This is a genomic window from Shewanella submarina (assembly GCF_042646185.1).
Taxonomy (GTDB): domain Bacteria; phylum Pseudomonadota; class Gammaproteobacteria; order Enterobacterales; family Shewanellaceae; genus Shewanella; species Shewanella corallii.
This window is the reverse complement of sequence record NZ_JBHRTD010000018.1, coordinates 171986-229656: the sequence shown is the minus strand read 5'-3', so window position 1 is coordinate 229656 and position 57671 is coordinate 171986. Positions and strand designations below refer to the sequence as shown.

Here is a 57671-nt window from a genome sequence, read left to right as displayed (position 1 = left end):
ATCTGACAATGGTCAAATTTCAACCAGAAAAATTCTGTCAGTATGTGGAATCACGATTGCATCAAACTCTTGAAACAACTTGGCGTTTGACTAGATGTAAGCAGTGGTGATTCAATGCATTTAACAATTTCGCAACGTCATCTTTTGGGGGAGCTGATGCGCTACAGGTTCGATCAGTTTGAGCTTGATACCCTGACTCAAAGTTTGAGTCATGAGGGGAAACTGCTTAACTGTGATGAGCGCATTGTCAGGTTGCTGCTGTTACTGATAGAGCATGCACCTGAGCATGTGGATAAGCAGACACTGCTGAATAGTCTCTGGCCGGATACTGTGGTCAGCGACTGGTCCATTTCACGCCTGATTTCCGATGCCAGAAAGTTATTTAAGTCCGTCGGGGCTGACTTCGCCATTATCCAAACCCTCCATGGCCGGGGCTACAGACTCTCCGCAGAAGTGCTGACCATGCTGCAGCAAGAGCAGCCTGCACCGCCTGAGTCCTCAGCGCAGACAGAGCCCTCAGCGCAGAGAGAGTCCTCAGCGCAGACAGAGCCCGCTGCCGCCGACAGGCAAACCCGAACCACTCGCCCGGTCAGGCTAATCGCCAGCCTGGCAGTCACCTTATTGTTGCTGTCAGCCACACTCTATTTCTGGCTCGATAACAGCAAGCCGCTGCAAATCAGCGAACCTGCCGACACCAGAGCCAGGGTACTTTGGGTTGATGATCACCCCGAAAACAATAAGGTGGAACGGAAATTCCTCGAGAATCAGGGGGTCGCTGTCTACAACACCAGGTCGACACAGGATGCCCTTATCCTGCTGAGCATGTATCAATACGATGTGGTGATTTCAGATATGGGGCGGCAAAGTGATCCTCTGGCCGGATTAAAACTGGTGGAAACCATGCGCCGCCACGGACATGAAACGCCCTTCTTTATGTACACCATTCTGCCTTCCGAGGCGCAGCAACAGTTGCTGAAAGATTATGGAGCTCAGGGAGTTGCCGTTGATGATGAGGAGTTATACCAGCTTCTGGCAGCATACCTGCCTATAGAAACCGATGATAACTAACTGTTTTTAATGGCTTTCAATAATTTTCAAACTCTTTCAAAAGACTGAAAGGCTAACTCAGGCTATAAATAAGTCGCTGACTGAAAAGCGATTTGGCAGCCCCCAATGACAAATTGCTACAGTTGGTGCATGTGATTTCCAAATACACGCTTATCTTGCCAGCCATCACCACCTCCGATGGTTGGCATTTTTTTGTGTGGCCAAAACAAAAACGCCGGCCAAACGGCCAGCGTCACTCTCAACCTCTACAGACTTACTGAATCAGCGCGTCAAACCCAGGGTTGTTAACTACTTCTTTAATCAACATCTGCACCGCAGGGCCATAGGCATCTGCTACATTCTTGCACGCACTGTATGCCGTCCAACTGGTATCGAATGGGTAGTTAACCGTAACACTATAACCTGAGCTGTTGTTGGAAGAGACCTGCATACTGATACTCCAGGATGCAGGACTGACAGAACTGAAGCTTAATTCTGTCACCTGACCACTCACTATGTTGTTGGAGTCCAAGCTGTAAACACCGGCCATAAACAACTCTTCCTGAAACGCAGACTGAATATATTGAGTCGGTGTTTTACCTGGGTTAACCCTGATAGGGCCATTCAGGCGACACACAGGGCTTTCATTAACGCCTGCAGCTAAAGAGATCTCCCCAAGCCTTAACTGCTTGCCCTGTTCTTTCAGCTTGCTTTGAATGGTCAGTACGTTTTCAGTGGATGCTTTGTAGGGAATAGAATTCGTGGTCTCACAACCGGACAGCAAAGCCATCGCCACGGCCAGAGATGTCAACTTGGCAGCCACAGCCAAAGTATTTGAGCGCATATATAGTATCCTTTCTTTGTTATTTTAAGGCTACACATACAACTCAACTGTTCAGCCAGACTGGTTTAATATACCAACAGAGACAAAGTTAATAAAATGTTACTCCAAAAAAACAAAAAAGCCCGCATGTGCGGGCTTTTGAGTAACTAACCGGATGATCAGAACGGGATATCGTCGTCCCAACCGTCATCCAGATCAGGTGTGTAGTTGTTGTTCTGCTGCGCAGCTTGTTGCTGTGGCTGAGGAGCCGGGCGCTGAGCCGGTGCCTGCTGTGCAGGAGCTGACTGCTGTTGAGGCGCAGACTGCTGGTAACCGGAAGACTGCTGCTGTTGTGGAGCAGATTGCTGCTGACGTGGTGCATAACCAGTCTGCTGCTGACCGTAACCACCCTGCTGAGATGCCTGGTACTGCTGTTGCTGCTGACCACCGCCATACTGGTTTTGGTTCTGCTGACCATAGCCGCCCTGGCTTTGACCACCACCCTGACCCTGGTTGCGACCGCCCAGCATCTGCATACTGCCGCCCTGATCAACCACGATTTCAGTGGAGTAACGATCCTGGCCACTCTGATCTTTCCACTTACGGGTCTGCAGTTTACCTTCAAAGTAAACCTGAGAACCCTTGCGCAGGTATTCGCCCACGATTTCAGCCAGTTTGCCAAATACCACCACACGGTGCCATTCGGTGCGCTCCTGTTGTTGACCTTGTTGATCTTTCCAGGTTTCGCTGGTTGCAACAGTGACATTGGCAACAGCATTGCCGTTTGGCATGTAGCGAACCTCAGGGTCTTGCCCCAGGTTACCTACCAGAATCACTTTATTCACACCACGACTGGCCATTAAAATCTCCTGCGATTAATCTCGAAAAAATCTGTTTAATTGACAGAGCCTAACACAGCTCGAGCTTGTCTCAAATCGAAATGCTCATCGACTTTTAAATATGCAACTTTTTCCTCAAGCACCACAATAGCTTCCGCCACACCGGCCAATTTCGACAGTTCCATGGCCATTGTTTTTGCCTGATCAGTTCCCTCAACATTTGCCGCTAAAGTGTAACTTTTCAGCAGCACAGGATTCTGCATTCCCAGACTCAAAATCAGCCAGATTGCCATCAGAATCATACCAGCGATAAACACCCCGGTGGCTCCCAGCCACTGGTATGCACCGCCACCGATAAGGCCGCCACAGAAGGCGCCCAGGAACTGACTGGTGGAATATACGCCCATGGCTGTCCCTTTCTCACCCACAGGGCAGAATTTGGCAATCAGACTCGGCAGTGACGCCTCCAGGTAGTTAAAACCGGTAAAGAAGAGCACCACAGCCACACTCAACCCCACCAGAGAGTGGGAGAAGGCTGCCATCATGCCCAGTGCCACCAGCAGAATCACCAAAGCCACCTGGAACATACCTTTGGCGTTTTTGCGCTTCACGCCGATGATAATCAGGGGCACCATCAGGAAGAAAGCACCGATAAAGGCCGGGAAGTAAAGCATCCAGTGCTCTTCTTTGGCAAAGCCGGCATCCACCAGATCCAAAGGCAGCGCTACAAATACCGCCGTCAGCACCAGGTGCAGAATAAAGATACCGGCATCAAGACGGATAAGCTGAGGGTTCTTCAGCATCTGCACAATACGGGCAGGTGCAGCCAGGGTATCCCCCTTAGGCGCATGGGTTACCGGGTTGGGCACCAGCAGCTGCACTATCACTATGCCCAGCAATGCCAAACCGGCAGTCATGGCAAACAAGCCAGATAATCCAAGATGCTGGGCAACAACCGGGCCTACCAGCAGCGACAGTGCAAAGGAGAAACCGATACACATGCCGATAATAGCCATCACCTTGGTGCGCTGCTCATCACGGCTGAGATCGGCAGCCAGAGCCAGCACAGCGGCGGCAATCGCTCCCATCCCCTGCAGTGCCCTGCCCGCGACCACGCCATAGATGCTGTCTGCCATGGCAGCAACCACAGAGCCAAGCGCAAACACCAACAGGCCCCCCATAATCACAGGCTTGCGGCCAATGCGATCCGACAGAATACCCATGGGGATTTGCAGTACAGCCTGAGTCAGACCATAGGCACCAATGGCGATACCTACCCACAGTGGAGAGAAACCTTCCAGGTGCTGACCATAAAGCGCAAACACGGGCATGATCATAAACAAGCCCATCATTCGCAATCCGAACACACTGGCGAGGGAAAACGCGACTTTTTTCTCTGTGCCCGACAGACCGCTTGCCGACATGAAAATTTGTCCTGCTGGTTAAAATTCAGGGGCGGGATATTAACATAAGCCCCTCATATGCCCAAAACAAAACCCTTAAACCGAATTCACCTTTTGGCAAGAAAACCAAACCGCTGAACGGCAACTGTCCATGCCAAACAAGTCACATCACAGACTGCTGACACAGGTCTGACTTTACTTCGCCCGGCAAGCAAAGCATCGCTTAAGCTAATCGCTAATACTGCCTGCAATCACAAAGTGTTCTGTGCGATACTTATGCTCTTTTGTGCAGCCAAACCTTGAGCGAGAGATGGACAATATTGAAGTCAGGGGTGCCCGCACCCACAACCTCAAAAATATCAACCTGACAATTCCACGGGACAAACTCATCGTCATCACCGGCCTCTCCGGTTCGGGCAAGTCGTCCCTGGCATTTGATACCCTGTATGCCGAAGGCCAGCGTCGCTACGTTGAGTCGCTCTCCGCCTATGCGCGTCAGTTCCTCAGCCTGATGGAAAAGCCCGATGTCGACCATATCGAAGGTCTGAGCCCGGCTATCTCCATCGAGCAGAAGTCCACCTCCCACAACCCTCGCTCAACCGTGGGCACGATTACCGAAATTTATGACTACCTGCGTCTGCTGTTTGCCCGCGTAGGTGAGCCCCGCTGCCCGACTCATGGCCAGCCATTGAAAGCACAAACGGTCAGCCAGATGGTGGACAAAGTGCTGGAGATGCCTGAGGGCGACCGTCTGATGCTGCTGGCGCCTGTGGTCAAAGGCCGTAAGGGTGAGCACGTCAAATTGCTGGACAGCCTGGCCGCTCAGGGTTATATCCGTGCCCGTATCGATGGCGAAGTATGTGACCTGTCCGACCCACCTGAGCTGGACCTGCACGTTAAGCACACCATTGAAGTGGTGGTGGACAGATTCAAGGTCAAACCGGATCTGCAGCAGCGGCTGGCGGAATCTTTTGAAACCACACTGGAGCTGTCCGGTGGTATTGCCGTGGTTGCCCCTATGGATGGTGAAGGTGAAGAGCTTATCTTCTCTGCCAACTTCGCCTGCCCTATCTGTGGCTACTCTATGGCGGAGCTGGAGCCGAGAATCTTCTCCTTTAACAACCCGGCTGGTGCCTGTCCAACCTGTGATGGCCTGGGCATGCAGACCTTCTTCGATCCTGAGCGGGTGGTGATCAGCGATGACCTGTCGCTGGCCGGTGGTGCGATTCGCGGCTGGGACCGTCGTAACTTCTACTATTTCCAGATGCTCAAGTCGCTGGGCGAACACTATAAATTCGATGTGGAAGTACCGTTCAAGGATCTGCCCGCCAAAGTGCGGAAGATCATCTTCTACGGCTCAGGCAAGGAAGAGATCTCCTTTAAGTACATCAACGACCGTGGCGATGTGGTGGTTCGTAAGCACCCGTTTGAGGGGATCCTCAACAATATGGATCGTCGCTACCGGGAAACCGAGTCCAACTCGGTGCGTGAAGAGCTGGCCAAGTATATTTCTCACCAGAGCTGTAACAGCTGTGGTGGCTCGCGTCTGCGGGAAGAAGCCCGCAACGTGTTTATTAAAGAGCTGAATCTGCCGACCCTGACCGAATGGTCCATTGGCGAAGCCATGGCTTACTTCGATGCCCTGGAGTTTGATGGCCAGAAGGCACAGATTGCCGAAAAGATCCTCAAAGAAGTACGCGACCGTCTGGGCTTCCTGGTGAATGTGGGCCTTAACTATCTGAGCCTGTCCCGCAGTGCAGAGACCCTGTCCGGTGGCGAAGCTCAGCGTATTCGTCTGGCCAGCCAGATTGGCGCCGGTCTGGTGGGGGTAATGTACGTACTGGATGAACCTTCCATTGGTTTGCACCAGCGCGATAACGAGCGCCTGCTTAGCACCCTGACTCACCTGAGAGATCTGGGCAACACGGTTATCGTAGTTGAGCACGACGAAGATGCCATTCGCATGGCAGACCATATTATCGATATCGGTCCGGGCGCAGGGGTTCACGGAGGTGAAGTGATCTGTGATGGCCCTATTGAAGCCATCGTCGGTTGCGACAAGTCGGTTACCGGCCAGTACATCAGCGGCAAGAAGCAGATCTCTGTTGAGGGCGGACGTATCCCTTATGATGCCAGTAAGGTGATTGAGTTGTTCGGTGCCAGTGGCAACAACCTTAAAGATGTCGACCTGACTATTCCTGTGGGCCTGATGACCTGTATTACCGGGGTATCCGGCTCAGGTAAGTCGACCCTGATTAATGACACCTTCTTCAAGATTGCCCACCGTATGCTGAACAAGGCCACAGTGGATGAGCCTGCACCTTACAAAAAGGTCAAAGGCATGGACCACTGCGACAAGGTAGTGGATATCGACCAAAGCCCGATTGGCCGTACGCCTCGTTCCAACCCGGCGACCTACACAGGTATCTTCACGCCAATCCGTGAGCTGTTCTCGGCGACTCAGGAGTCTCGCTCCCGTGGCTATCAGCCCGGCCGCTTCTCCTTTAACGTAAAAGGCGGACGCTGCGAAGCCTGTCAGGGTGATGGTTTGATCAAGGTAGAAATGCACTTCCTGCCGGATGTGTATGTGCCCTGTGACTCCTGTAAGGGTAAGCGCTACAACCGTGAAACCCTGGAAGTGAAGTACAAAGGCAAGAACATTCATGAAGTGCTGGAGATGACGGTAGAGGAAGCCCGTGGCTTCTTCGATGCTGTACCTGCCATTGCCCGTAAGCTACAAACCCTGATGGATGTGGGCCTGTCCTATATCCGCCTGGGTCAGAGTGCCACGACCCTATCCGGCGGTGAAGCCCAGCGGGTTAAGCTGGCCAAAGAGCTGTCCAAACGGGATACCGGCAAGACACTTTATATTCTGGATGAACCAACGACCGGTTTGCACTTTGCCGATATTCAGCTGCTGTTGGATGTACTGCATCGCCTCAAGTCTCATGGCAACACCGTGGTGGTGATTGAGCACAACCTGGATGTGATTAAAACCGCAGACTGGATTGTGGATCTGGGTCCTGAAGGCGGCTCAGGTGGTGGTACGATTCTGGTTACCGGCTCACCGGAAGAGGTGGCTGAGCATCCCACCTCTCACACCGCGCGCTTCCTTAAGCCGCTGCTGGAAAAGATGTCCTGAGCAGAGAATCAAAAAGGCGCCCTCGAGGCGCCTTTTGTTTTTCATCAATCAGGCCCGTCTGACCTGATTCCGCCCAAGCGATTTCGCCTGGTAGAGGGCTTTATCTGCCCGGGTCAACACCTGGCTGACATCGTCATCACTGGCTAACACGGTAATGCCCGCACTGATAGTCACCGGCATAATCAACTCTCCAACAGTGACAGGGCTGGCATCTATGATACAGCGGATCCTTTCCGCAACCCGTGTCGCCTCCTCCATACAGGCTTCAGGCAGGAACACGGCGAACTCCTCTCCGCCAATCCGCGCTGCTATATCCTGAGTCCTGAGCTGGGTTTCCAGACGCTGGCAAATTTGTTTCAACACCTCATCACCCACAAGGTGGCCATTCTGGTCATTAATCTCTTTAAAGAAGTCCACATCAAGGAAAATCAGCGAAGCAGCCTGGCTTTGGTAGCGACTGGTACTCAGATATTTTTCAAGGGTGTCCAGCAGGAACCTTCTGTTAAACAAGCCAGTCAGCCCATCGGTCTCGCTGAGAATACGAAGCTGTTTTTCGAGCTTGTATCTCCGGGTGATATTGCGGGTGAGCAGAAGGACTGCACGTTTACCTTCGAACTTACTGGTCAGGGGAACGATTTTGCCTTCATATCTGAGCACACCCTCAGGGCCTTCACGCCCCACCTCATTTAACTCAGCAATATCGAGATCATACTCAACAATCTGTATCTCATTATCAGATATAGCTTTTTCTATCTGACTGAGAAACCAGAGCGCTTTATCAATGGGGAGAACATCTTTTAAGTAGTGGCCCACAAGGGGACTGCCATCATGGTAGGCCTGTCGGTCGACACCGCCCAGATAGGCGATATATTTGCCATCAATGGAGAGAATAAACGCAGGATCAGGCAGAAGTGAAACTACCTCACTCAACTGCTCAGGGTTAAGGTTTTCCATATGCCTTTGCTCATCCTTGGCGTTCGGCTTTCAGTAATTAGTCTGACTACAAAATATCAACCAGGCACTAAAAAGCAACAAAACCGACACGTTAAAGCCGATAACCCGACCGAAACAAGGTGACACAGATCACAAAAGCGCGATCGAAAATGGAGGTTTTTTGAGCACATGATTAATATGCACGCCGCCGCATGAGGTGGCAAAATTCACAGACAGGGTATTCAGGAGACCTTCTTCTGTCTGACATTGGGCCGTGCAACAAACTTGCATGGCTGGATATCACAGGCAGAATTTATGGCGCTTCAATTGGTTAAGCTCGCCGGCACCCTGGCTTTGGCCACCGGCTGTGTTCACTTCGCAAATATGCTCAGCATCCGTTATCTGGATGCTTCCAATGTGTTTCTCTCAGCAGCTAAACTCTGCCTGTTTGCCATACCACTTATGTATATCTCAGCGGTAGGCTTCTCCGTCTATTACGGTTCAGGCGCCAAGCAACTTCCCTACGTCTCTTTGGTCCTGGTTGCAGCCGGAATGTCAGCTATCACAGGCATAGCCTTAACCTTTCTGATCCAGAAAATAGCTCCCAGCCCAATGCAAATGCTGGGCGCCCTGATGTTACTTGGGGGTATTGTCCTGACAGTGCTCGGAAAGCGGTAAGACCAGCAGTTCCTTCAGAATATAGTCGGCGACATCCCAGCTATCTGCTCTGACGGTGCGTTTACCCGGATGCCAGTTAGCCGGGCACAGCTCCCCTTTCTGCTCGACAACAGCGATAGCCTGAGCCATGCGGATCACCGCATCAAAATTCACAGGCATAAAGTCTGAGTAATAACTGGCGTACTGCACAACTCCCTGACTGTTCGTCAGGGTTACTGAAGCATAGGGTATCCCATCGGCGACATCATACTCGGCAAAATCCTGAATCAGGAGTCGCTTGTTTCGGGTATAAAGCACAGTAGATACCGCCAGGTATTCCAGTTGTTTGGCCCTTTCCTTAAGCTGATCCAGCATCGAATCCAGCAGTTCACTGGAATAGCAATCCAGCCTCAGCTCCAGTCGATACAACTGCTTACTCAAGGTGTTATCAGACGACATATTTTTCTTCTCTTTTTCGCCGCTTCATGCGCTCTGATGCAAGGGCAATATCATGGTAAATATCCTGGCTTCTATTCGAGACGCCCCAGGAGAAAGATAACCCCCTGGCACTCTGCTGCTGTGCCAGATTAGCCAACTTCAGGTTAAGTTCATCAGCCAGCGTGTCTCTGCAAAGGATCAGAAACTCATCTCCACCGTGGCGAATAAGCAGATCAGTTTGTCTGAATGACTGTTTCAGCAACTCTCCCATCTCGATAATCAGCCTGTCTCCTGCTTCATAACCCTGGGAGTCATTGACCTCTTTGAGTCCGTTAATATCCATAAATGCCAGGCAACTGATATCTCGATAAGCTGAGTAGTCATGACGCAGCAACAAGCCTGTCATCTCGTCGAATCTGTCCACCAGAGCTTTATCTTTCTCAACAATAAAACTGAGGATATTGGGCGCATGGTCGTCCCGCTCAATCAGATACCTGTTAACAATGAAAGTCTTGTCATAGATCTGCTCTTCGCATACGGAAAGCTCCTGATGACTCTGCAAAAACTGGGCATCATTTTCCAGGCACAAACCAAACTCAGGAAACCTCTGGGTCAATTCCTGCCGACTAAGGGATGTATCTTCCACCGCCATCAGGTCACGACTTTTCTTGTTATGATAGATCATGTCTCCATCGGAGTTTTTCAACACGATAATCTGTTTCGACAGCTCCAGACTTTTGCTCAGACCTATCATGCCGATGGATTCCAGGCTTGCGTAGAAAGCCATATCTGACTTAAAAGCCTCTTCATTACCGGCGCCAAGAAAGGATTCATAAGCATCTTTAATTAAGGTCAGCTTCTGATTGATATGACGGCTTTGCTCTTTTTGCCCGAAGAATTCAGGGAGCAGGTTTTCAGGAGGTAATACAAAGCCCTGCTGAGGTCTGGCATAGAAATACCCCTGACGAATCACACTATGGTTAATGTAATTTTCGATAGCATTAACCAGGGCATGCTGGGTCCAGGTCTCAATCCCTTCAACAACAATTCGGGTGTCCGGCCGATTAAAGAGGATCAGCTGGCAGATCTTTATCAGTACAGAAAAGGAAAAAAAATCATGGGATACCTTGGTGAGCAGTGTTCTGTCCAGCTTCACATACTCTGTTTCCAGCTCGCTCAGACGAGATAGATTGGAAAAACTGGCACCAAAGTCATCAATGGCAAACGCCAGCCCTGACTCCCGTAATCGCTTCACATTACTGCAAAGTAACTCAGGTGAATCGCAGGAAGTTTCCATTACTTCGATCACCATACGGTGAAAAAATGGTTTGAGCTTAGCTATACGCTCAACAAACTCCTGACATATAAGGGATTCCGCATGCACGTTGATAAACAACAGCATCTCATTGTTTTTGTTTTCAGTCAGAATCCGGAGAATATTTTCATAATCAAAGAGAGGCTTATTAATCAGCGTCGACAGAAAATTAACCAGATTTGCTTTGCTATCCCTTAGCCTTACCAGAGCCTCATAAGCATAGACTCCCCCCTCCCCCACCATGGGTTGGTAAACAGTGTAAAACATTATCCGCCCCACCTTGCACGACTATCGGCCGCTAACCTAACAGAGAGCAACCTGAGTTAATGTGATACAAGTGATTTTTTAAGGTTAAATTAGAAAGCAGAATCGAAATTCGGGAAGCTAATTAGCTTTACTGGAATCCCAAAGGTATCGACCGCGACTTTCCATCACATTGTTATAGTTATATTAAGACGACTTAAAGCCAGCGTTTGACTGCGGCCACTCCATCCATAGGCCCTGTGTTAAAACAGATGCTGGCCTGAGGCGCCTGTTTGTGAACCAGATTAATTGCCTGCTCAAACAACAGAAACTCATCCGGGTCGTTGCGTACCCCTGCACCTATCATGATGCAGTCGTACTGTGTTTCTTGTAATGCTGCAGTTATCACTTCAGCAGCCGTTTCACCATGGTCGATAGCACAAAAGTCCACTTCAAAACCTTCAAACTCCAACGCTGCCTTACCCATATTCAGCGCAGCCATCAGTTTTTCTTCCGTTAACTCCGGCCACTTATCATAATTGACCACAGCCGGGTCCAACCCAATCATCAACACTCTCTTTCCCACAGCCCCTCCATTAGCACACTATGCCACAAGCATATTGCCCCGCAGCATATTTCACTGTTAGTTTACATTTGCATTAACGAGGGATACAGTCCAGCCAAAAGAGGGAACGAATGGCCAATTTGTTGAAATTTATGCTCCTGAGCTCAACCATTAGCCTGGTTTTGTCGGCAACAGCCAGAGAGGAGCCTGCAATGAAAGATGAAAAGCCGGTATGGAAAACGGTTACTGTCCCCTTCCACGATGAACTTACCCTGGACATTCCAATCGATTCCGAACTGATGGCTTGGGAGTCAGAATTTTACTTCTGGTACATAGGTAATTTGCGGCTCACCGCCGAGAACAACCCCGTTTATGTGATTCATCCCCACAACCTGGATATCGTGCTCAGTGACGCCCCCAAGGCGGACTTTGACTACCCGGCATGGCGCAACGCTTTGACCGAGCATGGCGCTGAAATCATTCACGAAGCCAGTAACGGCGTACTCTATTATTCGGCAGACGCGTTGCATGTATTCACCTATTTATATACAGGCAAGCAGCATGTACTGGGTAAAGCGACACTATTTGATACTGGCGATCTGCCAGCAGCCTACGCCGCATTTGAAATACTCCACTCCTTCGTTCCCGGACCACAGAAAAAGCAATATACCGCGCCTTTTAATGCCGCCAGAGAGATGGAAACTATTCCTCAGTGGGACGAAAACCCACTCGCCCTGCAACTGGACGACATATTACCCAGGCAGCTAACCCCCTCCTGGCTGTTGAAAGAGGACTCCCTTGATGGCTTCTATTTCTACCCTGATTCATTCACTGATACGGTTGATGCCTATATCGAGTCAGATCCAGCTTACCTGAACGAACTTATTGCTTCCGCTAAAGAAAAAGATTGGGAGCTGTCTTACCAAAAGGAGTTTGTTGCGGGCAAACAATCCGGCAGCCTGCTATTCCAAAGCAGACGCAATCCTCAGGCATTTATCAGCTACTGCATGATCAGTGAATCTGGGTTGAACCTGTTACTATCTCTACCCTCTTCCATCACGGTAAAAAAACAGATGGAGTTCATTCATCAATGCAACCAACTGCCCGCTGGCAATCGACTGCCCTGGCTGACGGCACAGTGGCGCACCCAGCTGTTTAAGTACGGCCATGTTGACCCAATAGATGAGCTTCCCGGCTGGTTTGAGGTCTTTGATAAACATAACAACCCGGATGACTACTTTTTTGGTGCAGCGGGGTTACTGAATGATCAGGGAGAAACCGTCATTCCGCCTCGCTTTGATGAAATACACTTCAGTGGAAATGCCTTTATTGGGCACACAAACAATGGCCGGGAATTGCTGGATATGTCGGGTAAGTCAGTACTCAAAGCAGAGCTTATCTGGCGGGAACGTGACTCTTTGTACATGGTAAAAGAGAGCAGCAATAAACAAGGAATATATGACCTTGCCGCAAGAGACTGGCTTATCCCTTTAGATATGAACTACTTATCCTCGCTGGATGACAGCGGTCTGTTTACTTTCAGTCATGTGACCGAAGTCAAAGAGAGCAGTATCCGCTATGGTGATACAGGATTAATTGATGCTCAGGGCAAAACAATTATCCCCAATGAGTATCAAACCTTTTGGTATAACCCAGGGCTCAAAGTGATCGTTGGTCAGCGCAGGTGGCAACAGGGAGACAAAACCGGTTATCGCTATGGCATATTTGATATGCAGGGAAATTTACGGGTTCCCTTTGAATATGACTATGTAACTGGGGAAGAGACTGGTGCTGTCATCAAATTAAGAAAAGAAGGCCTCTGGTATCAATACCCTGCCGAATGATAAGAAGTATGCCGGGAGACAATGCTCCCGGCACTAATTTGTCGTTGTTCAGATGTATTAGTTCAGACCTGATCTGACAACTACTGCTTTTCAGCTTTTTTCTCTGCCTTTAAACGCTTTTTTTCAGCTTTACGCGCTTCTTTTTCTGCCTTTCTGGCTTCTTTGTCGGCTTCACGCTCCAGCTTGCGTTTTTCTTTTTTAGCATCTGCTTTTTTAGCTTCTCTTCGATACTCAGCGTCAGCTTTTCTGGCCTCACGCTCCGCTTCCATCCGATCTTTTCTTGCTTCGCGTTCAGCTTCAGTTCGCGCTTTACGAGTCTCACGTTCCGTTTCTGCAGTTAACTGTCGAGCTTCTCGCTGATACTCAGCCTTATCTTTTGCGGCCTCACGTTTAAGTTCGGCTTGCTCCCGACGCAACTCTGCTTCTTGCTTCATCGCTTCTTTTTTATAGTCATCTGGGTCGGCATAAGCCGCGGTGGTTAATACTCCCAGTGCGATAGCCAATAAACTTTTATTCAGTGTTTTCATTTGAGCTCCTTGTTGCCCCTCCGGATGTAACAAACTGTATCAATAAAGCCTTTTAGCTATGAACACAAGCTGAACGATAAAGTACTAAGGTTGCGGACACGCTGAAGGTAGAGTTAACTGAAGGCTCATCTTCGACTGATTTATCGCCATGAAAAATAACGCCCTAATCCTGATACTTCCGCTGTTGGCGGCTTGCACCAGCAGTGACAGGCTAATTGGCGAGAGCTGCCAGGAGCCAATGACACTCAATGAACCAGCCCAACAGATACGCAGTTTGTCGAATGATCTTGAACAACTCACCAGTCCAGCCCTGAATGGCAGAAAAACCGGTAGTGAGGGTGCTGTACTCACTCGTCAGTATCTGCAGCAAAGGTTCAAACAGCTGGGACTGGCGGGATGGCAAGATAAGTTTCAACACAGCTTTGAATACACTCAGGGCTTTTCCGACAAGCAGGGGATCAACCTGGCGGTGATACTTCCGGCAGCAGCCGACACTGACAATGCTCCCTGGCGGTTGGTGTTGGCTCACTATGACCACCTTGGCGGCAGAGCTGGTCTTAGTCGTCCGGATGGCAAATACTTTCCGGGCGCAGATGACAACGCTTCCGGAGTGGCTGCCATGCTGTCAGTGGCCGAAAGCCTGAAGAAACAGGCATTATCTGCCAATGTGCTGATGGTATTTACCGATGCTGAGGAACCCGGACTTTACGGCAGTAAAGCGCTGGTCAGGGAGTTGCAGAAAGCCGGAGTATTAAGTCAGATTGAGCTGGTGATTAATCTGGATATGGTAGGCCGCCCGGATAAACACAGACGTCTGTATGTTGAAGGGGTTCAAAGCATGGTTCCGGCCAGCCGAAATCAGGTACTGCAACAGCTGCAACTGGGTTACCAAACTATCGGGCTGTGCGCCCGGGTCGGTCACCCGAAAGGGATGGGCAGGGGCTCTTTTGTCAGCGACCGCATCGATTGGCTTAGAGCATCAGACCACTACCCTTTCCACAAGCAAGATATCCCCTGGCTGTTTTTTGCCAGTGGCAACCACAACCAATACCACACAGAGCAAGACAGCGTTGAACGGCTGGATTTAAGCTTTATCCTTCAGGTCAGCCAATTGACCAACCAGCTTATCACCCAAAAAGCGCCCCTCGCTGACTGATGATTTTAGGGGTTTCCTCTTAATATTCTTTACCAACAAGCATTTAACAATGATTCAGGTAAAACCATGCCGTCGATTTGGCTTATCAGCGCAAGCACCTTTGCTGCCGGCGTATTGGCAGGAGCGGCATTGGTAACTTTGGCAGCGTGATACAAAAAAGTGGATACCAGTCTCCCGGTATCCACTCCCTGAAGCTATTCAGCTAAGAAGCAACTCAATACACAGAGAAAGCACGGAACTGCCGGCCCTTGAGCTTGCCCTTGTTCAGGATAGTCAGTGCCTTCTTACCGAATTGACGCTTTACCGCCACAAAAGAGCGGATATCGGTGATCTTAATCTTGCCGATATCGTCACCTGTCAGTGACTTATCTGCCGTCAGGGCCCCGAGGATGTCTCCCGGACGCAACTTCTGCTTCTTACCGCCATCGATCAAAATCGTGGTCATCTTCGGCTTGTAAGGCGCAATATTCAGGTACTGCTCACCTGGCAATTCAGCGTCCTGGATCTCATGGCCCAGAACCTCTTCCAGAGCGGCAACCTTGTAGCTGTCTTTACCTGTGTAGAAGCTGAAAGCTTCGCCCTGACTGCCGGCACGACCGGTACGACCGATACGGTGAATATGCACCTCTTTGTCGTAGGCCATTTCAAAGTTCACCACAGCATCCAGATTATCGATATCCAGCCCCCGGGCTGCGACATCCGTGGCTACCAGAATATTGATACTCTTGTTGGCAAATTGCACCAGAGTACGGTCGCGCTCACGCTGCTCCTGATCGCCATGCAGTGCCAGAGCACTAAAGCCCAGGGCAGCCAACTCATCGGCCACTGACTGGGTTTCACGCTTGGTATTGCAGAACACCACTGCAGACTCGGGCTGATACTTACATAACAGGAGTTGCAGCGCCTGCATACGCTCACTGCGCGCTTCCAGGTGATAGAAGTGCTGGGAAATCGTCTGGCTGTCGTGAGTCGACTCCACCTTCACCATCTCAGGCTTGTGCATAATACGCTCAGCCATCCCCTGGATCTGGGCTGGGAAGGTCGCACTGAACAGCAAGGTCTGGCGGTTAGCCGGTGTCTGGGCAATGATGCTGTCCATCGCCTGGGTAAAGCCCATCTCCAGCATGCGGTCTGCTTCATCCAGTACCAGGGTGGTCAGCTCAGAAAAATCCAGACGGCCTTGCTCCAGATGGTCAAGTACCCGGCCTGGCGTACCCACAATAATATGTGCGCCATGCTCAAGGGAGCCAATCTGAGGCCCAACTGGCACACCACCGCACAGGGTCAGCACCTTGATGTTGTGAATGCCCCGGGCAAGTGTACGTATCTCTTTGGCCACCTGATCCGCCAGCTCACGGGTCGGACACAGCACCAGAGATTGAATACGGAAACGTTTAACGTTCAGTTTGTGCAGCAATCCCAGACCAAAAGCAGCCGTCTTGCCACTCCCGGTTTTACCCTGAGCAATCAGATCCTTGCCAGCCAAAATCTGTGGCAGGCTCTGAGCCTGAATTGCTGTCATCTGAGCAAAGCCGATAGACTCCAGCGTCGACAGCAGCTCAGTTTTCAGCGCCAGAGAAGAAAATGCCATCGAAGGGCTGTTGGTTTGAGTTTGATTCAAGGGATTGTCCTGCAGAAAATGAAAAGCCGCACAGTGAATATGTGCGGCGAATTACGGTAATAGTATCAAATATCATCAACTGTCACCAGCTAATGATTAAAACTCCTGCAGCTGTAAATGCTCAACTTTAGGCCTGGGACTGGCCACAATTTGCTCCAGCAAATGAGTGAATGAATTGGCCAATAAGGTGAGTTCCTGAGGTTCTTCAGTCCAAACCTGTTTCATCAGGTCTTTATGCCTGAATCGCACTTTGCCATAGTCGCGCGTTGAGAGATCAAGCAGTAAGAGATCACCGGCAATGGAGTCTGCAATCACCAGGCTTCTGTCGGGAATGGCCGCTCGTCCAAGGGGGTTGGGTCTTGCATATTGGTGAGTCAGAGTCACTGCCGTATCTATGGCGGCAAACATGCCAAGAAAAGAGAGGGAAATGCCATTCAAGCCGACATTGACTCTGGGGTCTTCCAGGCCACGCATACCATAGTGTTTCATAAACCAGCGGTAATCTTGTGGCAGGTCAACTCCCAGGCGGGATTCTGCGATATCCAGATCCGTATCGGTGGCACAATAAACATCGGCGCGCTCCCCGCTTTCATGGTCGACCGGAGCCCACAACAGGGATTTGCAGAGTTCAGAAATACTTAGATAGCTCATTTAGTTCCTTTCCAAAGTACCTTTTCATTTCTGCGGGCGCCCACCCCGATATATTCAACCACACTTTTGCAGAGGGTTTGAATTATTAGGCTGCCACAACCAACAAGCCTAACGCAACAACCTATTTATCTTATATATTCCAACTCATTTACCCATTTAGCTAAGCTCAGGAAATATAATTTAAACCCCTTTCAAATAATGGTTATTTTGCCAGGTCGATATTCGCTGCTGCAGTAATGCCTGGTCGGTATCATCCCCGGCAATCGTCTGAACAAACAGCGCCAACTTCTCAGTCAGAGTTCCCTGAAGCTGGGTGTTGGTAGGGATATCTCTCAGATCCACTATCAGATGAGTGAATCTGCCCTGCTGTTCCTGTAACAACTCAGGGGTAAAACTGTGTTTAGCGCTGTATAGGCGGTTGTAGCTGCCTCTGGCCTTATGGATCACATAGGGCTCATCCTTAAGATTTTGCAATCCGGCACTCTTGCTGCAGCGTTTGAGACAACCAGCGTTCATACGCTGCTTTTTACAACCAACGCTCTGCATCAGCAGGCACTGACGACTGGTCATCAGGTGGTTGGGTTCAAACAGGGTTGCCATCAACCACATCTCAGTTGGCCGCACAATCCGCTCCATCTGTTTGCCACTTAACTCTTTTGACAACACAGCACCGCAGGCGTTCAATTCATTGTGCAAACAATCCAGCGCCGCAGAGTTGGCGATATTCAGCTGGGAACCGGCCACCCAGGGTAGTTGCAGCTCTCTGGCCAATTGCGCCACGCCAAGATTGTGGGTCATAACCCAATCCGGTCTGACACTGTCGAGCAAGGTTCGCGCGGCCTCGAAGTGTTTGCCAGTCACCACAGCAGGAAAGCAGGGGATTAACCCAGGCGTTTGCCTGAATACCGCCAACACTTCATCCATACTGTCCGCCAGGGTGTCGGGTAGCATCACGCAATAGTGAATATCTGCAGACTCGGGTCTGGAGTCCTGCAGCTGAGCCATATCCAGTATCACCACCAACTTTGGCCGAATATCTGTACAACCCACCCCGGCAGGCAAGGGGATATTCAACTCAGTGCCTTTCAGGCTTCGCGCTTTATTGGCGGGAACCTCCATAGCATCAATACGCCTGTGCATACGCTGCATAATGCTGGTTTTAGTGCTGTACAATTGCTGTTTAACCCGCTTGATATCATCACTGGTTTCGCACCTGTGCAATTTACTGAAATACACTGGTGCATGATCTCTGGGGTTGTCGATAAACATGCCGTGATGAACATCTGCCATCAAATAACCGTTGGAAAAATCCCGGTTAAATACAGTGTACAGAGAGGACATATCACTGGATTGCTGCTCTCCCTCACACAGGGCATCTATTTGTTTTCGCCAGCTTTCTGTGGTGGTAAAGACATAGTGAGGCTTCTTGATTCGCCCCTCGATTTTCAGTGAATGCACTCCGGCTGAAGCTAATGCGGGCAAGTCCATAAAGGCCGAGTTGTCTTTCATATTGAGAGGATATTGCTTGCCTGCCGCTGTTGGCTCATAAGCCTCCCGGCAGGGCTGGCTGCAACGGCCGCGATTACCGGATGCCCCGTTGCGAGCTGAGCTCAGATAGCAAACTCCGGAAAAGCCTACACAGTAGGAACCGTGTACAAAGACCTCAGTCAGCATGTTGATTTCCCGGCCAACCGCCACCAGATCGGTAATCTCCGGCAGGCTCAGCTCCCGGGACAGATTGACCCGGCTCATCCCCATGCCGGAAAGCAGCTTCATCTGCCCCGGATTGTGAGTATTCATCTGGGTCGAGGCGTGCACATCCAGAGACGGAAAGTGACGTTTCAACAGGCTGGCCAGCCCCAGATCCTGCACTATCACACCATCCACCTGAGTCTGTTGCAGCTGCTGCAACAGACGCAACATGGCGGGCAACTCACTCTCGAGCAGCATAATATTCAGGGTCAGGAAGATTTTGCAGTTATGGCTGTGGGCCAGTTCAATCACGCCATCCAGCAGATCCAGGGTGATATTGGTGGCACGATTTCTGGCGTTAAATCTGTCCAGGCCACAATAAACGGCATCGGCACCGGCGGCGATCGCAGCCTTAATGGCATCAAGGTCACCACCCGGGGCAAGGAGTTCAAATTGATCTTTCTGGTACATACATGGGCTCGGAAGATGGATTAACCGGGAAATCGGGCAAATTTCAGGCGGCGCATTGTAGAGACTTCCCCACTCAATTTCGAGCTCTCTTTGGGGATAATTGGATGCAACACAGAAATGAAAAAGCTCACACAAGGTGAGCTTTTCAGGGATTAATATAAAGACGGCTGCCCTTCTGGTCGCGTCTTGAAGCGGCGGTGCAACCACATATATTGATCCGGTGCTGCCATGATGGACTCTTCCACTACCTTATTGATGACACGGGCACCGGCCTCCGGGTCATGTTTGGGGAAGGTCTCCACCAGAGGTTCCCTTATCGTCAGGGTGTAATGGCCATTATCGTCGTTACGAACCACGGTAAAGGGCACGATGGCGCAATCGGTTTCATCCACCAACAGACTTGTACCTGTTGTCGTACAGGCCTGCTCGACAGCAAACAAAGGCGCAAAGGCATGACGTCTGGGTCCATAATCATGATCCGGCGCATACCATAGCACCCGACCTTTGCGCAGACTCTCCAGCATGGTTTTTACGTCTTTGCGGTGGATCATCTCATGACCCCCCTTGGTACGTCCCTTGAACTGGAAGTAATCAAAGCAGGGATTATTATTGGGTCGATATACTCCCATGCCAGATAGCTTAAGGCCGCAGGCTCGCCCACCGAACTCCAGATTTAAAGAGTGAACCGACACCAGCAACACACCGCGACCTTCCGCTCTAAGCTTGTCCAGATGTTCCAGCCCTTCAAAGGAAACATGTTTGGCCACACGGGCCTCAGACCAGTACCAGGCCATGCCGGTTTCAAACAGTGCCAGACCGGTATTGTCTATGTTGGCTTTGATCAGCGCTTCACGCTCTGCAGCTGGCATATTGGGAAAGCACAGCTCAAGGTTTCTGGCCATGGTTTTGCGACGCTTAGGCATCAGGCGAATGGCGGCTCTTCCGAGGGCTTTTCCCATGGCAAACTGTAACTTCCAGGGCAGCAAACTCAGCAGATACGCAAAAGCCACCAAAAGCAGAGTTCCCCAGTATTTAGGCAGCAGAAACCTAGCTGAGAATTCAGGAGCAGGATATTTATTCATGACTACAACGGCCTCCTGGCCAGTCCAGCAAAAGATCCGACTCCCTTCAGATCCCGATAAAAAAGGAGCGCATTTTATGCTCCGCGCGCCAAAGAGGAAAGTGATCTGCAGATGAAAAATTGATTAAAACAATCAGTCCGGATATCGCCGCGCCATTTCCTGCAGCGAATCCAGCAGTAGCTGCTTCAGCACATCCAGGTCGATATCCGACAGGCGTTTTACCGTCAAACAGGATTTTCCCATCTTGTGTTTACCCAGTTGAGGCAGAAGCTGATGCTGGTCCATGCCACAGGCCATAAGATAGATACTCATCCCCGCTTTTCTGGATGCGAAACCGGTACGGAAGAAGTCTCCCTCCCGGCCAGATTCATATCGGTAGTGATATTGACCAAACCCCACCAGACTGTCGCCCCATATCACCCCATGGGTACCTGTCAGCTCAGCCATTATGGCGTAGAGCTGCTCACAATCACGGCGACGAACAGGATCTGTAATCCCCTCCAACCAGGTTTTTACACTCAGTTCCGTCGGCTGGGTTTTATTTGCTGTCATGGGCAGAACTCATGCAGGTTGCCAAAGCTGAATGGGATTACCTTCAGGATCCTGCAGGCGGGCAAACAGGCCGTTGGGGTAAGTTTCGGGATCCACTTCTACTGCAATACCCGCTTGCCTTAACTGCGCCACCATGGCGGAAAGGTCATTGACTCTGAAGTTAATCATCCAGCTCTGCTCTGCTTTACCGAAGTAGTCTGTATCCGCCGGGAATGCTGCGAACACAGTGAAACCCGCCTGCTGACTCCAGGGCTGAGTCTCGTAATCTGACGGGACAGGGTCGATACCCAGATGTTTCTCATACCATGCAGACATTGCTGCAGGGTCTTTGGCTTTGAAAAACACGCCACCTATACCTGTTACTTTTTCCATCGTCTTTCTCCTCTGTCAGGGGAATACCCCAACATAGCCACCTCAGACGGATAGAGCCAGTTATCCCTCCCTCAATTTTTGACCACTCCGCTCTCAAAGAGATGAGTCTCCTGCACCAACAGCAGGCATATTTGCAGCATCAATGGGCAAGCAAGCTGTCATCAATTCGTATCACCACGTTCAATTTATTGAAATGATTAGTGATTAATATCTGGCACGTTTCTTACATAGCTATCGACGGTAGCAACAGGAGGTGAAGATGAACACATTCAAATACTGTATCCATTGGTTGGCATCGGAATGGCGCTATGTTCGCCACGCGGGGATCAGTCAATGGGAAACATCTGAACCCGAACATGGGAGACTTGAACCATGAATGAGTCAAATTTGAAATCCACTGCACTGGACAAGGTACAACAGGATGGCCAGTTACCCTCTGAAGTGGCCAAAGAATTGGGGATATCCAGCCGACTTCTTTACCGCTGGCTACGGGAGCCCAAAAGTACCAAAAGCCAGAGTCGCCAACGCATTGAGAATGAAATAGAGAAGCTGACCCATAAACTGCATCAGCTCAGGCAACAGATGCGTCAGCTGGAGCAGCATTAACAATACGAGGCGCCGCTGCGCCTCGTATTTATTGGTGTATGAGTTCAATCAGTGGGGAATAAAGGCCAGTCCAAAGGGGTTCAGGCCGACAGTCACATCGGTTAACAGTTCTGGCTCCCCTTTTCGCCCTGACAGGGTAAATACGGAGACCTTGTTACTGCCCCCGCCTGAATGGGTAATGTAGAGCTTACTGCCGTCATTGGTCACAACAATATTGTGAGGAATAGCGAATGGCGTGTCATCTACATCCCGACTGCTGAGGCTCCGACTGTGCAACAGATGGAGTCCACTGACGCCACCGTCAGCAATATTGGTTAAGTAGACCTGCTTATCCCTGGCAAAAATGCCGTGGGCATTGGCGACATCGGCAGTATGTCTTAGCCTTAATGAGCGGGATTCGAAACGGGCTACTGTACTGGCATCCTGAGAAGCAACCAGCAAAGCTCTGTCTTTGTTATTCAAGAACAGATGCGGATCACCGCCAACGGATACTCTGGCCGTTTCCACAGCACCTTGTGCCCCAACTTCATACTTCACCACCCAATCATTGCCTGGCGCCCCATCAAGCAGACTGACAAACCAGCTCAACCCATCCGCAGAAACATAAATATCGTGGGGCTTAAAACCTGCAGCAACCAGATCGGCGGGCATAGCGACTGTGGCTTTACTGGTCAGGCTATTGGTGTCAATCACTGTAACAGTGTTGTCGATATCATTGTTGACCAACAGCTTTTGTGCATCTGCCGCAGCCCACATATGAAACACACCGCGCCCGGCAGGGATCTCCGCAAGCAGGTTAAAGCCAAAGCTGTCGTAGGCCAGCACTCTGTTATTGGCCCTGTCTCCTACATACATGCGGTTTTCTTTGTACACCACATACATGGGCTCAGGACTGTTTTCCCCCGCAGGTAACGCCAGAGTATGACGAACGGTGTCATCGCCGACTGAAATAATTGAGACAGTGCCATCGGCTCGATTGGCAATAGCGACGCTGCCATCTGCATTTTCGGCATAAGACGTCGCAGACAGCAGGCTGCCTGCGAGAACCAAAGATAGGATAGATTTTATCAACATAGTGAAATTGCTCCCTGAAATGCCCCCTAGCGGGCCACATCCCCAAGTTCGCAGGAAAATCTCACGGAAGTATCACAGTGGGCTCACAAATCAGGTCAAATTGGCGGGAGTTCATATCGCTCCAGGCAGGACCTGATAAGCCCGTATCACTCCCAATACGGTGATAGCGATTGCCCACGGTAAGGGATTACTGATATAATCCTTCGTTTTCGGTGCGGGAAATCGACACGGGGGTTGATTTTCTGTCTATGAAGCAACTCTAACGTGTTGCAATAACACGTCCATAAGGCAACAACCCATGTCATCCAATGAAAAAACTTTCCGCGAACTCGGTCTGTCCGAGCCGCTGTTGCGCGCTCTTGACGAGCTCGGCTACGAGAAACCAACTCCTATTCAGGCGGCCAGTATTGACCCTCTGATGGAAGGACGTGACATTCTCGGCCAGGCGCAAACAGGTACCGGAAAAACCGGTGCTTTTGCATTGCCACTCTTGAGTGCAATCGATCACACCCAAAATACTCCTCAAATCCTGGTACTGGCTCCTACCCGTGAGCTGGCTGTTCAGGTGGCAGAAGCTTTCAGCAGCTATGCCAAATTTATGAAAGGTTTCCATGTTCTGCCTATCTATGGTGGTCAGAGCATGTATCAGCAGCTTCAGGCGTTGCGCCGCGGTCCTCAGGTTATTGTTGGTACCCCGGGTCGTGTAATGGACCACATGCGTCGCGGCACCCTGAAACTGGACACTCTGCGTGCTCTGGTTCTGGACGAAGCTGATGAAATGCTGAAAATGGGCTTCATCGATGATATCGAATGGATCCTGGAACACACTCCTGAAGAGCGTCAGCTGGCTCTGTTCTCTGCCACTATGCCAGAGCAGATCAAGCGCGTTGCCAACAAGCACCTGCGTGAACCAGCTCAGATCAGCATTGCTGCCAGCCACACCACTGTAGAATCTATCGAACAGCGTTTCGTTCAGGTTTCTCAGCACAACAAGCTGGAAGCTCTGGTACGTGTTCTGGAAGTGGAAAACACCGAAGGTATCATCATCTTCGTACGTACCCGTAACTCCTGTGTGGAACTGGCTGAGAAGCTGGAAGCCCGTGGTTACGCTGCATCTCCACTGCACGGTGATATGAACCAGCAGGCTCGTGAGCGTGCCGTTGACCAACTGAAGTGCGGCAAGCTGGATATCCTGATCGCCACCGACGTTGCGGCCCGTGGTCTGGACGTAGAGCGTATCGGTCACGTAGTTAACTACGATATTCCATACGACACTGAAGCTTACGTACACCGTATCGGTCGTACAGGTCGTGCCGGTCGTACCGGTATGGCTATCCTGTTCGTGACCCATCGTGAAATGCGCATGCTGCGCACCATCGAGCGCGCCACCAACAGCCGTATCTCTCCAATGAAGGTACCTAGCCCAGAGACAGTAGCAGAGCGTCGTCTGTCCCGTCTGGGTGAGCAGGTTGCTGAAGTGGTTGCCAACGAGTCTCTGGACTTTATGGAAGCTGCAGTGGCTCAGCTGTGCCAGCAACTGGAAGTAGATACCGATAAACTGGCTGCTGCTCTGCTGCAACTGGTTCAGAAAGAGCGTCCACTGCAACTGCCTCCAATGCAGGAGCGTCAGCGTGACAGCCGTGATGAGCGCGGTGGCCGTGAAGGTCGCGAGCGTCGTCCTCGCCCAACCGCTGAGATGCTGGGCAGCGCAGAAGCACTGAAGGACAACCCTGATGTGAAGATGTGCCGTTACGTGATCGATGTGGGTCGTGAGAATGGCGTAGGTGTAGGTAACATCGTGGGCGCTATCGCCAACGAAGCCAACATCGACAGCCGCTACATTGGCCAGATCCAACTGTTCGATTCTGTGACCACAGTTGACCTGCCAGACGGCATGCCTAAAGACGTACTGCAGCACCTGAAGAAGGTTCGCGTATGTGGTCGTCCACTGAACATCCGTGAAGTGACCGAGAACATGACTTTCGAAGATTCAGGTTCAGGTGCACCACGCCGTCGTCGTCCTCAGGGCGGTGATCGTCGTCCACACGGTGGTGACCGTCGCGGTCATGGCGGTGAGCGTCGTGAACGTCGCAACCACGAAGGTGGTGACCGTAAGCCACACCGCAAAGGTGGCTACCAGGGCAATCGCGACCGCGACTAATCCCTGATCAAACAAAAAAAAGGCGCCCATGGCGCCTTTTTTGTTATCTGTGACCCGTCCTGAATACAGATATACCAATCCGCATAGAAGATTGATCTCATCAGAGCCATGTCAGCCATTCGAGTACAATCCAAATTGGTGACGACATAGTGGTTCTATGGCTAGACAATTTGGGGCAGTAATCGTGTGGCTGACAGGCTCCCGAAGGGCGAGTTTTAAAGGCGCGCATACTGCCCAGAGCTCTCTTGATTTATCCCGATAGATCTTCGCTCGCTCCGATTGTCTCCACGCCTTTAAATTCTCGCTGAGTGACTAAACTCCTATGCGGATTGGTATTATCAGTGTCCTGCCAGCTTTAACGCTTCCACCAACGCCAGATAATCATCTGTCACCATATCCGCCATCGCGGCATACTCGGGCACAGGTTGCTGAACATTGTAGAGCAGGCTCATAGCTCCGGCATTGGCAGCGGTTTGCAGGTCAAACAGATAATCCCCCACATAAAGACACTCATGCGGTGCTATCCCCCACTCCCGGCACATCATCAGAATACCCTCAGGTGATGGCTTGGCTGGCGCATCTTCCCGGGTGAGCACGGCAGGAATTGAACAGCCAAGACGCCCCAGAGTAACGCCTGCAGCCTGGCGGATATTTCGGGTAAGAATAGCGGTGGGCAGGCCAGCGCTGTGGAGATAATCCACCAGAACCTGCGCCCCGGGGATCCACTCGGCTCTGGCAGAACTTTCCAGTTCGTAGCGATGAATAACGGCGTTGGCACTGGCTTTACGATCGGGGCACTCGATATCATCAAGCCACTTGAGAATATCCACTCCCCGGCAGATCTCCAGTTCGGCGCAGAGAGAGTCAAAGTCAGGATTTGAGCTGGCAAGGGTGCCATCCAGATCGAATATCACTCCTTTAATCCGGCCCAAATCCACTTCTGTCTGTTTGATTAGCGGCATAGCGTCCCTGTCTTGTTGGCTTTAAAGCTAACTATACGCGCAGTAACTGCCCTGAGCTCAGAACAGGATCACAACTGCTGCAGTCATTGCCAACGCCATTAAGCCTAAGATTATCCAGCGATTGTTACCGGAAAACCAGGGTTCACCATACTCTCGTTTGGCCATGATGTAGAAAGCCAACCCGGGGAAATAGAGCAGGCTGGTCAAGAGCAAGTGGTGCAACCCGGCGGCATAGAGCAGCCAGAACCCATAGACACTGGCCATGCCACCGAACAGCATCATCTTGATATTGCCGTCCTGACGCCCGGTTTTAAGGGCATAGAGCGCCACAAACAGATAAGGCACCAGAATCATCTCAGAAGCCACATTCAACAGTGACTCATAGGTGCCGCCCTCAATGGTCACCCAGATGAGTACAAATTGCACCACGGCATTGGAGATCAACAGGATATTCTTGGGCGTACCTTTGGAGTTGGTTTTGCCAAACAGGCTGGGAAACATCTTCTCCCGGGCGCCGATATAGGGCGACTCATTGGCGAGCAAAGTCCAGCTGAGGTAAGCCCCACTCACAGACACAATCAAGCCAAGCCCCACAATCCACAGGCCTACCGGCCCGAGAATATGCTTCAGCACCTGAGCGGCAGAGGGGTTTTGCATCTGAGCCAGCTCAGTGGTGGTTATCACCCCCATGGACAGCAAGCTGACCATCACATAGATAAACAGAGTGATAAGCAAACCAAATATGGTCGCCCTGCCCACATCCTTGCGATTGCGGGCGCGGCTGGAAACCACTACAGCCCCCTCAATACCAATAAAGACCCACACGGTAATCAGCATGGTCTCCTTGACCTGGGTCATCAGATCCGCCTCGGGCATGGCCGTCACAACGGAGAAGTCCAGGGTAAAGGTACTGAGTTTAAAGGCGACAGCAGCCACCACGATAAAAACAAACAGGGGGATAAGTTTGGCAATCGTGGTCACAGCGTTGATGATGGCTGCGGTCTGTACGCCGCGCAGCAGCAGGAAGTGGATCATCCACACAAAGCCGGAAGCCAGCAGCGCCGACACCAGGGTATTGCCCTGGCCAAATACCTCATGTTGGGGCGTGTCAAAAAACAGCCCCAGGGTACTGAAGATAATCACCAGATAGGAAACATTGGCCAGCACTGCACTAAGCCAGTATCCCCAGCAGGAGAAGAAACCAACGAGATCACCAAAACCGGCCTTGGCATAGCCAAATACCCCTGTGTTTATCTCGGGTTTATCCAGGCAAAGACGCTGAAAGGTCAGTGCCAGAAAGATCATGCCTGTACCGGTAATGGTCCAGCCAATCATCACAGCCAAGGGGCTGGCAACCGCCGCCATATTCTGTGGCAGGCTGAATACACCGGCACCGATAATAGAGCCTACAACGAGGGCACACAGTGCCCCCAGTCCAAGTTTGTTGTCAGTTGTGGTCATGGTTAAACGAGTCGAATATCTGTAGAAGCCCAGCCAGCCAGGAGCCATATCTCCGGTACTGACCCATATTATTCGCCCAACCACCGACAACAATCAGGTGGTACTTCCATAGGCCGGAACCCCGCAGGGTGTATCCGCGCCTCCCGGCGCAGCAAAATCAGTCTTGTGGGTTAACCTCTTTCTCCTGAGGCTCAGGCTGGAGCTGCGACAACTGCTTTTCAGCGGTTTTCGCCAGCGCCACCATGGTGATCCCCAATATCAGCAGCTTAATACCGATTAAAATGCCAATCACAAACTCTGACGATACAGGCCACCGCACCAGAATAATCAGTGCCAATATCAATGAAGACAGGCCTCCCATGGCCACATATCCCCAACCATGTCTTGGCTTGAGCTGGAAAGCAGCCAGTATGTTGGCAATGCCATCCACCAGAAAATAACTGCCGAGGAACAAGGTCAATGTTGCCAGGCTCACGCCGGGATTAATCAACATATACAGACCGGCAACCAGAGTCAGTACCGCCCACACCAATCTGAAGCTCAAGCCCCTGCCCTCACCGGGCCAGGCAGCCAGCAGCTGGACGACCCCAACGGCCACCAACGCGATGGCAAACAGCGCCGCGACAGCCAGCCCCATGGCCAAAGGCAGAGCCAGGGCCAATATGCCCAAAACAATGGTAACGTATCCCCAAGTCTTGCTGGTTGTATAAGCTTTATGCAGTAAACGGTCGGCGGTCATCATAGGAGGGAACCTGACGGTGTGATCTATGTCTCTGAGTCTACCGAACAAAAACTGTCAGTGACCAGAACTTTTCCCCAGCTATAGCCTTAAGTTAAGAGAGATTAATTTGTTATAGCTTTATGCGATAAATGACTCTGCTTTAAAAACCAAAAAAACCGGCATTTGCCGGTTTTTCATTGGGTTGAGCGAGACAAGGTTTTGCCGTTACCGGCGACTATGACGCCGATGCCACCTGTGGGCGAACGCCCAGAGTATGACAAATGGCATAGGTCAGCTCAGCCCGGTTAAGGGTATAGAAGTGGAAATCCTTCACCCCTTCACGGGACAGTACTTTCACCATATCAATGGCCACATTGGCGCCCACCAACTGACGGGTAGAAGGATCATCCTCCAGGCCATCAAACTGCTTGTGCAACCAGGACGGCAGAGACACATTGGTCATGCCCGCGAAGCGCTTAAGCTGGGTAAAGTTGGTCACGGGCAGAATGCCAGGCACTATCTCCACATCAATGCCTGCCGCGACACAGCGGTCACGGAATCTCAGGTAGGACTCCACATCGAAAAAGAACTGAGTGATGGCACGGTTGGCGCCGGCATCTATCTTGCGCTTGAGGTTAATCAGATCCGCCTGAGCATTGGCAGCCTCAGGGTGCACCTCAGGATAAGCCGCCACCGAGATATCGAAATCGGCTACAGATTTCAGCAAACCGACCAGATCAGCCGCAAACCGGGTTGGCTTGAGTGAACCGTCAGGCAAGTCACCACGCAGCGCGACAATACTGCGCACGCCATTTTCCCAGTACTGCTTGGCCAGATCCCGCAGTTCAGCCTCTTCGGCATCCACCAGCGTCAGATGCGGTGCAGCCACCAGGTTGGTTTCATTCTGAATGCGGTCAATCACGCTATGGGTTCTGTCACGGACACCGGAATTGGCACCATAGGTTACCGACACAAACTTGGGATTCAGAGGCTCCAGACGACGAATAGAGCTCCACAGCAGCTTTTCCATTTCCGGAGTCGAAGGAGGAAAGAACTCAAAAGACACGTTGATGCCACCATTGAGCTCCGCCAAGCTCTGGTTCAACGACTGCGAGAATTGTGCGTGATGAAATGCCATGTAACTGTCCTCTGTCCCTCTGATTACGACCAGACGTTTAGGTGTTTAGACGTCTAAATGTCCACATACTAGAACAAGTGAATTTGAAGTCAAGTTAAAACTGCTCACATACCTCTTCAATTTTGCTCACACTGTGCCAGTGAACAGGCAACAAAAAAGAGTGCCGAAGCACTCTTTAATGAAATTCCCTGAGCAGATTACTGCTCCTGCAGCAGATCCCGGCAGATATGAGCCAGATCTGACTGCACGGCAGCGGCTGTCACTTCGCGTCCTGCACCGGGACCACGGATGATCAAAGGGTTGTTCTGGTAGAAAGCTGAACGGATCACAAATACATTGTCCCCCGGCGTCAGGTTGGCATAAGGATGGTCGGTAGCCACCAGCTCCAGTGCGACCCTGGCCTTGAGTTTGCCATCCTGCTGATCCAGCTGAGCCACGTAACGGATGACCTTACCTTCAGCTTTGGCCTCGTCCAGTGCTTCCGCCAGAGGCTGATCCAGCTCATCAATACGACCCAGGAACTCATCCAGAGACACCTGCGCCAGATTGTCCGGCACCAGAGAGTCCAGCTCGATATCCTCCAGTTCCAGTTCAAGGCCAATCTCCCGGGCCAGAATAAGCAGTTTACGCTGCATATCCCGACCTGAAAGATCATCCCTTGGATCCGGCTCGGTAATACCCAGGCCTTTGGCTTCCAGCACCAGCTCACCAAACGGTTTACTGCCATCGTATTGCTCAAACAGCCAGCACAGGGTTCCGGAGAAGATACCGCCAATAGCCTCTACTCTGTCGCCACTGTTATGCAGATCATTCAGTGCATGCTGTACCGGTAGCCCCGCACCACAGCTGGCGTTGTAGCGCCAGAACAGACGACGGAATCCCAACTGACGCTTAAGGTCACGATAGAAAGCCAATGGTCCTGAACCAGCCAGCTTATTAGCGCTGACCATATGGATACCACGGGCAAAAAACTCTGGATAATGCAGAGTCAGCCCCGCACTGGCACTGATGTCCAACGCCACCAGCTCATCGCACTTAAGCGCTCCAAGCTGCTCAAATAACGCCGGATATCCCCAGGGCTGCGCGTTTTGCTCAAACGCCTGCTGCCAGTTATCGACATCTATGCCTTCATCAGAGATCAGCGCCTTACGTGAACTCAACAGCCCCAGCAGTTCAACACTGGCTTCCAACTCACTGTTCAACTGTTTTACCGAACGGCGGAACAGATCAACCCAGGCCTGACCAATATTGCCGGTTCCCAGTAACACCACTCCGATACGTTTGCGTGGCCCGGCGCAGCGACGATGGACTTTCTGGGTCAACAGATTTACCGCTTTTCTGGGCACCAGGGTAACCAGACTCAGTCTGTCCTGATAAACAGGCAAAGTGCCTCTGGAAAGCAGACGGGCAAAGCTGCGACGATAAAGGTTGGCACCACTGCTCACCAGGGCCACCAGCCCGTAATCTTCAGACACTTTGACCTGCTGAACCGCAAAGCTGTCAGACAAACCGGTCAACAGGCTCATGGCCTGCTCAGCCAACTCATGGGTGTAGGCCAGAGACAAGGCATCCTGTCCCTGTTTCCAGTTGGCCAGCGGCGTTACGCCCTGGTTGCTCAACTCATTCAGCAATTCATCTGCACTGCCCGATAGTTTTAAGGAGATAAGCACGACCTGGGGCAGATTGGTAACCACTGGCGCACTGGCCGATGAGGACTGAGGCGCTATCAGGGTAAAGTCGGTGTGAGAGGCATAACTGGAGCGCACCGCCAGACTGACATCGGCATCAAACAAAGGCTGCAGAGTGCGGCTGTGCAGTACAGGCGAGCCCAGACGTGCCAGCCTGTCAGCCTCTTCCAGTGACAGGCTGGAAAGCAAAGTGGCATCATTAATCTTATTGGGGTCGGCGTTAAACACCCCTTCAACATCGGTCCAGATGGTACAGCGTTCAATGCCCGCCAGCGCAGCAATTAAAGTCGCACTGAAGTCAGAACCATTGCGTCCCAGCAGCAAGGTATCACCCACTTCATTGGCACAGATAAAACCTGTGATCACCAGGCGCTCATTGGCGTGATTGACAAGACAAGCCTGAATACGGCTGCGGGATTCCTCTTTGCGGATCTGCGGTACAGCGCCTTCATCGGCGACCAACAAACTGGTGGCATCCACATGACTGGCAGCGACACCCTGCTCTCTCAGCAAAGCCGCCAGCAAACGGGCTGACCAGCGCTCGCCAAAGCTGACCAGTTGATTAACTTCATAGGTATTACGCACCTCAAGCCCAAGCAGGCTGATAAGCTGTGCCTTATCTGTGGAGAGTCGCTCTCTCAGATCTCTGGCAGTATCACTGGACAAGAGTTGTTCAATCAGGTTTTGCTGATAGCTGATCAGCACCTGCAATTCCTCTTGCCATAACTGATTACTGTCTGTCAGCTCCAGTAGCTTGTAGAGGAAGTTAGTGGTTTTACCGGCCGCTGATACCACTACGAGATCATCGCTGTGGCCATGGGTCAGCAGAATATGGGCAACGCGACGATAGCAATCCGCATCTGCCAGACTTGAACCACCAAATTTATGTAAGTGACTGGGTGCCATCGATTATCTCCCTGCTGCGACTGCTGCCAAACCTGCCTGAATATCCGCCAGCAGGTCTTCACCATCTTCTATGCCCACCGACAGGCGGATCAAGGTATCTTTCACGCCCGCTTCCAGTCTCGCCTCCGGCTCCATGGCTCTGTGGGTCATGGTAGCAGGCACAGCTACCAGGCTCTCTACACCGCCAAGGCTTTCAGCCAAAGAGAACAGCTTAAGCTGATTCAGAAAGGCTTCCACTTCTCCGGCGCCGCCCTTGAGTTCAAAACTCACCATGGCACCAAACCCTTGCTGCTGAGCTTTGGCAATCTCATGACCCGGGTGATCAGTCAGTCCGGGGTAATACACCCTGGCCACCACATCACTGGCACACAGGGCATCAACTATCAGCTGGGCATTGCGCTGATGTTCTTTAATCCGCACCGCCAGGGTTCTCACCCCGCGCAGCGTTAAATAGGCATCCATCGCGCCACCGGTTAACCCCAGTGTATTGGCCCACCATACCAAGTCTTCGCCCAGTTGTGGGTCTTTGGCCACAACTGCGCCACCCACGACATCGCTGTGGCCATTGATATATTTGGTGGTGGAGTGAATCACTATATCAGCGCCCAGAGTCAGGGGCTGCTGCAATACCGGAGAAAGGAAGGTGTTATCAACGGCGACTTTGGCGCCAACCGCTCTGGCCTGCTCGCATATGGCTTTAACATCCACAACGCGCAGCAATGGGTTGGATGGGGTTTCCAGCCAGATAAGGGCTGGCTTCTGAGCTATGGCAGACGCCAGTGCATCGGCATCTGTCTGGTCGACAACCAGCAGTTTAAACTGACCTTTTTTGGCCAGGTTGGTAAACAGACGATAACTGCCACCGTAACAGTCATGGGGAACCACCAGTAGATCGTCCTGACCAAGCAGGTTGACCACCAGAGTAATAGCCGCCATACCTGTACTGGTAATCACACCTGTACTGCCCTGCTCCAATGCCGCCAGCGTTTCCCCCAGCACATTTCGGGTAGGGTTGCCGGAGCGGCTGTAATCGAACTCTCTGGGATTGGTATAGCCATCAAAACTGTAATTGGTAGACAGATAGATGGGAGGTACTACGGCCCCGTATTGGGTATCGCTCTCAATTCCTTGCCTGACTGCTTCTGTGGCTACACGACGCTGGGTCATCACTCGCTCCTGCTGGTTTACCTGGCATACTGGATGTCTGGACGTCTAAATTACCCTATTTATTACTTTATGGTCAACAGCCATAAAGCCATTTAGACGTCCAAACATAAAGAATTCTATTTGCATTCATCCCGTTTTCACCGCAATAATTTGACTGTAAAAAGTAAGTGTTTAAAATCAGCAGCGAATTACAGAATCAACAGGTGAGTCAATGACTGAGTGGAACGGCGACTATATCAGCCCCTATGCTGAGCACGGCAAGAAGAATGAACAGGTGAAAAAGATCACTGTATCCATTCCCCTGTCAGTGCTGAAAATATTGACTGATGAGCGCACCCGCCGCCAGGTGAACAACCTGCGTCATGCGACCAACAGTGAACTTTTGTGTGAAGCTTTCCTGCACGCATACACTGGCCAGCCGCTGCCGCATGATGAAGATCTGTCCAAAGACAGACCCGACAGCATCCCTTCTGACGCCAAAAAGCTCATGACTGAAATGGGCATTGAGTGGGAAGAGCTGGAATAAGCCAACTCCTCAAGTGAGTGCCAAAAGCATTACTTGCAACACACCCGGTATGTCCGGGTGTTGTCGTATCTGAGCATAAAGAGTTTAAAAACTGACTGAAGTCCGGAAGATAGCTTCCAGTGCCTGCTCCTGGGTCATGGTCCCGGTAAAATCAAGCAGCACTCTGTCACTCAGCTCAAATCCGGTTCCCAACAAAAACTGGTTCTCTTTATTGGCCGTGTCCTGACGGTACCCCAGGCTCAAGGACCAGCCATTCACAGGCACCAATTCACCACTTAACTGCCAGTAGCGACTGCCGCGCCAGCGCCACTCCTGAGTAATACCATTGCTCCAGTGAGAATCAGGCAAAATCCCCACCAGGTTGTGGCCGCTGATCTCCAGTGCGAAAGCATCAAGCGGCCTGACTGTCATACCCAGGCCCATACCAGCACCCGACTCTGTCTGACCGTCCCAGCCCATCCCTGCGGGAGTGAGTGGCAAATTACGCTGCCAATAGTTGGAGGTCACATCCAGACTCAGTGGGTTTTCCCCCTGCAGTGACCAAAGCCCCATAGACATGCTCAGCTCACTCATATCAAAGGAGCTGGCAACCGGGAATACGCCAATACCTCCGAACTTATCGCCCAGAGAGGAGATTGAGGGTTGATTACCTATCAGATGACGGTAACTGCTGGAGAATAGCTGAAAGTCCAGCTCTGCGGGCAGAGGCTGGGCAATCTGAGTCACCTCTGTCTCCAGAGTTTCAACACTGGACTCGGCCGGAGCACGGCTGATATCGATACTCTCGCCGTCGGCGATGAAGTCTGGCGAGGTGCTGATATCAGGCTCTGCGGACAGTGGGACTGACAGCAGAGCAGCGGGTAAATACAGTAACTTGTTGCGCAAGCTCCACCTCCTTTTGTCCTGTGCACCGAGTCTTGAATTTAAAGCTTAGCCTGATTCCTTTGGCGGGACTGTATTTTTAAGCATCAATCAGTCACAGGCTTTTTCATCAGTTTCCGCTGCAGTGTTCGCCTGTGCATACCCAATTGTCTGGCGGTCGCCGACACATTGCCCTGATTGGCCTGCAGCACCTGTTGCAGGTGCTCCCATTCCAGTCGTTTTGGATTCAGCGGAGCGTCCTCCTCCACCGTTTCCTGAGTTAGCTCAAACTCATCCGGCAGCAGCGCCGACAACAAAGTCTGAGTATCCACCGGCTTGGCAAGGTAGTTATCGGCCCCCGCCCGTATTGCTTCTACCGCGGTAGCAATACTGGCATAACCTGTCAGCAGAACCATGGTCACTTTAGGCAGCAAGTGTCGCAGAGGCGAAATCAGGCTCAGACCATTACTGAACTCAAGCTTCATATCCAGCAAAATATGGCTCGGCAGCAACTTGCGGGCCTGCAACAAAGCGTCGCTGGGATTGTCCACATGATGGCAGTCAAAGCCATGCTTACTCAGGCGGCGGCACAATACTCCGGCCAGCGCATGATCATCTTCAACAATCAAAATCCGCTTCATGCCGCCTCCGCTATCAGAGGCAGCCGAACCTCTGCGACGCTTCCACCCTCTGGATGGTTGCTCAGGGTCAAACATGCCCCAAGACGCTCAAAGCTGGCATGACTGAGCAACAGCGCCATACCCATCCCTTTGGGGCTGGAGATTAAACTTGAACCCAGTTGTGACATCAGCTCACTGTCGATGCCACCACCATAATCCCTGACCCGGACCAACAGTTCCTGCTCATGCCTTTCAAAGGTCACACTGACTTTGGCATCGCCTCTGGACTCCAAAGTCGATGCTGAGGCGTTCTCCACCAGCGCCATCAAAGCCGGAACCAGATTCATATCCATCAGCACTTTAGCGCTGGCGTCATCTGCTGACAAAGCCACCTGCCAATCAAGCTGGGTCGTAGGCATCAACAGCAGAATTTTCTGTCTCAGTTGGTGGGCCAGAGTTCCCGCTGAAGCCTGAGTCACATGCCCCTCACGAATTGAGCGGGTCGCTTCCCGCAGCTCATTGAGTGTGGCCTCACAACGACTTAATGCAGTATCCATCTCTGATAGGGCGACCGGGCAATTGGCTTCCTGAACCTCTTCCAGTAACAATCTCATGCTGGAAAGCGGCGTAGCCAACTGGTGGGCCATCTGAGCTGATGCAGTGCCCAGCGCCAGCAATTGCTCCTGCCGGAGTTGCGACTCACGTAAATAAGCCATCTGTGCATCCTGCTTGCGAATACGGCGGATCAGCAGCGCCACTGTGGTAGTAATCACCAGCGCAGTGAGCACAAAATTGAGCCACATGCCCAGATAGTGAGAGCTCATATCCATGCCGTGACCATGGTGCATCATGTCGCTGACAGGCAGCATCTTCATCATCAGGCTGTATACCAGGGTCGCAGCGACAGCCAGCACCCAGGGCGCCCACAACGGCAAGGTAACTGCGGCCAGCACGATGGGAATTAACAGCAGAGTGACAAAGGCGTTGGTGGCACCACCGGAGAAGGCAAGCCACAAACCCCAGAACAGAATATCCAGCAGTAGAGTAACAAACAGGCTGAGTTCGTGATGGGTCAGTCTGTGGCGCTGCCAAATCAGTAGCGTCAGGGTGACGCCTTCAGCCAGCATGACCCAGGTTAATGCCTCAACCTGCAGGCTCAAACCAAAGGTCTCTGCTCCGAACAATACCAACAGCAATTGCAGAGCGAAGCCCAGCAGGCGCAACAAGGCCAGTTGGTCCGCTTGATTGGTAAGAGGTTTTGTTGTTGTCATTATTTTGCTTCAGGGTTATCAGGGGCACAAATCAGCTCTATTCACGCTCAGCTTATGTGCACTTGTCCGTGACTCCAGTGTAAAAACTTTTCAATACCAAATCACTTGTTTACCCTTAGCTTATCTGTCATCTCCAACATGGATCACCAATTGAACATCGCTTCGCTTCCTTTGGTACTGGCTGGCCCGGTACTGCGTCATTGCGATAATAATCACTTCACACTCTGGTTTGTGACCAGCAGTCCGATGCAACAGCTAACCCTGACTCTGGGCGATAAAGCGTACCAGCTGGGCGAAGCGGATTTGCATTGTGTGCAGCTGGGTAGCAAAGCCTGGCAGTACCTGATCCAGCTGGAGCAGCAGCAATTGCTGCCCGTTAATCTTGAAGTGAGCTATCAACTGAATGACAGCGAACATGGCGATCTGTTTGGCCGCTTAAGCGGACTGACCTATGCCGGCAAGGCACACCCCAATCTGGTTGTGCAGCCCGATGTGCAGAACCTGATGCATGGATCCTGCCGCAACCCACACCACTTCAGCGCCGATGCCCTGGTCGCAGCAGATACCCGAATCGCAGGTGTGCAACCGCAAGAGCGCCCTTCATTGCTGATGATGACGGGTGATCAGGTGTATGTGGACGATATCTGCGGCCCTATGCTGTACGCCATCGGCAAAGTGATTCAGGCGCTTGGCCTGCCGACCGAGAGCTTTGAAGGGGCTGGGCTGAATAATTCCAACCAGATCAGTTACCAACCTGCGGCCATGTATCAGCGCCACAAACGCCTGCTGCCAAAAACTGAATATCCGGCCAAAACGCCGCTGTGGCACTGGTATATCAATCATCCGATTTTCACTACCGCCATGGGTGAAAATCACCTGGTGTGTCTGAGCGAAATCATCGCCCTGTATCTGTTGACCTGGTCGCCGGAGCTATGGGATCGAATTGATATCCCTAAAAATGTCAGCGGCCTCAGCCGCCCCAATCAGGCCAGATGGCAAAAAGAGTGGCAACATCTGCTGGAGTTCAAAAGCGGCCTGAGTCAGGTGCGTCGCCTGCTGGCTCATATTCCCACCTATATGATCTTTGACGATCATGATATTACCGATGACTGGAACCTCACCGCCAAGTGGGAAGAAGCCGCCTATGGTCACAGGTTTTCAAAACGCATCATAGGCAATGCACTGATTGGCTACACCCTGTTTCAGGGTCTTGGCAATCAACCCAAACGATTTGAGCAAGATATCCGCCCCTTACTGGATGATCTGCTCAATCAGCAGGGACACGCGCTCGACAAGCAAAAGCAGAACTCACTTATCGATGCCCTGCTCAAGTTTGAAAAGTGGCACTACAGCCTGGATACCTCGCCAAGAATTGTCGTGCTGGATACCCGCACCCGTCGCTGGCGCAGTGAGTCCAACCTGGCTAAGCCTTCAGGTTTGATGGACTGGGAAGCCCTGATGGATATGCAGCAGGAGCTGATCGATCTGGATAAGGTCATTATCGTCTCCCCCGCCCCTATGTTTGGGGTTAAATTGATTGAGGCAGTTCAGCGTACCGCCACCTTCATAGGGGCCTCTTTGATGGTGGACGCGGAAAACTGGATGGCTCACCCGGGTGCGGCCAGTGCGCTGCTGAGTATCTTTACCCATCGCAAGACGCCACAGGAGTTTGTGCTCCTGTCCGGCGACGTGCATTACTCCTTTGCCTATGATGTGAGTGTACGCTTTCGCAGTGAGAGCCCGGGGATCTATCAGATCACCGCATCAGGGTTTAAAAACCAGTTTCCGGAAAAGCTATTGCCCTGGTTTGATAAGTTTAATGGCTGGTTGTATGGCTATTTCTCACCGCTGAATCTGCTGACCAAGCGCAAGCGCATGCTCATTCGTGGCCGTCGCCCCAATGGCGATATCCGCAAGCGTTTGGTTAATCAAAGCGGCGTGGGCATGGTGGAATTTGCCGCCAGTGGAGCCCCCGTCAGCATCAGTGTACTACACGGAGATATGACTGAAACCCGTTTTGACCCGCCTGGGCATACCTTCAGCCGTCAGGAGCGTCCGGCCTTGCCCAAGCCCGAGTAATGGCGCTCGGCTAACGGTCAATCGACAAAAAATTGAAAAGCAGCGACCACGAAGCGTTCGCTTCGCGAACTACGCAGAGAACACGGCGAATGTGACGAAGTCATATGGTTATGAGGGAGAACCAAGGACGGTGAACTGGCTCAAGTCCAGGGACGGGGTTGAACGAGCACAAAAGAATACTGCTTTTCTTCGTGCCCTTCGTGCCCTTCGTGGTTTAAGTTTTTCAGTGCTTGTTCTTGGGGGCTTTTCTTAAACGAACAGCATTGCTCAATACAGAGCGCTTTTCGTTATCTCTATCCTGGAAGTTATTGCTTAACCCCGTGGAAACTCCAGCCCATCCACCTGCCAGTCATGCTGCTTGCCGGTAACGGGATCTTCAAATCTGAGACGATAGGCAAGCAACTGCAAAGGTTGCTCAAAGTTGTCCTCTTTCTTGGGCTGCAGCTCGGGATAAAACCTGTCATTGAGCAATGGCATTCCCAGTGACAGCATATGTACTCGAAGCTGATGGGTTTTGCCGGTTATCGGACTGAGTTCAAACAGGCCAAACTCTCCTTGCACGGCAATCAGAGCTATCTCCGAGTGAGTATTGGCCTCCCCCTCCACCACCTGCATCAGAAAGCTGGGGTTGGCTGGTTTCATTCGGTTTTTTACCGTCCAGCGAATAGGCAAATCCAGTTCCCCCGCATCTGCCTTTTGCTTCAGCTCAGGAGTTAATCGGGCCAGCGCCTGATACTCCTTGGTAATGGTCTTGGATTTAAACAAGTCGTGGTACTGATGGCGGGTTTGCGGATTCAGGCTCATCAACATCACGCCTGCCGTTTCCCTGTCCAGTCGGTGCGCCGGAGATACGGTTTCTATACCTGTGTCGATACGCAGGCGGTGCACCAGGCACTCATTCACATAATTACCACTGGGGGTCACAGGCAAAAAATGAGGCTTGTGGACAATCAGGATCTCTTCATCCCGATACAGTATCTGCTCTTTAAAAGGGATATGAGTTTCAGCTACCACTTCCCGGTAGTAATAAACCCTGGCAGTCGGGCGATATTCTGTGTTTTCGTCAATCAGAGTGCCATCCTGCCAGTGCACCTTGCCATCCCGCACTCTTTGCAGCCAAACCTCTTCGCCAATACGAGCAAAATGACTCATCAGAAAGCTGAGTACGGTAGGCTTATCTGTCACTTCACGGGGAAGCACAATATAGGATGGCTGAGCGGCACGAACTGTTGTCATTAATATAAGTGAAAGGCAGAGCTGAGAGGGGCATTGTACCCCTCAGAACACATGAGTGTCAGCCATAGCTCTGTCAATAGAAGCTATTACCGACAAGCCTGTGGATGCGCTTTGATTAATCTGAGCGCGAACGCCATGGTTTTATGGCGGCCACGGGAGTGGATTGGTTCAGCAGTCTTTCTAACCCTGGCTCATGCATGCGCTTTGATTAGTCTGAGCACGAACGCCATGGTCTTATGGCTGCCCCGGGAGTGGATTGGTTCAGCAGTCTTTCTGATGCTGGCCTATGCATGCGCCTTGATCAGACGAAGCACGAACGCCATGGTCTTATGGCAATCCGGCTGGTTAAGCAGCTTAATCTTATCCCTGTTGTACATGGGCAAAACTTCAAGCCAACGCTGACTTACCCAGCAGGCATCATCCAGTTTGACATTGGAGTAAAGCTCAGCCAGATCTGGGTTAACCTCATAAAACTGCTCAAGCGCCTGACTGATAAGCTCAAATTCACCTTCGATGGGCTCAGGCACCCAGTTGGGGCAACACAGGGTTCGGACCATCCAACGACCATCGGCCTGTTGCGCTCCAGACAGCACTTTGACCTTCTGTTTTCCCTCCAGCACGATCGACAGAGAGTCGTCTTCCAACTGATTAAAATCGATAATCTCGCACTGGGTAGCGATGGGATAACAGGGAGGAGTACCATCAGCACGGAACATGCCGACGGCGAGTTGACATCTATCTTTAAACACATCGGCTACTACGCGCAGATTGGAAGGGTCAATCACGCGGACTTCAAGCCTTCCCTGTGGCAACAAGAGAGCGTCGTGGGTGAGCAACGCCATTTCCTGAGAACGCATAGTAACCTCCTTAGCGAGCAAGAGGTACCGCTTAAAATTTAACCAGTAAGTTTTAGTTTAGCACTCGCCGTTATCTTTGTAAGCCCTAAAGATAAGACAGCTTGCCAGACAAAATTATTACACCCCAACAAGCAGCTCAGGACTCCAGTGCAGACTCGTATCTGCCGGTTTCCAGGAGTTCGTGCAACTCATCAGCCAATCTGTCACTCATTGCCGCAGCCTGCCGCCAGTACTTGCGCCGGGTGTCAGTATCCAGGGTTTTAAAATCATCCCTGTCCGGTATTTTGCTGCCGGGGAGGCTGGCAATAAACCCGGCCGATGGCGCAAGCACCAGAGCATTGTCATAGTTGGCGCTGGCGATGTTTGCCCGTCGACTTTTAAGTCCTTTATCAAACCAGCCTGCAGCCATATGAGGATAGAAGTGAGGATACAGCGTCAGACCTTCAGCCTGAGCCAAATCCAGGTCAAAGTGATAGTCGGTGATACCACCATCATAGTAATGACCGGATGCAACCCCGGCGATCTCAGTTACCGGTGGTAACAGCAGCGGAATACTGCCGGTGGCCTGCAGTACAGACTTAAGGTTGTTTGCTGTAAGGTCGCAAAATCGACCGGGCAGATCTGCTAGCTCCCGATAGGGTGATGCCCCGTTATCAACACCAAACACCAGACGCTCAAAATGCCAGCCCAGAGTATTACGACTTACCAGATTGGTCATGGCTGACAGCGCCAGTCCCGCAGCCAATACAGGCCTTTGCGTCACTTGATTTAAATGCTTACCCCGGCAGACGATAAAATGGCTGTGAACATTAGGGTTGCCCAGCAGCTGCTCTGCCCCATTGCCGTCGAGAATATGCTCTATGATTCCCTGCACTTGCCGCTCAACTTCCGCCCGTGATGGTTTGGTGTCATATCTTTGGCCAATGTAGGCATCTTCAAGTCTTGCGTAAGCAGCCAGAGGATCTTGTTGAGCAAGACAGGCCAGACGCCAGGCTCCGGACGAAGCGCCCAGAGTATTTACAGGGTGAGACAGATCTTTCAGAAAGGTGCCAAACAGGTATTTGTCCAGCCCGGCGATTCCCAACCATTTAGGTCCTCCCGATGCCGCCAGCACCCGGGTAAACAGCTCAGGTTTGAGCCCCTGCTCCAGTATGGTTTGTTTCGCTTTTCGACCTGCCAACAACCTGATTGAATTCACTTTCATACCTCTTCGTTTGGGACGCTCACTATAACAAAATCCCCCTCGGGGTGAACTCTGTCCTGTTTCCCCCTTCAGCAAGGCACAGTACTTCTACGCAGTTGGCTATCAGCGTATACTCCCCTGCAGACAAAAGACTGAGGTTAAACACATGATTCTGGACACCCTTGCCAACCATGAGCAGTACGCAACACTGCATCCCGGTATTGCCCTGGCCCTGCAGCACCTTGCAGTGACTGACTACAGTCAGGCTGAAATCGGCCGCCACAATATTGATGGTGACAATGTGTTTGCCATAGTTAATGACTACGCCCCAAGAGACAGAACCACAGCGCCGTTTGAAATCCACCGTGACTATATTGATGTACAGTTTGTCGTAAGCGGAGAGGAGGCTTGTGGCTGCTTACCTCTGGCTGGCCGCACACCGGACACCGAGTACAATGCCCAGCGCGATTTTGCAGAGTTCCACAGCGCGCCGCTGCTGGATCAAGCTAACTTCGTCACCCTGAAAGCCGGTATGTTCGCCATCTTCTTCCCGGAAGATATTCATATGCCGGGCGCAGCTCCTGGCAGCGAACAGGTGCGTAAAGTCGTGGTTAAAGTTCGCCGCTGATACTGAAGTGGGATGAGCCCTGAAGCTCATCCCATTCAAAACCTCAAAATTAACAAAACATCATCCCGGATAAACAAATTTCAAGGTAAACTGCCGCGTTTTTAGGCTGTCCAGCCCTCCCAGCCATCCTCTTTTGGCTTTATCAATATCTGAATCATGCGCAACAGAATACTTAACCATGGTGTGATGTTTATCATCACGTCACTGCTGGCAAGTGCGATCGCTGGCCTGTACTTTTCATACCTGCCTGACGGACAAAACGCCCTGAGTCTTGGCTACCTGACTGTCGCCACACTTGGGCAAATGGGATTGCTGATCGGACTCTGGTCCCTGCTGTGCCTGCCTCTGGTCTTTATCCGTTGTTTCAAAGTCAGAGCTGTACTGACCGGACTTGCCTTTGCCCTACCCCTGTTGGCGCTGTATACCGACACCCAGGTATTCGCTCAGTACAGATTCCATATTCAGTGGGTTCTGGTGGAGATGATACTGTCCGGCGGCATGGTGGAGCCCACGCTCAGCAATCTGCTGACCATAGCCGCAGGCAGCCTGATGACATTGGCACTAATGACGGGCAGCTACCTGCTGATTTCCCGCTTTGCGAACTGGCAAAGGTATCCGTTGAACAAGGGTTTTCTGGCCTTGCTGTTTATCTGCTTGCTGGCGACCCACTTCACCCATATCTGGGCTGCAGCCAATGCGGTACAGAGCATCACAGCTCAAAACCGTTACCTGCCACTCTTCTATCCGGCGACGGCCAACAGCCTGATGCGTAAATGGGGTTGGCTGGACGAAGAAAAGCTGGCCCGGCAGAAACAGATGCAACTGAAAAACGGCGGCACACTGGATTACCCCAAAACCCCGCTGCAACTTGAGCAACAGACCAGGCCTGTCAATATTGTGATGATAGTGGTGGACTCCTGGCGCTGGGACGCCATGACCAAAGCATACTCGCCCAATATCTGGCAGTTCGCTCAGCAGGCCCGTCAGTTCGACAATCATCTGTCTACCGGCAACGCCACTCGTGCCGGCATTTTTGGCCTCTTCTACGGCATGCCGGCAACCTATTGGCAAAGTTTCTACGCCAACCGTCGCAGTCCGGTTCTGATGGACGTACTGCAACAGCGAGACTACCAGTTGGGGATTTTCGCGTCAGCGCACCTGCAAAAACCTGAGTTTGACCAGACAGTTTTTGCCAATGTGCCGGACCTGAGACTGCGCTCCAAAGCGGACTCGGTAACAGGCCGTGATGAAGAGATTACCGATCTCTGGCTCGACTGGAATTCCCACAGAGACCAGAACAAACCAGCCTTCTCATTCCTGTTCTACGACGCGCCCCATATGTATACCTTCCCGGCCGATTACCCGGTGAAGTTCGAACCTATGGCTGAAACCGTGGACTATATGGCGTTCGATAACGACTATGATGCCAGCCTGATGCGCAATCGCTATATGACCAGTGCCCACTATGTGGATTCTCTGGTTGGCAAGGTGTTGGACAGCCTTAAGCAGAGTCCGGACTGGGACAATACTCTGGTGATAGTCACAGGGGATCATGGCCAGGAGCTGAACGATAACCATCTTAATTTCTGGGGCCACAACTCCAACTTTACCGACGCCCAGATTAAGGTTCCGCTGATCATAGCCGGACCAGGTATCAAGGCGGGTATGGAAACCCAAACCACCAGCCACGCCGATATCGCACCGACTCTGTTGAGCCGTTATCTGGGCCTTGATAACCCACTATCCGATTACAGCACTGGAGACGATCTGCTGAACCCACAACCACGGCCTTACCAGTTGCTGGCCAGCTACACGGATTATGCGCTGGTTTCCAACCGCAACATCCTGGCGGTAAGCGGAACCAATGGCGGTTATCAGCTGTTGGACAAGCAGTATCACGCCATTGCCGGTGACCCAGACTTTACCCAGCTGCAGCGGGCGATGGGCCAGATGCGGCAGTTCCTCAAATAGCCCGGCAGGAGCCAAGCCAGCGAGCGAAGTCTGTTGCGCTTGCTGGCTAATGCCACCGAGTCGCCAGCGCTCAATGAACAAAAGATAATCCCCGGGAAAAACAGGCTGGATTACACTTTCTCCCTGCCTTATCGTATTTTCAGACACAACACTTCCCGGGGCCTTACCATGCTCGATACCCTGCACCATATCATCAATGAGCTCAGTCCCTACCTGCATCAATATGGCCTGTTTATTCTGGCGCTGGCCGTGGCCGTCGAAGGCTTTGGCGTCCCAGCACCCGGACAGTCCTTTCTTATTGTGTCCGGTATGCTGGCCGCCAATGGCGAAATGTCCCTGCCCGGGGTATTGAGTGTGGGCGCACTGGCGGCATTCAGCGGCAACTGTATCGGTTACTTTATCGGTCTGAAGTTTGGCAATGTCCTGCTGGAAAAGGGCTGGGTAAAACCAGAAACAGAAAAGAAGCTGCACGGGTTTATCGGCAAATATGGTATCGCCGCGCTATTGATGAGTCGCTTTGTTGAGGGGCTCAAGCAATCCCTGTGTATCGGCTGCGGCATAGCCAAGCTGCCACTGCGCACCTTTCTGCTGGGCAATGCTTTAGCCACTCTGGTGTGGGTAATTATTTTCGGCGTAGGGCCTGCCCTGCTAACCCATGAAATGGGACCTTTGGTGGCCTTCTATCACAGCCACCGAATGCTGATGTGGGGAATCGGCAGTGCGATTACATTGCTCTTATCAATAGGTTTTCTTCTGTCGATAAAAAGCACCAAGTCTTCCGATTGAGCAGCCCTTTAAAATGTCAGCTCTTCTTCATCGAACCATTCAGACGGATTGGCCACTAACAAAACAGGACCACTGATTGTGGCCCTGTTATCGAAGTCAGTTCTTCGGACTGATATTCAACACGCCCGCTATTGCTGCTAAAGCAGCCTTTTCCGGCTTACCGGGTTTGCCACCAAAACCCCAAAAGCCTCTTGAGGTAGATGCAACCTTTTCCCCAATGTAATAAAGCCCATACTTAAATGATTCAGACATTTCCTGTTCAAAATTCGCATCAGCTAATTCGGCTATCTCAGTCAATTGCTCCAGATAATTATCTCCAGTTTGAATTAGCTCCTGAACATGCTGCTGAAGATCCGGTGCTATACCATTCACAATAGCATTCAGGATTGGATGGGAAAGAACGGCTTTATCTGTCAGCACCTTCAGGAAGCTTTGAACTTCTTTTGGCTCCACTTTGCCGTCAGCACCAGCAACCAACAAAAAAACCAGAAGAGGTGAATACATTAGTCCCACCAAAGGGTTATCTGAAGCTGCTTCATTAGAATTAGACTCATGCGTCGCAGCATCACTATGGCTACGATTCCAAATCTCACTTCCCTGCGGATGACTGGTAATCCCGTCAAAGAAAGCTTGCATAACACTATCTAGCTCTTCACGCTCGATGCCCTCAAGACCTATAACTTTCAACCTGCCAATCTTAAAGCCTTCCGCTTCCTTCGCATTGCGGTAAGGAACTGCAACAGTCAACTTTCTCTGCTCAGCATCTGATGGAATAAAGCCGATTTCAACAACAAGCGCCTCGGACTTGTCTTCACCCATTTGTAGATTTGTGTCAGTTATAAAAACAATGCCAGCATCTTCAGGAGACGGGTTATCAAGTTTTCCCTGAGCTTTAGCCGAAGCGGCATCAGTCTCGTAAATAAGGCGCTCCATCATTGCCTTGCCATCTCTGTCCACAGTGATCAACATTGGGATAAGAGTTTCACCATCTTCGATACTCCAGATAGCATGTCCCAGATTTCTGCCCGCGTGTTCAGCAACTTCCTTCATAATTAGCTTCCTTCCATGAAAATTGTTCTCAACCGATGACAAAAACCTGCTCACCAGTAGTGGTTATCAACTTTTAAACATAGCAAGCCCCAAAAAGAATAACCCTCAGACAAAAGGGCAGTTTTCTGACACCAAAACCAACCTTTTTATATGAGGGAAACTAAACGGTAAGCCAGGAATAAATCGAATCAGAGATCGCCTACAAGCTTGTAAATAATTTGTTATCGACCATTGCCTGTTACTTGTGTCAGCATAACCTAATGCGCCGGATAGTGTGCCAGCCTCCTTCCCGCAGGACACAATAACAATAAATAAGAGACAACAAAGATGAACAAGGTCAAACAACCCAGCCTGATTGATGCCATGATCCCGGTAGTGACCCTTATGGCTATGTTGGCTACTGCCGTCTATCTGTTTTCCTTTGACAGCTCAGGGGGAGCCAACCAGATAGCTCTAATCCTGTCTGCCTGTGTCGCCATGTTGGTGGGGATAAAAAACGGCTACAAGTGGAAGGATATCGAAGAGGGTATGGTTCGCAGTATCGGCCTGGCAACGCCAGCCTTGCTGATCCTGTTTACCGTAGGCTCACTGATAGGGACCTGGATTTTAAGCGGCACGGTACCTGCCATGATCTACTACGGAATCCAGGTGCTTCACCCCGATTATTTCTATGCCGCCAGTTGTCTGCTGTGTGCCATGGTTGCTTTGTCCATCGGCAGCTCCTGGACAGTAGCAGGCACTCTGGGTATCGCGCTTATTGGTATCGCTCAGGCAATGGGACTCAGCATAGAGATCACGGCCGGAGCTATCATCAGCGGCGCCTACTTTGGTGACAAAATGTCGCCCATGTCCGATACCACCAACCTGGCTCCTGCGGTGGCAGGTACAGATATCTTCAGCCACATCAGACATATGGCATGGACGACGGTTCCCAGCATTATTATCGCAATGACACTGTTTCTGATTATTGGCCTGACTCAGGACACCTCAGGGCTGGAAGCCAACCTGGCGACCACAGAACAACTGCTCGATACTCAGTTCAACGTGGGGCCTCATCTGTTGCTGCCACTGCTGGTCGTTATCTACCTGGCCTACCGGAAGATGCCCGCTTTTCCCACTGTGATTCTGGGTACACTGGCCGGGGTAGTCTGTGCAGCCTTATTTCAATTTGACGGGACGGTCGCGCTGGCAGGGGAAAATAACCTTAGCCAGCCGATGGCGCTGATTAAAGGGCTCTGGATCGCCATGTTCAATGGCTATGTGGCCAACACCGATGACCCTATCCTCAACAGTCTGTTAAGCCGTGGCGGCATGGCCAGTATGGTCACCACAGTCTGGTTGATTTTGGCAGCCATGGCCTTTGGTGGAGTGATGGAAGCAACTGGCCTGCTGAACCGTTTGCTGCAGGGAATGCTGTCCATGGTGAAGAGCTCATCCAGCCTGGTGATCACCACTCTGGTAAGCGGTATAGGGGCCAACCTGGTGACCGGCGATCAGTACATCGCCATTATATTGCCCGGCAGGATGTTGAGAGTAGAATTCACCCGCGCCAATCTTGCCCCGGTAAACCTCTCCCGGGCACTGGAGGATTCCGCCACGGTTACCAGCCCACTGGTTCCCTGGAATACCTGCGGAGCCTTTATGGCCAGTACATTGGGAGTTGCTACCCTGGCTTATCTGCCTTTTGCCTTCTTCAACTATATCTGTCCTTTGGTCAGCGCCGGCTATGCCTGGTTCAACATCAAGCTGCTGCCTCTGGATGAAGATACAGAGCTGACTCCCCAGGAGGTCTGAGTCTATCCCAGGGTATCCATAAACCGACCAAAGTGATAGAACCCCCACTGCCCAAACCGCCGAAACCGGGCAAAGGGGAAGCTGGGCAGAGGCTGGCCATACAGGGGTAAATCAGGTGGTTTTACCCCATTGAGCATGCCCGCCAGACGCCAGGCTGCCTGAGCTGAAAATGACACACCGGCACCACAATATCCCAGGCTGTAACCTTCGCCATCCCGTGTGTAAATATGGGGAATATCATCGAGAGAGGCCGCCAGCCAACCATGCCAGTGATAGCTGATATCAACCTGTGCCAGAGGTGGGAAAGCCCTAACCATAGCCTGTTTCAAGCGGGTGACATACACCTCTTTATCTGCGTGCTTTCCCCACACAGCACCCCGGCCTCCAAACAACAAACGATTGTCTGGCAACAGCCGGTAATAATATTTGAGCACACGGGTATCCATGGCGACCTGAGTCGTATGCAGCCCCACCATTTGCAGCTGCTCTGGGGTCAATGGCGCGGTCACAATCACATTGCTGAGGATAGGCAAGGCGCGCCCGCTGAGCATAGCCGTCAGGGTCGGCTGGGTATATGCGTTACCAGCGTAAACAACAGCGTTGGCCTCAAGCTGTCCACCTGCCGTCTCCAGCGTGAACCCTTTGCCGGTGCGCTGCGTACTCAGCACAGTGGAGTCCTCAAAAATCGTCACTCCCAACTCCTGTGCCCGCTGCGCATAGCCCTGTAGCAGCTTTAAAGGATTGAGTCCAAAACCGTCCTCAAGACGCAGGGCACCGAATGATTGTCTGTGGTTTAAATACTCGCGGCGAAAGCGTTCCGGCTCAATAAACTCAGCCTGCATTCCCATCTGCCCGGTAATAAACTCAGCCCCTGATTGCAGTGACTTCATCGCCTTTGGACTATGGGCTATTTTCAAGTAACCCGGTTGCTGGGGCTCACAGGCAATCTTGTCTGACTCGATCATCCCCTTTACTCTGGCAACCGCCGCTGAAAACTCGTCATATATCCCTCGGGCAGTGTCCAGATCCCAGCGCCTGGCCATCTGGGCAAAACCCAAACGTCCAGATCCTTTCAACACAAAGCCGCCATTGCGTGCGCTGGCGCCGAAACCAACCCGGTTCGCTTCAACAACAGTGACTTCACGACCATACTCCTCCGCCAGATAACGGGCTGTGAGTAAGCCGGTAAAGCCCGCGCCAATCACTGCAATATCAGTTTGTCGACGACCGTTCAGGGAAGGTCTTACAGGAGTAATATCAACCGTAGAGGCCCAGTAAGAGTTGGCTAAAGGTAACCCCTGGGGATTTGAACTGGTCAGAGGGTCATACATAGATCAGAACTCCAGCAGCATCTCGCAAGCCACACAATGGCAATCATCGCCGCACAGAGTACAGATATAGTCAGGATTATCATGGGCCTGATTCCAGCGATCAGGATGGGCCTTAATTAATCGCCCTCCCGCCTTGGTGAAATACCTGACGGCGGCATTATGTGGGCTCTGCTGCCACAGGTGGGCGACACCACCCAACGCTCCCTGACCTTTGACTGCGTCAGCAGACTTCTGCAACAAACGCCCCCCCAATCCCTGACCCCTTGCCGATTCTGACAGAGTGTTGGACTTGAAATAACAAACCCGATCCACTGCTAATCCCCAGAGCTCGGGCGAGCACCACTCATCCGGTTGCCAGTTTCCCGCGGCTACAGTCAACCTGAACCCAAGTAAATCGTCCCCGCGAAACGCCACAAAACTGGCATTAATACCACCGGAGATCCCGGCCTGCCAAAGCTGTTCAAGGTGAGGAGTATCCATATACCCTCCGCCATGGACCTGCTCACCAAGCTGCAGCACTGCATCAAAGTCTCTGGGGGCCATCTCGCGGATAATCAGTTGGGATTCCTGTTTGGACATGGTGTTACCTGTGGTTTGTTATTATTTTGTAAATCACACTATCACAGACCTTTGGGTCATAGCACTATCACAGGTTTTAACCAAGAATTATGAGTAATCACGAGTGTTTGAGTCTGTGACGGAAAGGGAACCAGGACATGTCAGAAGAGATCGCCAACCTGAGTGCGCAAATAAAATGGGAACCGATAGATATTGAGGATGGAGACACAACAGAGCTCTACTGCTCTGCTGACAGCGACATAACCGCTATAGAAGCCTTTATGGGCACCAGTCTGCCGGAGGACTACAAATGGTTTATGACCCATGTTGGTCGCAGAATTCTGACTGATAAACAGGTAGATATCCGGATTAATGGCGTTTGGATGGAGTTTCTGGACTGGTTCCGGGACGCCATTGATGTGCTTACTTTTACCCAAATGGCCTGTGACGTCGACGATGATGGCGACTCAAAAATCCCTCCCCATCTGCTGGTGATTACCAACTCTATTTCCCACGACAAATTGCTACTGGATCTGACAACAGAGAACTATGGCAAGATCTGGTATCTATCGTGCGGTATTCACGAGAGAGACTGGCGCAATCACAATTATGAAGGACTGGTGTTGATGGCCGATTCCTTTACTCATTTATTGGAGCAAATCATCAACAGCGACCTCATGTAGTAACAATCAATACGAAATCACCCCAAACAGCTAGTAATAAATCCGTTAATCACTCATTGATATGCCTGTGCTTGCAGTTGGAACATTCGCGAGTAGTGTCCCTGAAGTTCTATCAGCTGTTGATGGTCTCCCTTCTCGATGATTTCTCCCTCCTCTATCACCAGAATCAAATCGGCATGTCGCACAGTTGAAAATCTATGTGAAATCAGAACCAACATTTTGTTTTCTACTGTGCTTCGCAAATAGTCAAACAACTCAGCTTCGGCAACACTATCCATTGCTGCAGTTGGCTCATCCAATACCAGAATATCCGCACTTTCACGCATAAAAGCCCTTGATAAAGCTATCTTTTGCCATTGCCCTCCAGAGAGCTCTACGCCATCTTCAAACATTCTGCCCAGCTGAGTCTGATATTTACCCGGAAGCCTCTGAATAAAGTCATTAGCCAATCCATCCTTAGCTGCTTGTTGCACACGTTTTTGTTGTTCAGTATCTGGCTCTGTCATCGCAGCCAAAGACCAAACCATAGGGTCTCCGAGGCCAACATTGTCAAAAACAGGAAGCTGATAACGGTTAAAATCTTGAAAAATAACACCTAACCTACGATAAAGAGCTTCCTGCTGCCAATCATGTAATGGGGTTCCATCAAGCAGGATCTGGCCACTTTCAGGCTGGTAGAATCGAGTGAGCAATTTAATCAAGGTAGATTTTCCAGCGCCGTTCTCCCCCACCAATGCAAGTGTTTTACCTGGTTTCAAAGTAAAACTAACCTGCTTTAGACTGTATTTCTGTTGCCCCGGATAACAAAAGCTGACATTGATAAACTCAATGCCACTTCCTGGCGACGCTCCCTGTTCTAGATGACCTTCCATTCCTGGTTCCGGAGTATCAAAGAAATCAACCAAAGTTGAAATATAAAGATTATCTTCATACAGGCCACTGAGTGTCAGCAGCATTGCCGTCAATGACGCCTGCCCCTGACGAAATAGCATAACGAACATAGTGAGCTGGCCCAGCGTCAATTCACCACGAATAGTTTGTAAAATTACCCAGAGATAAGACCCATAAAATAGCAATGCTCCCAGCCAACCTAGCACTACACCCCAACTTTCTCTTTTTGTGGTCAAGGCACGATCAGCGCCGTAAAGTTTCTCAAATATGGCCTGGTGCTGTTTAACCATTAAAGAACCAAGTTGAAACAGACGAACTTCACGCACATGGTCATCACGAGTCAGCACAGTCTCGAGATAAGATTGACGTCGAGTATCTGGCGACTGCCAGTTAAACAAACGAAAGGCGCTACCTGAAAACCAAGTTTCAGCAATAAACCCAGGAACGGCACCACATATAAGTAAAAGAATTAGCCAGGGAGAGAATTGCCACATCACACCAGCCAACCCCAAGAGAGATACCAAATGCTGTAGATACTGAAATAAACGTAAAACCAGCTGAACTGGTCTTTCAAAGGCTTCTGTTCGAATTCGATTTAACTTGTTGTAAAACTCAGCATCTTCCAATTGAGCAACCGATAGACGTGTACTCTTGGCCAATACTTGCTGCAATACATGCTGAGTAAGCTGTGCCTTTAACAGCTCTCCACTGAATGAAATGCCTCGCTGCGCGGCTAACATCAGGCAAAATAGACCGCCCTCTAGCGCCAGATACATTGCAGCCCCTTGCCAATGCCCCCCACTTTGATGCTGTTGGACTATTTCATCTACCAGCAATTGACCTATCCAAGCCATTCCCACAGGTGCTAACCCTGCAATCAAACTGGCAATAGTGAGTAGTACCAATAAAGGCTTGGAAGTCTGCCAAACCAGCAATAGTGCGAACTTACTGTGGCGAAATTGCCGAATCTGCTGCCAAAGTTTGTTTAACCTTCGGGGAGTTTTTATTCCGGTCAAATCTGATTGTTCCAGATTTTCACTGCTTTGCATCAGACTCTCCGGGTACAAAAGATAAAATGAAGCGAGGAGGAGCCAGAGCAGCTTCAGGCAGCGGGCGAAGTGTCTGCAACTGAATTGTTGGACTGGCAGGACGTATGTGATCCAGTAACAAGGCCACTAATCTTACAGATAAAGATGCAGCTACACATTTATGAGCCCCCCAGCCAAAGGCTAAAAATGGCGTGTCTTTGTTCGCATCTGCCCAACGTTGTGGCATAAATTGATCTGCATCAGGCCAGAACTTCGGATTCCGATGTGCGGTATAAGGGCACACGACCAATGACGATAAAGACTGTCCGGCTATCTCTATTGGCGTTTTACTGCTGCGGGTGAGGTTCCATGCAATTGGCCACAACCTCAATGACTCCCGAACAATATCGCTGGAGTCGATCTGTTCCCAACAGTTGGGTAATGTCTGTCCCAACTGGTATAAACTCCAGCCCAACGTAAAGCCCAACGAGCCGGTCAGAGCAAACAAACATGACAGGTAAACTTCTGTCAGTTGAGTATTGTCCAGATCTGACCCCGCTTCACGAACCAATAGACTCAACAAGTCGTTGGCATCCTTGAATTGCCCATCTCGACGTTGGTCAATTGCTTGCGCCATTCGCCAGTAAAATCTGATCTGAAATAGCTTTCTCCGCCAGGTTGGGCGCCGTGATTTCGCTCCCGAAAAGACAACCCGAGGAATAGTCTTGTCTAATAGCCTCCTCAGAGTCTCAGAGTCCCCACCGTCTAACAAAAGCCCTTTAAAGTAACTGTAAAACAATAAATTGCCTTCATCAGGCCAACAAGTTTGCTTATTCCTCAAGCCTTGCGCCAAGGTCGTCAGTTCAGCAGTATCCAGGCAATACTCCTGAAGTCGCTTAAGCAATACGCGCCCCAATTTCTGCTGCAAAGTGCTATTCCCAATCAACCCTGCCCCACCAAAAAAGAAATCAGAATGCTGATGGAATAGCCCCTCTTTATTTGCCAGAACTTGCTTCATTTGGTTCGGATCCGAGAGATACCACTCCGTCCCTGGCAATTCGATATAATCAGCGCCACTTTGCAGTTGAAGATCCAGATAAGCAAAAGGGTCGGCACTTATTTCTTTACTACTCTGCGACAGGGAAGCGATTTTCTCAATGCCATGAAAAGGACACCCTGAAGTTGAAGTAAGCTTTTCTTCATTCACGATTGCTCCTCCTCCAATTTTGTCTCAGAAAAGGGGCATAGTGGCCCTTGGGACAAGATATCTGGCCTCGTTAGCTGCCCACTCGCCGACGTGCGAACCATTAACTCTACGTCAAAAGCGACAGGTTGAGGTAAGGCTGTCATAGTGATATCCAGACGATCCGGCTCTAATAATTTCCACTGAAACCGGGTAGCGAACAGGTGCAGTAACAGTAGAAGTTGAGTCGAGCCCAACATAGCGCCAACGCATGACTTAGGTGCCCAGCCAAAAGGCACATAGGTATGTGGACACTGACTTGCGTGCGGGCTATCTGCAAGCCAGCGTTCAGGGTTAAACTCATCAGGCTGTGGCCAGTATTCAGGATTACGATGAACAAAAAATGGACTGAACATCAGCACGCTGTCTTTTTGTATTTGCTCCCCTTGCCATTCCAGATCGGTACGAACCTGTCGAACCAGCATGGGGACATTCCAAAGTCTCAATACCTCTTTGATAAACCTTCGACTCAATGGCGCTTGACGCAGCGGGTCTGCACATATTTGGTGGACAGTTATCTGCTGTAACTCTTCGCAAACCTTCTCAAACCAATCGGATTGCTGCTGACATTCATAAAGCAAACAGGCCGCGGCAGCTCCCGGAGGTCCATTAACAGCAGTCAAAGCCATCACGACAGAATCGACTGCTCTGCCAATCCCCAGCTCTGGCAACAATTCGATCAAACTGTCAGTCATATCTTGTTGACGACTGGCTTTACCTGCCGCTCTTTGTCTCAAGGTTTTTCGAACGATATTCCCAACCTGAATACTTCGCCAATGCCTACGCCAACGCTGAAGTTGAGTTTCCCGACTGGCTGACTCTTCAAGAAGGAAAGCGAGGCTCGCGGCCTGGTTACGGCGTAAAACTGAAGAATCGCGCTCAGATAAACCAGACAGTACTATGTCTGTATTTTGCTCAGCGAAAACCTTATGTATCAATTGAACCAAGTCAACAGCTTGACCACTGGCCAGCGTCAACTCGCGGCCAACCTTCTGGTACCAACTTTCCAAAGCAGGGCCAGCCACTGCATCTTTAAGCAGACCAAGCCATAGCTGTCTGATTTGTTGCCAGGAAACAGTGGGGGAAGAACGGTGTAACAGTATATCTGACACTCTTGGAGGCATAGTCAAATCAGCGTAATTGGCCTGATTAAGTCCCCGTGCAGCATCGGCATCAAAAGCCCCATACTGCTGGTCAGAAAAACGTATGTTGCGTTCGCCTGCACGGATGCGAGCCAGCAATGCCTGAATATGAGGTGGTAGAGCTGATAAACTCATGAGAATCCCTTCATGAGAGGAGAGGAGTATATCCTCATTGGAGAGGTAAAATAGAAACAAAAAGACAGATCAACAATTCTGTTGATCTGTCTTGTTTGACTTACATAGAGTGGTAAAGGTACCAACGCCACATAATGTCACCACGTCCACCACAACCCCAACTTGAAACTCCATCTGAAGCTGAAGCACGCATGCCAATGGCATTTTTCACAGAAACCATTAAGTTTTTCATTTCACAATATCCTTATTTAAATTGATGCCCAATTCAGGGCTTTGTAACTAGGTCAGTTACTCACTTAAAACGACCACAACAACTACAACTATGAATAAGTTTTGCAACGTTCTCTAGTGGAGCCATGTTATGAAAGATGATTAGTGGATTCAAGTCAAAAAAATCATAAAAGAGAGACTCAAAAAAACACCTTTGAAAATTAGATTTTCATACTAGTAATAAAAACTAACATATTAATTAATTTAAAAATAAAAACACGGAGAAAAAATATAGAACACACCTTCACCAACCCAACCTAATCGACACAAAAAACCACAGCTAACATCTCAAATCAACTACAAAACAATTAACTACAAAACAAGCTTTAAGACAGTTTTTAACCCTAAACCAAAACATTCAAATGTAATACCCCAAACTAAACTCAGACAATGTAGACCAAAGCATTACAAAAATATAAAAAAACACATCAATTGGATTGAAATCAATCAACCAATAGTGACAACCACAACCCAAAAATACAGTTCTTTCCTATAATCCAATGCAGTCTGCAATTAAAGAAAGCGTCGGTCATTTTAAAAAATAACACTAAAGGATTAGTTAGTAGATGCATTATCGACATACCTGAGGTAAGACTGACATGAGACATGAAAAAGTATTAGCTAAAGAACGTACTGATTTGTCCCAGAGAGCACCTCTCAGTGCTCTACACTAAGTCCAACCGGGCTAATAGCAGAATCGGCACAGCATCATAGGTCCCCAAATTCACTAATGGCTACTAACATTCATAATGAAGGAGTATTATCAATAGTTAATTACATTTCCATACCCTCCATAAAAATATCAATAAACAATAAAACAAAAATCATTTTAGCAAGTATCATTATCCTTTATTGATTACGTCAGATTTAATTGCACAGAAAATTAAAGACTTCCACAGAATAAAGTTACTATGGTACTAAATAAATCTATAAAAATAATTACCCCCCTAACTCAACAACGCCACAAACAAGACTAAAAAACACCAGTGCTGATTTTAATATGAGTGAATAAAAAACAAACACAATCATCACTCACCAAGTCCAACAAACTAACTATTTGATGCTCAATACACTATCGTTCACCAACTCCATTCAGAAATCACAAAAATATTACCACATCATTGGATGTCATCAGTGACACTGCCTTCAACCACCTGTATAAGTAAGCCTCACACCATCAGTCTATAGCTAATAACAAACCATCTAAAACCAATCTAGACACTTACCAACATTATAAAAAACTGCCCAGCCTTATGACTATAACAATACTATCACCATAAATTCGTCTCGCATTTTTATAATTATCAGGCAAGAGGGAATCGGTATATGGATTAGGTAGTGATACTCTATTCAAGGGGAATAAAAGGATTGAGTGAACAGAGTATGTACTTAACTGTCATTCAGATTATGAAACTAAGTAAGTGGTCAAGAATTCCTATCAGATAGGTAAAAATATCGACTCCTCTATGCTCAATACAGGGAACGCCAGCAAGAAAGATAACCACATACTAAGCTTGGTGGTTTATGAGCATAAAAAAGGCGCTTTTTCCAAAGCGCCGCTATCAATTTCTGTGAGGTTAGGCGGTTCACAGGAGACGGAGGATACCGCCACATAGGCCTGGCGCTATCCCCCTTAGATAGAAAGTCACCCATACGCAGTTTGGGTGTAGTGGTCAGCTGCGGAGCTGGCCACCCAAAGCAACATCCTGTTGCCAGTCTTTAAGAAACTCACTAAACCTCAGGCATCAGCTTGCTGAGCTGCATGCACTCTCTTACCCTCAAGCAGGTTGTACAGCGCAGGCAGCACCAGCAGCGTCAGTGCTGTTGAGCTCAGCAGGCCGCCGATAACCACAACCGCCAGCGGCTTCTGGATTTCCGAGCCAATACCGGATGACATCAAAATCGGGATCAGACCCAGTGCCGATGTCAGAGCTGTCATCAGTACCGGACGCAGACGACCGGCAGTCCCTTCAAATACCGCCTCGAAGGTGTTCTCTCCGGAATTTCTACGCTGGTTGATGGCATCCACCAGCACCACGCCGTTCAATACCGCGACACCAAACAGGGTGATAAAGCCGATAGAGCTTGGCACCGACAGATAAGTACCGCTGAGATACAGAGCGAATACACCACCAATCAAGGCCAAAGGTACGTTAGCCATAATCAGACCCACCTGACGGGCGCTACCGAAGGAGAAGTACAGCAACAGGGCGATCAGAGCAATGGAGACAGGCACCACCAGCATCAGCTTTTGCTGGGCACGCTGCTGGT

General features: G+C 50.7%; 49 protein-coding genes (1 of these 49 cut by a window edge). 14 read left to right on the top strand and 35 right to left on the bottom strand.

Annotation, left to right across the window (positions count from 1 at the left end):
• Positions 1–114: 114 nt before the first annotated feature.
• Positions 115–1068 (top strand): response regulator, encoded by a 954-nt coding sequence (locus ACFOE0_RS18120; protein ID WP_248934020.1) that lies wholly within the window; start codon positions 115–117, stop codon positions 1066–1068.
• 253 nt (positions 1069–1321) lie between these two features.
• Here the strand turns inward: ACFOE0_RS18120 and ACFOE0_RS18115 are convergent, their stop codons facing one another.
• From ACFOE0_RS18115 to ACFOE0_RS18105, 3 genes are all read right to left on the bottom strand, one after another.
• Positions 1322–1891: a hypothetical protein gene (locus ACFOE0_RS18115; RefSeq protein ID WP_248934019.1), complete on the bottom strand. Its 570-nt coding sequence runs from the start codon at positions 1889–1891 to the stop codon at positions 1322–1324.
• A 158-nt stretch (positions 1892–2049) separates the two neighbouring features.
• Positions 2050–2730, bottom strand: coding sequence for a single-stranded DNA-binding protein (ssb, locus tag ACFOE0_RS18110; protein WP_248934018.1), 681 nt, complete (start codon positions 2728–2730; stop codon positions 2050–2052).
• A 35-nt stretch (positions 2731–2765) separates the two neighbouring features.
• Positions 2766–4133 (bottom strand): MFS transporter, encoded by a 1368-nt coding sequence (locus ACFOE0_RS18105; protein ID WP_248934017.1) that lies wholly within the window; start codon positions 4131–4133, stop codon positions 2766–2768.
• 289 nt (positions 4134–4422) lie between these two features.
• On the opposite strand from ACFOE0_RS18105, the gene uvrA reads away from it, so the two are divergent.
• Complete coding sequence (gene uvrA, locus ACFOE0_RS18100) at positions 4423–7254, top strand: excinuclease ABC subunit UvrA (RefSeq protein ID WP_248934016.1); 2832 nt, start codon at positions 4423–4425, stop codon at positions 7252–7254.
• A 48-nt stretch (positions 7255–7302) separates the two neighbouring features.
• Here uvrA and ACFOE0_RS18095 read toward each other — a convergent pair whose 3' ends face one another.
• Positions 7303–8208, bottom strand: a complete 906-nt coding sequence (locus ACFOE0_RS18095) for a GGDEF domain-containing protein (RefSeq protein ID WP_248934015.1) — start codon at positions 8206–8208, stop codon at positions 7303–7305.
• Between the two features lie 294 nt (positions 8209–8502).
• Here ACFOE0_RS18095 and ACFOE0_RS18090 point away from each other — a divergent pair, with 294 nt between their 5' ends.
• Complete coding sequence (locus tag ACFOE0_RS18090) at positions 8503–8865, top strand: hypothetical protein (protein WP_248934014.1); 363 nt, start codon at positions 8503–8505, stop codon at positions 8863–8865.
• Here ACFOE0_RS18090 and ACFOE0_RS18085 read toward each other — a convergent pair.
• From ACFOE0_RS18085 to ACFOE0_RS18075, 3 genes are all read right to left on the bottom strand, one after another.
• Entirely contained in the window at positions 8824–9303 is a 480-nt protein-coding gene (locus tag ACFOE0_RS18085) for a hypothetical protein (RefSeq protein ID WP_248934013.1), read from the bottom strand. The two genes, ACFOE0_RS18090 and ACFOE0_RS18085, sit on opposite strands and share 42 nt — an antisense overlap.
• Positions 9293–10864 (bottom strand): GGDEF domain-containing protein, encoded by a 1572-nt coding sequence (locus ACFOE0_RS18080; protein WP_248934012.1) that lies wholly within the window; start codon positions 10862–10864, stop codon positions 9293–9295. The genes ACFOE0_RS18085 and ACFOE0_RS18080 overlap by 11 nt, the downstream gene beginning before the upstream one ends.
• Positions 10865–11057: 193 nt before the next feature.
• Positions 11058–11426 carry a hypothetical protein gene (locus tag ACFOE0_RS18075; protein ID WP_248934011.1) on the bottom strand — a complete coding sequence of 123 codons (369 nt, stop codon included), beginning with the start codon at positions 11424–11426 and terminating at the stop codon, positions 11058–11060.
• Positions 11427–11536: 110 nt separating this feature from the next.
• On the opposite strand from ACFOE0_RS18075, the gene ACFOE0_RS18070 reads away from it, so the two are divergent.
• Positions 11537–13249, top strand: a complete 1713-nt coding sequence (locus ACFOE0_RS18070) for a WG repeat-containing protein (RefSeq protein WP_248934010.1) — start codon at positions 11537–11539, stop codon at positions 13247–13249.
• Between the two features lie 80 nt (positions 13250–13329).
• On the opposite strand, the gene ACFOE0_RS18065 is transcribed toward ACFOE0_RS18070, so the two are convergent.
• A complete protein-coding gene (locus ACFOE0_RS18065; protein ID WP_248934009.1) occupies positions 13330–13776 on the bottom strand; it encodes a hypothetical protein in 447 nt (148 codons plus the stop codon).
• A 238-nt stretch (positions 13777–14014) separates the two neighbouring features.
• Between ACFOE0_RS18065 and ACFOE0_RS18060 the strand changes: the two genes are divergently transcribed.
• Positions 14015–14932: a M20/M25/M40 family metallo-hydrolase gene (locus tag ACFOE0_RS18060; RefSeq protein WP_248934008.1), complete on the top strand. Its 918-nt coding sequence runs from the start codon at positions 14015–14017 to the stop codon at positions 14930–14932.
• A gap of 214 nt (positions 14933–15146) precedes the next feature.
• Here the strand turns inward: ACFOE0_RS18060 and dbpA are convergent, their stop codons facing one another.
• The 6 genes from dbpA to ACFOE0_RS18030 form a co-directional block, all read right to left on the bottom strand.
• Positions 15147–16523, bottom strand: coding sequence for an ATP-dependent RNA helicase DbpA (gene dbpA, locus ACFOE0_RS18055; protein WP_248934744.1), 1377 nt, complete (start codon positions 16521–16523; stop codon positions 15147–15149).
• A 126-nt stretch (positions 16524–16649) separates the two neighbouring features.
• Positions 16650–17204 (bottom strand): SMI1/KNR4 family protein, encoded by a 555-nt coding sequence (locus ACFOE0_RS18050; RefSeq protein ID WP_248934007.1) that lies wholly within the window; start codon positions 17202–17204, stop codon positions 16650–16652.
• Positions 17205–17384: 180 nt separating this feature from the next.
• Entirely contained in the window at positions 17385–19367 is a 1983-nt protein-coding gene (locus ACFOE0_RS18045; protein ID WP_248934006.1) for a U32 family peptidase, read from the bottom strand.
• Between the two features lie 152 nt (positions 19368–19519).
• A complete protein-coding gene (gene lpxL / locus ACFOE0_RS18040) occupies positions 19520–20449 on the bottom strand; it encodes an LpxL/LpxP family Kdo(2)-lipid IV(A) lauroyl/palmitoleoyl acyltransferase (RefSeq protein WP_248934005.1) in 930 nt (309 codons plus the stop codon).
• Positions 20450–20581: 132 nt separating this feature from the next.
• Positions 20582–21001: a DUF1801 domain-containing protein gene (locus ACFOE0_RS18035; protein WP_248934004.1), complete on the bottom strand. Its 420-nt coding sequence runs from the start codon at positions 20999–21001 to the stop codon at positions 20582–20584.
• Positions 21002–21010: 9 nt separating this feature from the next.
• On the bottom strand, positions 21011–21373 hold the full coding sequence (locus tag ACFOE0_RS18030) for a VOC family protein (protein WP_248934003.1): 363 nt from the start codon (positions 21371–21373) through the stop codon (positions 21011–21013).
• A 372-nt stretch (positions 21374–21745) separates the two neighbouring features.
• Here ACFOE0_RS18030 and ACFOE0_RS18025 point away from each other — a divergent pair, with 372 nt between their 5' ends.
• A complete protein-coding gene (locus ACFOE0_RS18025; protein ID WP_248934002.1) occupies positions 21746–21979 on the top strand; it encodes a transposase in 234 nt (77 codons plus the stop codon).
• A gap of 48 nt (positions 21980–22027) precedes the next feature.
• On the opposite strand, the gene ACFOE0_RS18020 is transcribed toward ACFOE0_RS18025, so the two are convergent.
• Positions 22028–23053 carry a YncE family protein gene (locus tag ACFOE0_RS18020; RefSeq protein ID WP_248934001.1) on the bottom strand — a complete coding sequence of 342 codons (1026 nt, stop codon included), beginning with the start codon at positions 23051–23053 and terminating at the stop codon, positions 22028–22030.
• 298 nt (positions 23054–23351) lie between these two features.
• Here ACFOE0_RS18020 and ACFOE0_RS18015 point away from each other — a divergent pair, with 298 nt between their 5' ends.
• A complete protein-coding gene (locus ACFOE0_RS18015; RefSeq protein WP_248934000.1) occupies positions 23352–25214 on the top strand; it encodes a DEAD/DEAH box helicase in 1863 nt (620 codons plus the stop codon).
• Between the two features lie 338 nt (positions 25215–25552).
• Here the strand turns inward: ACFOE0_RS18015 and ACFOE0_RS18010 are convergent, their stop codons facing one another.
• The 6 genes from ACFOE0_RS18010 to metB all read right to left on the bottom strand — a co-directional run bounded on the left by ACFOE0_RS18010 (position 25553) and on the right by metB (position 33257).
• The gene (locus tag ACFOE0_RS18010; protein ID WP_248933999.1) at positions 25553–26176 is read right to left on the bottom strand and encodes an HAD family hydrolase; all 624 of its coding nucleotides are present in this window, start codon (positions 26174–26176) and stop codon (positions 25553–25555) included.
• Positions 26177–26233: 57 nt separating this feature from the next.
• The gene (locus ACFOE0_RS18005; RefSeq protein ID WP_248933998.1) at positions 26234–27685 is read right to left on the bottom strand and encodes a basic amino acid/polyamine antiporter; all 1452 of its coding nucleotides are present in this window, start codon (positions 27683–27685) and stop codon (positions 26234–26236) included.
• A gap of 109 nt (positions 27686–27794) precedes the next feature.
• Positions 27795–28379: an HdeD family acid-resistance protein gene (locus ACFOE0_RS18000; RefSeq protein ID WP_248933997.1), complete on the bottom strand. Its 585-nt coding sequence runs from the start codon at positions 28377–28379 to the stop codon at positions 27795–27797.
• A gap of 214 nt (positions 28380–28593) precedes the next feature.
• Positions 28594–29496, bottom strand: a complete 903-nt coding sequence (gene metF / locus ACFOE0_RS17995) for a methylenetetrahydrofolate reductase (protein WP_248933996.1) — start codon at positions 29494–29496, stop codon at positions 28594–28596.
• A 197-nt stretch (positions 29497–29693) separates the two neighbouring features.
• Positions 29694–32090 (bottom strand): bifunctional aspartate kinase/homoserine dehydrogenase II, encoded by a 2397-nt coding sequence (locus ACFOE0_RS17990; protein ID WP_248933995.1) that lies wholly within the window; start codon positions 32088–32090, stop codon positions 29694–29696.
• A 3-nt stretch (positions 32091–32093) separates the two neighbouring features.
• On the bottom strand, positions 32094–33257 hold the full coding sequence (gene metB, locus ACFOE0_RS17985) for a cystathionine gamma-synthase (RefSeq protein WP_248933994.1): 1164 nt from the start codon (positions 33255–33257) through the stop codon (positions 32094–32096).
• A 211-nt stretch (positions 33258–33468) separates the two neighbouring features.
• Between metB and metJ the strand changes: the two genes are divergently transcribed.
• Positions 33469–33783: a met regulon transcriptional regulator MetJ gene (gene metJ / locus ACFOE0_RS17980; RefSeq protein ID WP_115137411.1), complete on the top strand. Its 315-nt coding sequence runs from the start codon at positions 33469–33471 to the stop codon at positions 33781–33783.
• An 84-nt stretch (positions 33784–33867) separates the two neighbouring features.
• Here the strand turns inward: metJ and ACFOE0_RS17975 are convergent, their stop codons facing one another.
• The 3 genes from ACFOE0_RS17975 to ACFOE0_RS17965 form a co-directional block, all read right to left on the bottom strand.
• The gene (locus tag ACFOE0_RS17975) at positions 33868–34668 is read right to left on the bottom strand and encodes a hypothetical protein (protein WP_248933993.1); all 801 of its coding nucleotides are present in this window, start codon (positions 34666–34668) and stop codon (positions 33868–33870) included.
• 83 nt (positions 34669–34751) lie between these two features.
• Positions 34752–35285, bottom strand: a complete 534-nt coding sequence (locus ACFOE0_RS17970) for a response regulator transcription factor (RefSeq protein ID WP_248933992.1) — start codon at positions 35283–35285, stop codon at positions 34752–34754.
• Entirely contained in the window at positions 35282–36535 is a 1254-nt protein-coding gene (locus ACFOE0_RS17965; protein ID WP_248933991.1) for a sensor histidine kinase, read from the bottom strand. The genes ACFOE0_RS17970 and ACFOE0_RS17965 overlap by 4 nt, the downstream gene beginning before the upstream one ends.
• A 138-nt stretch (positions 36536–36673) precedes the next feature.
• Between ACFOE0_RS17965 and ACFOE0_RS17960 the strand changes: the two genes are divergently transcribed.
• The gene (locus tag ACFOE0_RS17960) at positions 36674–38614 is read left to right on the top strand and encodes an alkaline phosphatase family protein (protein ID WP_248933990.1); all 1941 of its coding nucleotides are present in this window, start codon (positions 36674–36676) and stop codon (positions 38612–38614) included.
• A gap of 312 nt (positions 38615–38926) precedes the next feature.
• Here the strand turns inward: ACFOE0_RS17960 and ACFOE0_RS17955 are convergent, their stop codons facing one another.
• From ACFOE0_RS17955 to ACFOE0_RS17945, 3 genes are all read right to left on the bottom strand, one after another.
• Positions 38927–39850: a pseudouridine synthase gene (locus ACFOE0_RS17955; RefSeq protein ID WP_248933989.1), complete on the bottom strand. Its 924-nt coding sequence runs from the start codon at positions 39848–39850 to the stop codon at positions 38927–38929.
• A 284-nt stretch (positions 39851–40134) separates the two neighbouring features.
• Positions 40135–40707 (bottom strand): LON peptidase substrate-binding domain-containing protein, encoded by a 573-nt coding sequence (locus ACFOE0_RS17950; RefSeq protein ID WP_115137417.1) that lies wholly within the window; start codon positions 40705–40707, stop codon positions 40135–40137.
• A 136-nt stretch (positions 40708–40843) separates the two neighbouring features.
• The gene (locus ACFOE0_RS17945) at positions 40844–41905 is read right to left on the bottom strand and encodes an alpha/beta hydrolase (protein ID WP_248934743.1); all 1062 of its coding nucleotides are present in this window, start codon (positions 41903–41905) and stop codon (positions 40844–40846) included.
• Positions 41906–42056: 151 nt separating this feature from the next.
• Between ACFOE0_RS17945 and ACFOE0_RS17940 the strand changes: the two genes are divergently transcribed.
• The 3 genes from ACFOE0_RS17940 (at position 42057) to ACFOE0_RS17930 (ending at position 45275) form a co-directional block, all read left to right on the top strand.
• Positions 42057–42518, top strand: a complete 462-nt coding sequence (locus ACFOE0_RS17940) for a YhcH/YjgK/YiaL family protein (RefSeq protein WP_248933988.1) — start codon at positions 42057–42059, stop codon at positions 42516–42518.
• Positions 42519–42674: 156 nt separating this feature from the next.
• Positions 42675–44489, top strand: a complete 1815-nt coding sequence (locus ACFOE0_RS17935) for a DUF3413 domain-containing protein (protein ID WP_248933986.1) — start codon at positions 42675–42677, stop codon at positions 44487–44489.
• Between the two features lie 168 nt (positions 44490–44657).
• Complete coding sequence (locus ACFOE0_RS17930) at positions 44658–45275, top strand: DedA family protein (RefSeq protein ID WP_248933984.1); 618 nt, start codon at positions 44658–44660, stop codon at positions 45273–45275.
• A 96-nt stretch (positions 45276–45371) separates the two neighbouring features.
• Here ACFOE0_RS17930 and ACFOE0_RS17925 read toward each other — a convergent pair whose 3' ends face one another.
• The gene (locus ACFOE0_RS17925; protein WP_248933982.1) at positions 45372–46325 is read right to left on the bottom strand and encodes a hypothetical protein; all 954 of its coding nucleotides are present in this window, start codon (positions 46323–46325) and stop codon (positions 45372–45374) included.
• Positions 46326–46652: 327 nt separating this feature from the next.
• Here ACFOE0_RS17925 and nhaC point away from each other — a divergent pair, with 327 nt between their 5' ends.
• Positions 46653–48119, top strand: a complete 1467-nt coding sequence (gene nhaC / locus ACFOE0_RS17920; RefSeq protein ID WP_248933981.1) for a Na+/H+ antiporter NhaC — start codon at positions 46653–46655, stop codon at positions 48117–48119.
• Between the two features lie 2 nt (positions 48120–48121).
• Here the strand turns inward: nhaC and ACFOE0_RS17915 are convergent, their stop codons facing one another.
• Positions 48122–49450, bottom strand: a complete 1329-nt coding sequence (locus tag ACFOE0_RS17915) for an NAD(P)/FAD-dependent oxidoreductase (RefSeq protein ID WP_248933980.1) — start codon at positions 49448–49450, stop codon at positions 48122–48124.
• Positions 49451–49453: 3 nt separating this feature from the next.
• The gene (locus ACFOE0_RS17910) at positions 49454–50029 is read right to left on the bottom strand and encodes a GNAT family N-acetyltransferase (protein WP_248933978.1); all 576 of its coding nucleotides are present in this window, start codon (positions 50027–50029) and stop codon (positions 49454–49456) included.
• A gap of 137 nt (positions 50030–50166) precedes the next feature.
• On the opposite strand from ACFOE0_RS17910, the gene ACFOE0_RS17905 reads away from it, so the two are divergent.
• Complete coding sequence (locus tag ACFOE0_RS17905) at positions 50167–50691, top strand: SMI1/KNR4 family protein (RefSeq protein ID WP_248933976.1); 525 nt, start codon at positions 50167–50169, stop codon at positions 50689–50691.
• A 53-nt stretch (positions 50692–50744) separates the two neighbouring features.
• On the opposite strand, the gene ACFOE0_RS17900 is transcribed toward ACFOE0_RS17905, so the two are convergent.
• From ACFOE0_RS17900 to ACFOE0_RS17880, 5 genes are all read right to left on the bottom strand, one after another.
• Entirely contained in the window at positions 50745–52631 is a 1887-nt protein-coding gene (locus ACFOE0_RS17900) for an ABC transporter ATP-binding protein (RefSeq protein WP_248933975.1), read from the bottom strand.
• A complete protein-coding gene (locus ACFOE0_RS17895; protein ID WP_248933974.1) occupies positions 52618–53817 on the bottom strand; it encodes a cytochrome P450 in 1200 nt (399 codons plus the stop codon). The genes ACFOE0_RS17900 and ACFOE0_RS17895 overlap by 14 nt, the downstream gene beginning before the upstream one ends.
• Positions 53814–55130: a cytochrome P450 gene (locus ACFOE0_RS17890; RefSeq protein WP_248933973.1), complete on the bottom strand. Its 1317-nt coding sequence runs from the start codon at positions 55128–55130 to the stop codon at positions 53814–53816. The genes ACFOE0_RS17895 and ACFOE0_RS17890 overlap by 4 nt, the downstream gene beginning before the upstream one ends.
• Before the next feature lie 100 nt (positions 55131–55230).
• Positions 55231–55362 carry a hypothetical protein gene (locus ACFOE0_RS17885; protein ID WP_283106298.1) on the bottom strand — a complete coding sequence of 44 codons (132 nt, stop codon included), beginning with the start codon at positions 55360–55362 and terminating at the stop codon, positions 55231–55233.
• A gap of 1776 nt (positions 55363–57138) precedes the next feature.
• A protein-coding gene (locus tag ACFOE0_RS17880) for an efflux RND transporter permease subunit (protein ID WP_248933971.1) crosses the window boundary here: on the bottom strand, positions 57139–57671 show its end. Its footprint extends 2602 nt past the window's final position; 533 of the gene's 3135 nt are visible here — the last part of the coding sequence; its start codon lies beyond the right edge, outside the window; the stop codon is at positions 57139–57141.

Bases quoted from the DNA above. Each gene is read 5' to 3' on its own strand.
- ACFOE0_RS18010 (WP_248933999.1), bottom strand. From the start codon at position 26,176: ATGCCGCTAATCAAACAGACAGAAGTGGATTTGGGCCGGATTAAAGGA.
- ACFOE0_RS17940 (WP_248933988.1), top strand. From the start codon at position 42,057: ATGATTCTGGACACCCTTGCCAACCATGAGCAGTACGCAACACTGCAT.
- nhaC (WP_248933981.1), top strand. From the start codon at position 46,653: ATGAACAAGGTCAAACAACCCAGCCTGATTGATGCCATGATCCCGGTA.
- ACFOE0_RS18095 (WP_248934015.1), bottom strand. From the start codon at position 8,208: ATGGAAAACCTTAACCCTGAGCAGTTGAGTGAGGTAGTTTCACTTCTG.
- metF (WP_248933996.1), bottom strand. From the start codon at position 29,496: ATGGCATTTCATCACGCACAATTCTCGCAGTCGTTGAACCAGAGCTTG.
- ACFOE0_RS17930 (WP_248933984.1), top strand. From the start codon at position 44,658: ATGCTCGATACCCTGCACCATATCATCAATGAGCTCAGTCCCTACCTG.
- ACFOE0_RS18090 (WP_248934014.1), top strand. From the start codon at position 8,503: ATGGCGCTTCAATTGGTTAAGCTCGCCGGCACCCTGGCTTTGGCCACC.
- ACFOE0_RS18015 (WP_248934000.1), top strand. From the start codon at position 23,352: ATGTCATCCAATGAAAAAACTTTCCGCGAACTCGGTCTGTCCGAGCCG.
- ACFOE0_RS17910 (WP_248933978.1), bottom strand. From the start codon at position 50,029: ATGTCCAAACAGGAATCCCAACTGATTATCCGCGAGATGGCCCCCAGA.
- ACFOE0_RS17960 (WP_248933990.1), top strand. From the start codon at position 36,674: ATGGATCACCAATTGAACATCGCTTCGCTTCCTTTGGTACTGGCTGGC.
- ACFOE0_RS18105 (WP_248934017.1), bottom strand. From the start codon at position 4,133: ATGTCGGCAAGCGGTCTGTCGGGCACAGAGAAAAAAGTCGCGTTTTCC.
- ACFOE0_RS18045 (WP_248934006.1), bottom strand. From the start codon at position 19,367: ATGTACCAGAAAGATCAATTTGAACTCCTTGCCCCGGGTGGTGACCTT.
- ACFOE0_RS17885 (WP_283106298.1), bottom strand. From the start codon at position 55,362: ATGAAAAACTTAATGGTTTCTGTGAAAAATGCCATTGGCATGCGTGCT.
- uvrA (WP_248934016.1), top strand. From the start codon at position 4,423: ATGGACAATATTGAAGTCAGGGGTGCCCGCACCCACAACCTCAAAAAT.
- metJ (WP_115137411.1), top strand. From the start codon at position 33,469: ATGACTGAGTGGAACGGCGACTATATCAGCCCCTATGCTGAGCACGGC.
- ACFOE0_RS18020 (WP_248934001.1), bottom strand. From the start codon at position 23,053: ATGTTGATAAAATCTATCCTATCTTTGGTTCTCGCAGGCAGCCTGCTG.
- ACFOE0_RS18115 (WP_248934019.1), bottom strand. From the start codon at position 1,891: ATGCGCTCAAATACTTTGGCTGTGGCTGCCAAGTTGACATCTCTGGCC.
- ACFOE0_RS18050 (WP_248934007.1), bottom strand. From the start codon at position 17,204: ATGAGCTATCTAAGTATTTCTGAACTCTGCAAATCCCTGTTGTGGGCT.
- ACFOE0_RS17890 (WP_248933973.1), bottom strand. From the start codon at position 55,130: ATGAGTTTATCAGCTCTACCACCTCATATTCAGGCATTGCTGGCTCGC.
- ACFOE0_RS17990 (WP_248933995.1), bottom strand. From the start codon at position 32,090: ATGGCACCCAGTCACTTACATAAATTTGGTGGTTCAAGTCTGGCAGAT.
- ACFOE0_RS18070 (WP_248934010.1), top strand. From the start codon at position 11,537: ATGGCCAATTTGTTGAAATTTATGCTCCTGAGCTCAACCATTAGCCTG.
- ACFOE0_RS17970 (WP_248933992.1), bottom strand. From the start codon at position 35,285: ATGAAGCGGATTTTGATTGTTGAAGATGATCATGCGCTGGCCGGAGTA.
- ACFOE0_RS17950 (WP_115137417.1), bottom strand. From the start codon at position 40,707: ATGCGTTCTCAGGAAATGGCGTTGCTCACCCACGACGCTCTCTTGTTG.
- ACFOE0_RS17925 (WP_248933982.1), bottom strand. From the start codon at position 46,325: ATGAAGGAAGTTGCTGAACACGCGGGCAGAAATCTGGGACATGCTATC.
- ACFOE0_RS18000 (WP_248933997.1), bottom strand. From the start codon at position 28,379: ATGATGACCGCCGACCGTTTACTGCATAAAGCTTATACAACCAGCAAG.
- ACFOE0_RS18080 (WP_248934012.1), bottom strand. From the start codon at position 10,864: ATGTTTTACACTGTTTACCAACCCATGGTGGGGGAGGGGGGAGTCTAT.
- ACFOE0_RS17965 (WP_248933991.1), bottom strand. From the start codon at position 36,535: ATGACAACAACAAAACCTCTTACCAATCAAGCGGACCAACTGGCCTTG.
- ACFOE0_RS18030 (WP_248934003.1), bottom strand. From the start codon at position 21,373: ATGGAAAAAGTAACAGGTATAGGTGGCGTGTTTTTCAAAGCCAAAGAC.
- ssb (WP_248934018.1), bottom strand. From the start codon at position 2,730: ATGGCCAGTCGTGGTGTGAATAAAGTGATTCTGGTAGGTAACCTGGGG.
- ACFOE0_RS18120 (WP_248934020.1), top strand. From the start codon at position 115: ATGCATTTAACAATTTCGCAACGTCATCTTTTGGGGGAGCTGATGCGC.
- ACFOE0_RS17955 (WP_248933989.1), bottom strand. From the start codon at position 39,850: ATGACAACAGTTCGTGCCGCTCAGCCATCCTATATTGTGCTTCCCCGT.
- dbpA (WP_248934744.1), bottom strand. From the start codon at position 16,523: ATGGCATTTTCTTCTCTGGCGCTGAAAACTGAGCTGCTGTCGACGCTG.
- ACFOE0_RS18025 (WP_248934002.1), top strand. From the start codon at position 21,746: ATGAATGAGTCAAATTTGAAATCCACTGCACTGGACAAGGTACAACAG.
- ACFOE0_RS18085 (WP_248934013.1), bottom strand. From the start codon at position 9,303: ATGTCGTCTGATAACACCTTGAGTAAGCAGTTGTATCGACTGGAGCTG.
- lpxL (WP_248934005.1), bottom strand. From the start codon at position 20,449: ATGAATAAATATCCTGCTCCTGAATTCTCAGCTAGGTTTCTGCTGCCT.
- ACFOE0_RS18005 (WP_248933998.1), bottom strand. From the start codon at position 27,685: ATGGCTCCTGGCTGGCTGGGCTTCTACAGATATTCGACTCGTTTAACC.
- ACFOE0_RS17915 (WP_248933980.1), bottom strand. From the start codon at position 49,450: ATGTATGACCCTCTGACCAGTTCAAATCCCCAGGGGTTACCTTTAGCC.
- ACFOE0_RS17935 (WP_248933986.1), top strand. From the start codon at position 42,675: ATGCGCAACAGAATACTTAACCATGGTGTGATGTTTATCATCACGTCA.
- ACFOE0_RS17905 (WP_248933976.1), top strand. From the start codon at position 50,167: ATGTCAGAAGAGATCGCCAACCTGAGTGCGCAAATAAAATGGGAACCG.
- ACFOE0_RS18060 (WP_248934008.1), top strand. From the start codon at position 14,015: ATGACACTCAATGAACCAGCCCAACAGATACGCAGTTTGTCGAATGAT.
- ACFOE0_RS18035 (WP_248934004.1), bottom strand. From the start codon at position 21,001: ATGACAGCAAATAAAACCCAGCCGACGGAACTGAGTGTAAAAACCTGG.
- ACFOE0_RS17900 (WP_248933975.1), bottom strand. From the start codon at position 52,631: ATGCAAAGCAGTGAAAATCTGGAACAATCAGATTTGACCGGAATAAAA.
- ACFOE0_RS18065 (WP_248934009.1), bottom strand. From the start codon at position 13,776: ATGAAAACACTGAATAAAAGTTTATTGGCTATCGCACTGGGAGTATTA.
- metB (WP_248933994.1), bottom strand. From the start codon at position 33,257: ATGACCCAGCGTCGTGTAGCCACAGAAGCAGTCAGGCAAGGAATTGAG.